47 protein-coding genes, 2 tRNA genes and 1 pseudogene are annotated in these 57,127 nt (G+C 72.2%); 30 read left to right on the forward strand and 20 right to left on the reverse strand.

Going from position 1 to position 57,127, the window contains the following annotated elements:
- Nucleotides 1–13 precede the first annotated feature (13 nt).
- On the reverse strand, nucleotides 14–1,858 hold the full coding sequence (locus tag KBX50_RS23415) for a M48 family metallopeptidase (protein WP_210939819.1): 1,845 nt from the start codon (nucleotides 1,856–1,858) through the stop codon (nucleotides 14–16).
- Nucleotides 1,859–2,191: 333 nt separating this feature from the next.
- Here KBX50_RS23415 and KBX50_RS23420 point away from each other — a divergent pair, with 333 nt between their 5' ends.
- The 3 genes from KBX50_RS23420 to KBX50_RS23430 are packed head-to-tail and all read left to right on the forward strand — an operon-like array spanning nucleotide 2,192 to nucleotide 4,545.
- Complete coding sequence (locus KBX50_RS23420; RefSeq protein WP_210939820.1) at nucleotides 2,192–3,202, forward strand: prephenate dehydrogenase/arogenate dehydrogenase family protein; 1,011 nt, start codon at nucleotides 2,192–2,194, stop codon at nucleotides 3,200–3,202.
- A 48-nt stretch (nucleotides 3,203–3,250) separates the two neighbouring features.
- The gene (locus KBX50_RS23425) at nucleotides 3,251–3,898 is read left to right on the forward strand and encodes an SIMPL domain-containing protein (protein WP_210939821.1); all 648 of its coding nucleotides are present in this window, start codon (nucleotides 3,251–3,253) and stop codon (nucleotides 3,896–3,898) included.
- The gene (locus KBX50_RS23430; protein ID WP_210939823.1) at nucleotides 3,898–4,545 is read left to right on the forward strand and encodes a nucleoside/nucleotide kinase family protein; all 648 of its coding nucleotides are present in this window, start codon (nucleotides 3,898–3,900) and stop codon (nucleotides 4,543–4,545) included. Before KBX50_RS23425 ends, KBX50_RS23430 begins: the two co-directional genes overlap by 1 nt.
- Here KBX50_RS23430 and KBX50_RS23435 read toward each other — a convergent pair.
- Nucleotides 4,522–7,152, reverse strand: coding sequence for a hypothetical protein (locus tag KBX50_RS23435; protein WP_210939824.1), 2,631 nt, complete (start codon nucleotides 7,150–7,152; stop codon nucleotides 4,522–4,524). The two genes, KBX50_RS23430 and KBX50_RS23435, sit on opposite strands and share 24 nt — an antisense overlap.
- A 103-nt stretch (nucleotides 7,153–7,255) precedes the next feature.
- Entirely contained in the window at nucleotides 7,256–7,813 is a 558-nt protein-coding gene (locus KBX50_RS23440; RefSeq protein WP_210939826.1) for a sugar O-acetyltransferase, read from the reverse strand.
- Nucleotides 7,814–7,953: 140 nt separating this feature from the next.
- Between KBX50_RS23440 and KBX50_RS23445 the strand changes: the two genes are divergently transcribed.
- Nucleotides 7,954–11,280, forward strand: coding sequence for a S8 family serine peptidase (locus tag KBX50_RS23445; protein ID WP_210939828.1), 3,327 nt, complete (start codon nucleotides 7,954–7,956; stop codon nucleotides 11,278–11,280).
- Between the two features lie 47 nt (nucleotides 11,281–11,327).
- Here KBX50_RS23445 and dapD read toward each other — a convergent pair whose 3' ends face one another.
- Nucleotides 11,328–12,287 carry a 2,3,4,5-tetrahydropyridine-2,6-dicarboxylate N-succinyltransferase gene (dapD, locus tag KBX50_RS23450; protein WP_210939830.1) on the reverse strand — a complete coding sequence of 320 codons (960 nt, stop codon included), beginning with the start codon at nucleotides 12,285–12,287 and terminating at the stop codon, nucleotides 11,328–11,330.
- Between the two features lie 116 nt (nucleotides 12,288–12,403).
- Between dapD and dapE the strand changes: the two genes are divergently transcribed.
- Nucleotides 12,404–13,474 (forward strand): succinyl-diaminopimelate desuccinylase, encoded by a 1,071-nt coding sequence (gene dapE, locus KBX50_RS23455; protein WP_210939831.1) that lies wholly within the window; start codon nucleotides 12,404–12,406, stop codon nucleotides 13,472–13,474.
- Between the two features lie 51 nt (nucleotides 13,475–13,525).
- On the opposite strand, the gene KBX50_RS23460 is transcribed toward dapE, so the two are convergent.
- Nucleotides 13,526–13,678, reverse strand: coding sequence for a hypothetical protein (locus KBX50_RS23460; RefSeq protein WP_210939833.1), 153 nt, complete (start codon nucleotides 13,676–13,678; stop codon nucleotides 13,526–13,528).
- Between the two features lie 138 nt (nucleotides 13,679–13,816).
- Between KBX50_RS23460 and KBX50_RS23465 the strand changes: the two are divergent.
- The 9 genes and pseudogenes from KBX50_RS23465 to nudC all read left to right on the forward strand — a co-directional run.
- A pseudogene (locus KBX50_RS23465) lies at nucleotides 13,817–14,641 on the forward strand (TIGR00730 family Rossman fold protein); the annotation flags it as partial.
- Between the two features lie 141 nt (nucleotides 14,642–14,782).
- Nucleotides 14,783–15,328 carry a TIGR00730 family Rossman fold protein gene (locus tag KBX50_RS23470; protein ID WP_210939835.1) on the forward strand — a complete coding sequence of 182 codons (546 nt, stop codon included), beginning with the start codon at nucleotides 14,783–14,785 and terminating at the stop codon, nucleotides 15,326–15,328.
- Nucleotides 15,329–15,526: 198 nt separating this feature from the next.
- Nucleotides 15,527–19,159: a PD-(D/E)XK nuclease family protein gene (locus KBX50_RS23475; RefSeq protein ID WP_374224713.1), complete on the forward strand. Its 3,633-nt coding sequence runs from the start codon at nucleotides 15,527–15,529 to the stop codon at nucleotides 19,157–19,159.
- Entirely contained in the window at nucleotides 19,156–22,512 is a 3,357-nt protein-coding gene (locus KBX50_RS23480; protein ID WP_210939836.1) for an ATP-dependent DNA helicase, read from the forward strand. The genes KBX50_RS23475 and KBX50_RS23480 overlap by 4 nt, the downstream gene beginning before the upstream one ends.
- 231 nt (nucleotides 22,513–22,743) lie before the next feature.
- Nucleotides 22,744–22,947, forward strand: coding sequence for a cold-shock protein (locus KBX50_RS23485; protein ID WP_013735772.1), 204 nt, complete (start codon nucleotides 22,744–22,746; stop codon nucleotides 22,945–22,947).
- A 272-nt stretch (nucleotides 22,948–23,219) separates the two neighbouring features.
- Nucleotides 23,220–23,402: a hypothetical protein gene (locus tag KBX50_RS23490; protein ID WP_210939837.1), complete on the forward strand. Its 183-nt coding sequence runs from the start codon at nucleotides 23,220–23,222 to the stop codon at nucleotides 23,400–23,402.
- 102 nt (nucleotides 23,403–23,504) lie between these two features.
- Nucleotides 23,505–24,818, forward strand: coding sequence for a pitrilysin family protein (locus KBX50_RS23495; RefSeq protein ID WP_210939838.1), 1,314 nt, complete (start codon nucleotides 23,505–23,507; stop codon nucleotides 24,816–24,818).
- 120 nt (nucleotides 24,819–24,938) lie between these two features.
- The gene (locus KBX50_RS23500; RefSeq protein WP_210939839.1) at nucleotides 24,939–26,273 is read left to right on the forward strand and encodes a pitrilysin family protein; all 1,335 of its coding nucleotides are present in this window, start codon (nucleotides 24,939–24,941) and stop codon (nucleotides 26,271–26,273) included.
- A gap of 64 nt (nucleotides 26,274–26,337) precedes the next feature.
- Nucleotides 26,338–27,291 carry an NAD(+) diphosphatase gene (gene nudC / locus KBX50_RS23505; protein WP_210939840.1) on the forward strand — a complete coding sequence of 318 codons (954 nt, stop codon included), beginning with the start codon at nucleotides 26,338–26,340 and terminating at the stop codon, nucleotides 27,289–27,291.
- A gap of 137 nt (nucleotides 27,292–27,428) precedes the next feature.
- Here the strand turns inward: nudC and KBX50_RS23510 are convergent, their stop codons facing one another.
- The 3 genes from KBX50_RS23510 to KBX50_RS23520 form a co-directional block, all read right to left on the reverse strand.
- A complete protein-coding gene (locus KBX50_RS23510) occupies nucleotides 27,429–27,701 on the reverse strand; it encodes a hypothetical protein (RefSeq protein ID WP_210939842.1) in 273 nt (90 codons plus the stop codon).
- A 208-nt stretch (nucleotides 27,702–27,909) separates the two neighbouring features.
- Nucleotides 27,910–28,146: a DUF397 domain-containing protein gene (locus KBX50_RS23515; protein ID WP_210939844.1), complete on the reverse strand. Its 237-nt coding sequence runs from the start codon at nucleotides 28,144–28,146 to the stop codon at nucleotides 27,910–27,912.
- Between the two features lie 68 nt (nucleotides 28,147–28,214).
- A complete protein-coding gene (locus KBX50_RS23520) occupies nucleotides 28,215–29,195 on the reverse strand; it encodes a helix-turn-helix transcriptional regulator (RefSeq protein ID WP_210939846.1) in 981 nt (326 codons plus the stop codon).
- A 217-nt stretch (nucleotides 29,196–29,412) separates the two neighbouring features.
- Here KBX50_RS23520 and KBX50_RS23525 point away from each other — a divergent pair, with 217 nt between their 5' ends.
- Nucleotides 29,413–30,726 carry an MFS transporter gene (locus KBX50_RS23525; RefSeq protein ID WP_247674298.1) on the forward strand — a complete coding sequence of 438 codons (1,314 nt, stop codon included), beginning with the start codon at nucleotides 29,413–29,415 and terminating at the stop codon, nucleotides 30,724–30,726.
- 87 nt (nucleotides 30,727–30,813) lie between these two features.
- Here KBX50_RS23525 and KBX50_RS23530 read toward each other — a convergent pair whose 3' ends face one another.
- The gene (locus tag KBX50_RS23530; RefSeq protein WP_210939848.1) at nucleotides 30,814–31,056 is read right to left on the reverse strand and encodes a mycoredoxin; all 243 of its coding nucleotides are present in this window, start codon (nucleotides 31,054–31,056) and stop codon (nucleotides 30,814–30,816) included.
- Between the two features lie 92 nt (nucleotides 31,057–31,148).
- Between KBX50_RS23530 and KBX50_RS23535 the strand changes: the two genes are divergently transcribed.
- The 3 genes from KBX50_RS23535 (at nucleotide 31,149) to KBX50_RS23545 (ending at nucleotide 34,223) form a co-directional block, all read left to right on the forward strand.
- Entirely contained in the window at nucleotides 31,149–33,302 is a 2,154-nt protein-coding gene (locus KBX50_RS23535) for an ATP-dependent DNA helicase UvrD2 (protein ID WP_210939849.1), read from the forward strand.
- 139 nt (nucleotides 33,303–33,441) lie between these two features.
- Nucleotides 33,442–33,726 carry a hypothetical protein gene (locus KBX50_RS23540; RefSeq protein ID WP_210939850.1) on the forward strand — a complete coding sequence of 95 codons (285 nt, stop codon included), beginning with the start codon at nucleotides 33,442–33,444 and terminating at the stop codon, nucleotides 33,724–33,726.
- A gap of 131 nt (nucleotides 33,727–33,857) precedes the next feature.
- On the forward strand, nucleotides 33,858–34,223 hold the full coding sequence (locus KBX50_RS23545; protein ID WP_093405152.1) for a WhiB family transcriptional regulator: 366 nt from the start codon (nucleotides 33,858–33,860) through the stop codon (nucleotides 34,221–34,223).
- A 294-nt stretch (nucleotides 34,224–34,517) separates the two neighbouring features.
- On the opposite strand, the gene KBX50_RS23550 is transcribed toward KBX50_RS23545, so the two are convergent.
- The 3 genes from KBX50_RS23550 to KBX50_RS23560 form a co-directional block, all read right to left on the reverse strand.
- Nucleotides 34,518–35,846: an AarF/ABC1/UbiB kinase family protein gene (locus KBX50_RS23550; protein ID WP_210939851.1), complete on the reverse strand. Its 1,329-nt coding sequence runs from the start codon at nucleotides 35,844–35,846 to the stop codon at nucleotides 34,518–34,520.
- Nucleotides 35,847–35,913: 67 nt separating this feature from the next.
- Nucleotides 35,914–36,960, reverse strand: coding sequence for a hypothetical protein (locus tag KBX50_RS23555; RefSeq protein WP_210939853.1), 1,047 nt, complete (start codon nucleotides 36,958–36,960; stop codon nucleotides 35,914–35,916).
- Nucleotides 36,961–37,153: 193 nt separating this feature from the next.
- On the reverse strand, nucleotides 37,154–37,321 hold the full coding sequence (locus tag KBX50_RS23560; RefSeq protein ID WP_012014940.1) for a DUF5679 domain-containing protein: 168 nt from the start codon (nucleotides 37,319–37,321) through the stop codon (nucleotides 37,154–37,156).
- 536 nt (nucleotides 37,322–37,857) lie between these two features.
- On the opposite strand from KBX50_RS23560, the gene KBX50_RS23565 reads away from it, so the two are divergent.
- Nucleotides 37,858–38,379, forward strand: coding sequence for a M48 family metallopeptidase (locus tag KBX50_RS23565; RefSeq protein WP_210939859.1), 522 nt, complete (start codon nucleotides 37,858–37,860; stop codon nucleotides 38,377–38,379).
- Between the two features lie 42 nt (nucleotides 38,380–38,421).
- The gene (locus tag KBX50_RS23570; protein ID WP_210939861.1) at nucleotides 38,422–39,105 is read left to right on the forward strand and encodes a hypothetical protein; all 684 of its coding nucleotides are present in this window, start codon (nucleotides 38,422–38,424) and stop codon (nucleotides 39,103–39,105) included.
- A 41-nt stretch (nucleotides 39,106–39,146) separates the two neighbouring features.
- On the opposite strand, the gene KBX50_RS23575 is transcribed toward KBX50_RS23570, so the two are convergent.
- Nucleotides 39,147–40,445, reverse strand: coding sequence for a zinc-dependent metalloprotease (locus KBX50_RS23575; protein ID WP_210939863.1), 1,299 nt, complete (start codon nucleotides 40,443–40,445; stop codon nucleotides 39,147–39,149).
- 115 nt (nucleotides 40,446–40,560) lie between these two features.
- Between KBX50_RS23575 and KBX50_RS23580 the strand changes: the two genes are divergently transcribed.
- The 6 genes from KBX50_RS23580 to KBX50_RS23605 all read left to right on the forward strand — a co-directional run bounded on the left by KBX50_RS23580 (nucleotide 40,561) and on the right by KBX50_RS23605 (nucleotide 46,491).
- Complete coding sequence (locus tag KBX50_RS23580; protein WP_210939865.1) at nucleotides 40,561–41,574, forward strand: PDZ domain-containing protein; 1,014 nt, start codon at nucleotides 40,561–40,563, stop codon at nucleotides 41,572–41,574.
- Nucleotides 41,575–41,675: 101 nt separating this feature from the next.
- A complete protein-coding gene (locus KBX50_RS23585) occupies nucleotides 41,676–44,699 on the forward strand; it encodes a UPF0182 family protein (RefSeq protein ID WP_210939867.1) in 3,024 nt (1,007 codons plus the stop codon).
- Nucleotides 44,700–44,872: 173 nt separating this feature from the next.
- A tRNA-Met gene (locus KBX50_RS23590) sits at nucleotides 44,873–44,946 on the forward strand.
- Between the two features lie 191 nt (nucleotides 44,947–45,137).
- A tRNA-Met gene (locus KBX50_RS23595) sits at nucleotides 45,138–45,211 on the forward strand.
- A gap of 122 nt (nucleotides 45,212–45,333) precedes the next feature.
- Nucleotides 45,334–45,573, forward strand: a complete 240-nt coding sequence (locus KBX50_RS23600; protein WP_210939869.1) for a hypothetical protein — start codon at nucleotides 45,334–45,336, stop codon at nucleotides 45,571–45,573.
- An 87-nt stretch (nucleotides 45,574–45,660) separates the two neighbouring features.
- On the forward strand, nucleotides 45,661–46,491 hold the full coding sequence (locus KBX50_RS23605) for a phosphoribosylaminoimidazolesuccinocarboxamide synthase (RefSeq protein ID WP_210939870.1): 831 nt from the start codon (nucleotides 45,661–45,663) through the stop codon (nucleotides 46,489–46,491).
- A gap of 50 nt (nucleotides 46,492–46,541) precedes the next feature.
- Here the strand turns inward: KBX50_RS23605 and KBX50_RS23610 are convergent, their stop codons facing one another.
- Nucleotides 46,542–47,015, reverse strand: coding sequence for an ATP-binding protein (locus KBX50_RS23610; RefSeq protein WP_210939872.1), 474 nt, complete (start codon nucleotides 47,013–47,015; stop codon nucleotides 46,542–46,544).
- Nucleotides 47,016–47,132: 117 nt separating this feature from the next.
- Between KBX50_RS23610 and macS the strand changes: the two genes are divergently transcribed.
- Together macS and KBX50_RS23620 are read left to right on the forward strand one after the other, a co-directional pair.
- Nucleotides 47,133–48,257 carry a MacS family sensor histidine kinase gene (gene macS, locus KBX50_RS23615; protein WP_210939873.1) on the forward strand — a complete coding sequence of 375 codons (1,125 nt, stop codon included), beginning with the start codon at nucleotides 47,133–47,135 and terminating at the stop codon, nucleotides 48,255–48,257.
- On the forward strand, nucleotides 48,254–48,916 hold the full coding sequence (locus KBX50_RS23620) for a response regulator transcription factor (RefSeq protein ID WP_210939880.1): 663 nt from the start codon (nucleotides 48,254–48,256) through the stop codon (nucleotides 48,914–48,916). Before macS ends, KBX50_RS23620 begins: the two co-directional genes overlap by 4 nt.
- An 18-nt stretch (nucleotides 48,917–48,934) precedes the next feature.
- Here the strand turns inward: KBX50_RS23620 and KBX50_RS23625 are convergent, their stop codons facing one another.
- Together KBX50_RS23625 and KBX50_RS23630 are read right to left on the reverse strand one after the other, a co-directional pair.
- Nucleotides 48,935–49,507 carry a DUF5709 domain-containing protein gene (locus KBX50_RS23625; RefSeq protein ID WP_093405184.1) on the reverse strand — a complete coding sequence of 191 codons (573 nt, stop codon included), beginning with the start codon at nucleotides 49,505–49,507 and terminating at the stop codon, nucleotides 48,935–48,937.
- A gap of 91 nt (nucleotides 49,508–49,598) precedes the next feature.
- Complete coding sequence (locus KBX50_RS23630; RefSeq protein WP_210939884.1) at nucleotides 49,599–50,591, reverse strand: SDR family oxidoreductase; 993 nt, start codon at nucleotides 50,589–50,591, stop codon at nucleotides 49,599–49,601.
- A 135-nt stretch (nucleotides 50,592–50,726) separates the two neighbouring features.
- On the opposite strand from KBX50_RS23630, the gene KBX50_RS23635 reads away from it, so the two are divergent.
- Nucleotides 50,727–51,929 carry a glycosyltransferase gene (locus tag KBX50_RS23635; protein ID WP_210939886.1) on the forward strand — a complete coding sequence of 401 codons (1,203 nt, stop codon included), beginning with the start codon at nucleotides 50,727–50,729 and terminating at the stop codon, nucleotides 51,927–51,929.
- On the opposite strand, the gene KBX50_RS23640 is transcribed toward KBX50_RS23635, so the two are convergent.
- The 4 genes from KBX50_RS23640 to aroA form a co-directional block, all read right to left on the reverse strand.
- Nucleotides 51,884–52,828 (reverse strand): hypothetical protein, encoded by a 945-nt coding sequence (locus KBX50_RS23640; protein ID WP_210939910.1) that lies wholly within the window; start codon nucleotides 52,826–52,828, stop codon nucleotides 51,884–51,886. The two genes, KBX50_RS23635 and KBX50_RS23640, sit on opposite strands and share 46 nt — an antisense overlap.
- 49 nt (nucleotides 52,829–52,877) lie before the next feature.
- Complete coding sequence (hisN, locus tag KBX50_RS23645) at nucleotides 52,878–53,690, reverse strand: histidinol-phosphatase (protein ID WP_210939912.1); 813 nt, start codon at nucleotides 53,688–53,690, stop codon at nucleotides 52,878–52,880.
- 110 nt (nucleotides 53,691–53,800) lie between these two features.
- A complete protein-coding gene (rsgA, locus tag KBX50_RS23650; RefSeq protein ID WP_374224714.1) occupies nucleotides 53,801–54,727 on the reverse strand; it encodes a ribosome small subunit-dependent GTPase A in 927 nt (308 codons plus the stop codon).
- Nucleotides 54,728–54,891: 164 nt separating this feature from the next.
- Nucleotides 54,892–56,196 (reverse strand): 3-phosphoshikimate 1-carboxyvinyltransferase, encoded by a 1,305-nt coding sequence (aroA, locus tag KBX50_RS23655; protein WP_210939888.1) that lies wholly within the window; start codon nucleotides 56,194–56,196, stop codon nucleotides 54,892–54,894.
- Between the two features lie 102 nt (nucleotides 56,197–56,298).
- Between aroA and KBX50_RS23660 the strand changes: the two genes are divergently transcribed.
- Nucleotides 56,299–57,009: an SOS response-associated peptidase gene (locus KBX50_RS23660; protein WP_210939890.1), complete on the forward strand. Its 711-nt coding sequence runs from the start codon at nucleotides 56,299–56,301 to the stop codon at nucleotides 57,007–57,009.
- Nucleotides 57,010–57,127 lie beyond the last annotated feature (118 nt).

Here is a 57,127-nt window from a genome sequence, read left to right on the forward strand (position 1 = left end):
CGCCCACGGCGGCTCAGTCCTCGTTGATCCGCTCGAACACCCGGAGCAGGTTGTCCCGGCTGTGCCGCTCCAGCAGCACGCTGCCGTACAACTCCTGGAGGGCCACCGTCCGGCCGTCGTGCAGCGTCACCTCGGCTTTCAGCGGGATCTGCCTGGTCACCTGCACCGACACCATCTCCTCGTACGGGAGGAACTGGTGTCGGGCGGCCAACGTCGCCACCGGCGTCGATTCGAGCAGGTTTGTGAGCCGCTTCTCGCCGTCGCCGGCCTTGCCCGGGCCGCCGACCAGGATCAGACCGCGGTCGAGGATCAGCAGGTCGTGCTGCACGCCGTCGACCTTCACGTTGCCGATGGCGCCGATGACGCCGGCGTTGTCGGCGGTGGCCCGGCTCTGCACCACGGTCGCGGTGGAGGGGTCGACGCCAAGCTCGGCGAGCCGGGCCAGGGCCTCGTCGAGGGTTTCCGCCGAGACCGCCAGCTTGGCGATCTCGGCGAGGTCCAACGGCTCACCGCCGACGCCGACGAACTGGGCCGGACCGCTCCAGGACAGCTGCCAGCGAGCACGCTGGGCACGGATGGCCGCGTTGACCAGCAACATCTCCATCGGCCCGGCGAACCGGGCCGCCGCCTCCTGGCGGTCGGCATCGCTGAAGAACTGCTCGGCGAACTCGCCCAGGCGACCCGCCCGGACCAGGTCGAGGACGGTTGCCAGACCCGGTTCGGGGTCGCCGGTGAACCGGCCGGCGGCCCGGTAGATGCCGTCCGCCTGACGCTGCCCACCGGCGGCGATCGCCGCGTGGGTGAATTCCGGCCAGGGCAGCACCTGACGGTTGCCGATGTCGATGACGAGGCTCTGCAACCGGCGGCCGGCGTCCAGGACGTCGGCTAGCAGCACGTGTGCGGGACGGTCGTCGGTGCCGGCCGTGCCGACCGGCAGTTGTGCCATCGCCTCGATCCGGACACCGATCGGGGGGTGGGTGTCCCACCGGGACGGCTCGCGGTCCGGTACGTCCTGCTGGAGCTTGGCGATCTCGTCCCGGCGGGCCTGGAGCAGTTGTCCGAAGCCGCCGAACAGGTCGTCCGGAGCGAGGCCGGCCTGCCAGCCCGACTCCACGTACCGGCCGGTGAAGAAGTTCCAGGCCGCGTCGAGCGCCGGCAGGCTGCGGAGCGCGGACGTGGCCGCCTCGTGGCCGGCGAGCTGGACGGAGGCCCGGTCGGCCTCCAACTCCTGCCGCCGTGACGCGGCGTTGTCGACCATCAGGTACAGCTTCGCGTACCCCTTGAAGACCAGGCCGATGGGGTTGCGCGGTTTGATCCGCTCGATGGTGCCCTCGATCGCCAGCCGTCCCCGGTAGGCGACGCCACCGAGTCGGGTGTGCTTGCCGGAGTAGTGACCCAGCTCGTGGGCCAGCACCGAGCGGAGCTGGTCGACCCGCATCGCCTGAAGTAGCGGCAGACCCAGGTAGAGGGTGCGCCGCCCGCCGATCAGCCCGAGCAGCCGGCTCTGCTCGCCGACCGCCGCGTTCACCTCCGGCACCAGCCGGATCTCGTCCGGCGCCCGGGTGCCGACCGCGTCGGCCAGTTCCCGGACGGTGGCCCACAGCTGGGGTGCCTCCCGCTCGTCGAGCACCAGGCCCGGCGCCGGCTCGTTCTTCGTCCGGATCGCCCGCCAGAGCCCGACCGCCACCGCACCCAGCGCGACGACCAGCGGCAGCAGCAACTTTCCGGTGACCAGTCCGTTCGTGTGGCCGTACAGCCACACGCCGAGGGCGGCGACGGCCGCCAGCTGGAGCAGCGCGACAACGTAGAACCCGATCAACATGACCACCGAGGCGAGTGCCCGGTACGTCGCGGCCATGGCCGTTCCTCCCCGTTCCATGCCCGCGCGGCTGCGGGCGGCGGAGCGGACCGTACGACGTGGAGGTTTGCCGGACAACCCCCATCCGGTCCGGTTCGGCCGGCTCTTCGATCTTGCCGACCCGCATTCCCGGATGGGCAGTCGCACACCGTGGGCGACGCGGATTGGTTGGACGGTCCATCCGGCTGCCGGGCGTCGTTCCGGCCGGCGATATCCTCGGCGCGGACGCAGGGCGTGTCGCCGACCCATCGGGGCAGTGCGGCGGGATCCGGCAGGCACGCCGCCGCGGGGCCGGCCGGCTCCGTGACGCAACGGGAACGCCGAGGTACGCGGATGGTGCTCAGGGCTGACGCACAGCTGCGGGCAGCGGTGGTCGGCACCGGCCTGATCGGTGGTTCGGTGCTGCTCCGGCTGCATGCCGCCGGAGTGGACGTGACCAGCTGGGATCCGGACGAGCGGACCCGCCGGCGGGCCCGACTGGCCGGCGTACCGACGGCGGATCGGCTGGCCGACGCGGTGGCCGATCGGGACGTGGTGTTCCTCGGCGGACCACTGCCCACGCTGCCCGCGACCCTGGTCGAGGTGGCCGCCGCCACCGCCGAGGACTGCCTGCTCACCGATGTGGGCAGCACCAAGGCCGAGCTGGCGGCGTTCGCCGCGGAACAGGGACTGACCAGCCGGTTCGTGCCGGGACACCCGATGGCGGGTACCGACCGGGCGGGGCTCGCGGCGGCGCTGCCGGAACTGTTCACCGGCGCCGCCTGGGTGCTCTGCCCCGCCCTCGACGGGCTGGCCGCGTTCCGCCGCCTCGCCACCCTAGTCACCGACGTCTTCGCCGCCCGGGTGGTGCCGATGGCGGCGGACCGGCACGACGCCGTGGTGGCGCTCGCCTCGCACGTGCCGCACCTGCTCGCCGGGGCGCTTGCCGGTGCGGCGCACCGGTCGCCGATGCGCGAGGCGGTCCTGGCGCTGGCGGCCGGGAGCTTCCGGGACGGCACCCGGGTCGCCGGCACCCCGGCGCAACGCACCGGGAACATGCTGCGCGGCAACCGCGACCAGGTGCTGGCCGCACTGGACCAGGTAACCGCCTTCCTCGACGAGCTGGCCGGGGCGTTGCGCTCCGACGACGCCGACGCCCTCACCGCCCGCTACGCCGAGGCGGGTGCCGCCCGCGCCGAGCTGGCCGGTCGGCCGTACGACGAGCAGGTCATGTCGTTTTCGCCGGGTGCGGAACCGGCCGAGGTGGCCTGGCTGCACGGCATCGGGGCGGCCGGTGGCCACCTGAGCGGGTGTCGGGCCGTGGCCGGCACCGTCTCCTATGTCGCCCACCTCCCGCAGACCTGACCGGCTCATCGGTGGGCGCGGCGACGGGCCCGCCAGTAGGGTGAGGGCATGGTGGACGGACCAGTCGTGACCGTACGCGGCGAGGCGTACCGCGAGGTCGCGCCGGAACTCGCCCGGTTCACCGTGACCGCGCTGGCCCGGGACCGGGAGCGGGAGCCGACGTTGACCCGGCTGGCTGAGCGGGCCGCGGCGATCCGGGTCCTGCTCGACTCGTACGGCCCGACGATCGACCGGCGCGAGACCGGTGAGCTGCGGGTGCGCCCCGAGACCCGCCGCTCCGGGGAGCGGGTCGTGGCCTGGCACGGTTCGGTGGTCACCACGGTGACGGTCAGCGACTTCACCGCCCTCGGCGAGTTGATGTTGCGTCTGGCCGACCAGGATCAGGTCGAGGTGGCGGGCCCGTGGTGGTCGCTGCGTCCCGACAGCCCGGCCTACCGGCAGGCCCGGCACACCGCGATCAGTGACGCGTTGCAGCGGGCCCGCGAGTACGCCGAAGCGCTCGGCGCCCAGGTCACCGACCTGGTCGAGTTGTCCGACGAGGGCGGCACCGCCCAACCGATGATGGCTCGGATGGCGTTCGACGCCGGTGGCGTCGAGTCCGGTGGCACCCCGGAACTGGAGCTCGACCCGCAGCCGCAGGGCGTGCACGCGGCAGTGCGGGCCCGGTTCACGATCAGCCGGCCGGTCCTGTCCTGATGACCGTCGCGCAGGTGCTGTCGGTCGAGGCGCTGCTGGAGCGGGCCCGGGGGCTGGCCGATGCCGGCCCGAGACAACTGCTCGGCATCACCGGGGCACCTGGCGCCGGCAAGTCCACGCTGGCCGCGCAGGTGGTCGAGGCGGTCGGCCCGGCCGCCCGGCTGGTGCCGATGGACGGCTTCCACCTCGCACAGGACGAGTTGCGTCGGCTCGGCCGGGAGTTGCGGAAGGGCTCGGTCGACACCTTCGACGCCAACGGCTACGTCTCGCTGCTGCGTCGGCTGCGGCGTAAGGAACCGACGTCGGTCTGGGCGCCGCAGTTCCGTCGGGATCTGGAGGAGCCGATCGCCGGTGCGATCGAGGTGCCGCCGGAGGTCCGGTTGGTGGTCACCGAGGGCAACTACCTGTTGATTCCGAACTGGCCCTGGGACGAGGTACGCGCCCTGCTGCACGAGGCGTGGTTCCTGGATCTCGACGCCGACCTGCGGCGGCAGCGGCTGGTCGCCCGACACATGGCCCACGGCCGGTCGGAGCAGGACGCCCGAGCCTGGGCGCTGGGCAGCGACGAGGCCAACGCGGCGCTGGTGGCCGACACCGCCGACCGGGCCGACCTGGTGGTACGCCTAGCCGAGCCCCCGCCGGGGTGACGGGACCGCCCGCCGCAGCAGCCACGCCACCCGGGATCTCTCCCGCTGGAACTCGGCAGCCTCCGGGTAACCGCTGTGGCTGCGGATCGGTGGGTCGGCGACTTCGCCGTCGCTCGGATGCAGTGCCTCCGGGTCGGTCACCGCGATATCCCGTTCCCCGGCGGTGACCGGCCAACCGAGCGGGTCGGTGTCCCGCCAGAAGTTCGTCCACCGGGTGCCGCCGTCCGGGCGGGCCAGCGCCTCGGCCAGCACCGGTAGCCGGTCCGGGCCGAAGTAGGCGGGAAAGATCCGGCCGTAGAGGCGGGTCAGCTGGCAGCCGTAGGAGAAGAACCAGATTCGGCGCCGCCACCGGTTCGGCATCTGAAGGATGACCGCGGTGCAGATCACCGTGCCCTGGCTGTGCCCCGACAGGATGATGCCGTCCACCCGGCGCGGGTCGTGCTCGGCCAGCGCGATCAGCCCGGCTGTGCGGGTGAGTAGTTCGGGCACCGCCCGCTCGGCGTAGCTCGGTGGCGCGAGTGGGTGGGCGGCACGCGGCCAGAAGGTGCCCACGTCCCAGATCACGCCGACGGAGCGGCGGATGGTGTTCTTGCGGTAGACGAGCAGGCCGACGGCGGCCACCGCCACCGGAAGCAGACCGAGCAGCGCGTCGCCGACGTCGGCCACCGCCTTGATCACCACGGTTGTTCCGCCTGTCGTCATGTTCTGCGGGCGGGCTGCGGAGAGGACGGCCACGCAACTCACCACGGCGACGACGGCCATCGCGCCGGCGTACCAGCCGATCAGGCGTAGCGCGTGTTCGCCGACCAGCCGGTGCAACGCCTGGTGGGTGCTGACGTCCCGGGCGCGACGCAGGTCGTGTGCGGACAGTCGGCCGCCCCGGGCGCTCAGCCGGGCGTACTCCCGGCGGCGCAGTCGGTGGAACAGCACCACGGCGCGGACGGCGACCAGGGCGAGGATCAGCAGCGCGGCGGCGAAGGTCAGGCCGGTCCAGGTCACCGGGGTCGGCGTGACCACCAGGGACCGGCCGACGGACGGGTCTCCACCGTTGAGCCGGTTGGCGACCCAGTAGAGCACGCCGGCGCTGTACGCGAGGCCGAGCAGCCAGCCGAAGCCGGCGATGACGGCGGGCGCCCGGCCGCGCCAGGCCAGGTCGGTGTGCGGTTCGAGGGGTTGTTTGGCAGTGGTGGGGCGGGTCTGGGGCAGCAGCAGGCCGACCGCGGCGAGGGCGAGCAACGGGAGGGCCAGCTGCCACAGCGTCACCGGCGCCGGCGGTGCGGCGGGCAGCCAACCGTGGCACCAGGCGGCGCCGAGGGCGATCAGCAGCGCGGCGGCGGCCGGTGTGGCACCGCCGCGCCGGCCGGAGCGGGCGGTTGCGCCGATCGCGATGAGCAGTAGCAGTTGACCGGTGCCCAACCAGGCGATGATCCGGTCGAAGCCCGGCAGTGACCGATCGGTCCGGCACCCGGTCGGGGTGGGGTCCTGGTCGCAGCCGGCGGGCGGGCGTAGTTCGGCAAGCGGGCTGCCGGCGGCACCGTCGGGCAGCAGCAGCACCACGAAGGTGCCGGCCAGGCCGAGTCCGGTGAGGACGATGACCGCGATGCTCCACCGACCGAGCGGGGTGGCGCCCTCGCGCCGGGTCAGGAAGGGCCGGCCGATGGCCACCAGCGTGACCGTCAGGACGGCGACGAAGGCGGCCACGGCCGTCCAGGCGAGCACCGTCCGTGCGCCGTGTGGCGGGTCGAGCACCGTGACCGTACCGAGCGGGACCGCCGCCGCCACCACCGTGCCGGTGCACAAGTGCAGCACGGCCGTGCGGCGTAGTTGTCCCTCACCGCACCAGAAGGTCGGGTCCTGAAGCGGATTGGTCGAGGGGCCGGGGGGTGGGTCGGGCAGGGGCGGTGGCTCGGGTGCCGGCTGACCGACCGGCACGTCGGCGTCCGCCGGCGGCGGGGTACGGCGACCCGCGGGGTTCGTGGTGGGGTCGGCCGGCATCACCGCCTCGTACTGGTAGGTCCGCCAGGTGACCAGACCGAGCACCCCGATCATGACGAGTGGCACGGTCAGGCCGACGGCCAGCGTCCGGCCGCCCTGCTGCCACCAGGAGTTGGCGAGGAACTCCCACGGGCCGGGGATCCGGCTCAGGCAGCCCTCGTCCACGCACTGCCAGCCGATGAGATCGACGCCGACACCGGTCATCGCGAGCGTCGGAGTGGCGGTCAGGCTGAGGCAGAAGAGCCTGATCAGCCAGGCTGTCATGCGGCTGCGGCTGGCCAGTCGTTCGGTGGTGGGGTCCGCCGGTATGCCCGGCCGGGCGTGCAGCGCCACGTTGGCCAGGGTGAAGGGCAGCAGCAGCGTCCACAGGGCCCGCTCCACGTCGCGGGCGGTTCGCGCGCCGGAGGTCAACTGCCCCCAGCTGTACGCCTCGACGACGATCGGGTCGAGCGGCGCGGCCGCCGCGGAGCGGTAGAAACCGGTGACCGGGCCGCCCGCGACGAGCCGTGGCTGAGGTGACTCACACCCGGGTTCAGCCGTCAGCCCCAGAGTCTCGGCAGGCGGTGTGTTGGACACTCCGTGTACGCGTAGTTCGAGGATCCGGCCTCCCATGCGAGCCTCCCGGTGACGCATCTGTCACCTACAGTGCCCGATGCAGGGCACTGGTTGCCACTCGTCATAGAGGTGTTTGCGCAGCTAGAAGGTTGATTGAGGGTCAGTTGAGCTGGCGTACCGGGTGAGCCGGGTTACCGACCGCGACGACGTTGGCGGGAAGGTCACGGGTCACCACGGCACCCGCCCCGACCACTGTGTTGTCACCGACGGTGACTCCGGCGAGGACGATTGCTCCGCCGCCGAGCCAGGCGTTGTCACCGATGGTGATGGGTCGGGCCGCCTCCCACTTCGCCCGACGTGGCTCCGGCTCCACCGGGTGGGTGGGGGTGAGCAGTTGCACGTTCGGGCCGATCTGGACGTCGGCGCCGATGGTGATCGGTGCGACGTCGAGGAAGATCGCGTGGTAGTTGACAAAGCTGCGGGGCCCGATCCGGATGTGGTAGCCGTAGTCGCAGTAGAAGGGTGGCCGGATTCCGGTCTCCTCGCCGAGCTCGCCGAGCAGCTCGTGCAGCGCCGCCTGACGTGCCTCCTGGTCGTCGACGCCACTGCTGTTGATCCGTTCCATCAGGCGCAGGGCGCGGAGGTGGTCGGCGATCAGTTCCGGGTCGTCGGCCAGGTAGGGCTCACCGGCGAGCATGCGTTCCTTCATGGACGTCATCCGTCCGATCTTGCCTGGCGCCGTCGCGGCAAGGACTCAACTTCGTCGAATTCTTGACTCCCATTTGCATACTCAGTATGCAAGTGTGATGGGAATCGATGTGTCCTACATCGATGTAGACGCTCCAGAGGAGGATTCAGTTGCGACGAAGGAGCAGACTGACCGCCACCGGACTCGTGCTGGGTCTGGTGCTCGGCGTACCGGCGGCGGTCTCGGCCGCACCGGCTGCGCCGACCGCGGCCCCGCCGACCCATGTCCCGAGCGGCCGGCCCGACGCCGGCCGTGGACCCGCCACCGTCACCCTGGTCACCGGCGACCAGGTCACGGTCACCGCCACCGGGGCGAGCGTACGCCCGGCTGAGGGCCGCGATGGCATCCGTTTCCTCACCCGCCGGGAGCGGGACCACCTCTGGGTGGTGCCGCAGGACGCCCTGCCGTTGATCCGCGACGGGCGGGTCGACCGCCGGCTCTTCGACGTGGCCGGGCTGATCACCGCCGGCTACGACGACGCGCACCGCGACGAACTGCCCCTGCTCATGACCTACGGGGCGAGCGCCCGACGGGCCGGCACCCCCGAAGGAGTGACAGTCACCCGCGACCTGCCGGCCATCGGTGGCGTCGCGGCCACCGCGGACAAGCAACGCGTGGGCCAGGTCTGGGCCACGGTCGCCGGTGCCAGCGGCGCCCGGTTCGACGCGGCGGGGGGTGTCGAGCGGATCTGGCTCGACGGCCGGCGGCAGCTGACGCTGGAACACAGCGTGCCGCAGATCGGGGCGCCCGCCGCCCACCAGGCCGGCTTCACCGGTCAGGGGGTACGCGTAGCGGTGCTGGACACCGGTGTCGACGCCGCACATCCTGACCTCACCGGCCGGGTCGCCGAGTCGAGGAACTTCAGCGAGGAGACGAACCCGGGCGACATCGTGGGGCACGGCACCCACGTGGCCTCGATCATCGCGGGCAGCGGCGCCGCCTCGGACGGCCGCAACCGGGGCGTGGCACCCGACGCGACAGTGCTCTCCGGCAAGGTCTGCGAGGAGTACGGGTGCACCGAGTCGGCCATCCTGGCCGGCATGCAGTGGGCCGCCACCGAAGCCGAGGCCGACGTGGTGAACCTCAGCCTGGGCGGGGCGGACACTCCGGAGGTCGACCCGCTGGAGGAGGCGGTGAACACCCTCACCGAGCAGACGGGCGCCCTCTTCGTGATCTCCGCCGGTAACGCCGGACGGGCCGGGACGGTCGGCTCGCCGGCCAGCGCCGACGCCGCGCTCGCCGTCGGCGCGGTCGACCGCGAGGACCAACTCGCCGACTTCTCCAGCCAGGGCCCGCGGGTCGGTGACGACGCCCTCAAGCCGGACATCACCGCGCCGGGAGTGGACATCGTGGCCGCCCGGGGGCAGGGCACGCAGCTCGGTGATCCGGTCGGCGAGCAGTACGTCTCGCTCTCCGGCACGTCGATGTCGGCGCCACACGTCGCCGGTGCGGCGGCGCTGCTCGCCCAGCAGCACACCGACGCGACGGCGGAGCGGCTGAAGGCCACCCTGATGGCCTCGGCCCTACCGCATCCGGAGCTGACCGCGTACCAGCAGGGTGCCGGCCGGGTCGACGTGGCGCGTGCCATCACCCAGTCGGTGGTCAGCGAGCCGGCGAGCGTCTCGTTCGGCCGGACGCTCTGGCCGCACGACGACGACGCACCGATCCAGCGCGAGGTGACCTGGCGCAACACCGGCACCGCGCCGCTCACCCTGGACCTCAGCATCGAGGCCACCGGCCCGGACGGCGAACCCGCGCCGGCCGGCGTCTTCACGCTCGGTACGCAGCAGGTCCAGGTGCCGGCCGGTGGTACCGCGTCCGCCACCGTCACCGTCGACACCAGCGTCGACAGCCCGGACGGCCACTACACCGGCCGGGTGGTCGCCCGCGCCGGCGACCTGGCGGCGGTCACCCCGCTGGCCGTGCACAAGGAGGTGGAGAGCTACACGCTGACCCTGCGCCACCTGAGCCGCGAGGGTGCCGTGCCGGACGAGTACGCCACTTTCCTGCTCGGGCTGGACGACTTCACCGACATCTTCGTGTCCGACCCGGACGGCACGGCCGAGGTGCGGGTGCCGAAGGGGCGGTACGGGTTGGCCAGCTTCCTGCTCGACGAGGCCAGCGAGGAACTGGTGCTGATGGCCCAGCCGGAGCTGGCGGTGGAGTCGGACGCCGAGGTCGTGGTGGACGCGCGTACGGCGAAGCCGGTGCGGATGACGGTGCCGGACCGGTCGGCGACGCCGGCACTCGTCGCCGTCGACGCGTACTTCCTGTTCGACGAGGGGACGGCCGGGTTCGGCGCGGTAGCCGACGACTTCGGCGGGCTATTCACCGGACAGGTCGGCGGGACTGCGGCAGATCACTTCTTCGCCGTGTTCAGCAGCCAGTTCGCCGACCTGGAGGCGGCCAGCAGTCCGTATCTCTACGCGCTCGCCGAGATGGTCCCGGGCCGGATGCCTGCCGGGTTGACCCGGAACTACCGGGGCAGTGACCTGGCCACCGTCAAGCAGACGTTCCGGGACGGCTATCCCGGCACGCAAGCCGAGCGGATGTCCTTCGCCCTGTTCGAGCCCGACCTCGGCGGCTGGGCCCTCGGGCTACCGGTGGCGGTCCCGGGTCACCGGGTCGAGTACTACAACACCAGGCAGGTGCGCTGGAGCACCGAGCTGTGGTTCGGCACTCGGAGCGATGACTCGCCCTGGCTCGAACCGGTCGCCGTGCTCTTCTCGGAACCGACGGCGTACCGGGGCGGACGGAGCTACCGGGAGGTCTGGAACGGTGCACCCCACGGACCGTCGTTCCCGGTGCCGCGCTGGCCGGACGAGGGCCTGACCCGGCAGGGTGACCTGATCACCCTGTCCGTGCCGCTGCACAGCGACGCGGCCGGACATCTGGGTAGTTCGCTGACGGACGCCTCGCGTACCGCCCTGTACCGCAACGGCAAACTGGTCGACGAGACCACCGACGCGGGCTGGGGCCAGTTCGAGGTGCCGGCCGGGCTCGCCAGGTACCGGCTGGAGACCTCGGCGAAGCGCACCGTCACCGACCTGAGCACCGAGGTCGCCACCACCTGGACCTTCCGGTCCCGGCACGTACGCGGCGACGACCCGCTCCGGCTGCCCGCCTCCGCGATCCGCTTCGCGCCGCGACTGGACGAGCGGAACGCGGCCCCGGCGGGCCGGTCCTTCGTGATTCCGGTCGCGGTGCAGCGCCAGCCCGGCGCACCGGCGGCGAAGACGGCGTCGTTGACCGTCGAGGTCTCCTACGACGGCGGCAAGCGCTGGCAGCGCGCCAAGCTACGCAAGGTCGGTAGCGGCTGGCAGGCCACCGTGCAGCACCCACGCGGCACCGGCCACGTGTCGCTGCGGGCCACCGCCCGCGACACCGACGGCAACACCGTCACCCAGCGGATCATCCAGGCGTACCGCCTGCGGTGACCCGCACCGGCGGGGCGGGCCCGATCAGGCCCGCCCCGTCGGGGGTTTCAGTCGTTGGCGTGCAGGGCGGCGTTCAGCTCGATGCCCCGGCCGGCGCGGGGACGGGCCTCCAGCGCGCCGGAGACCGAGTTGCGCCAGAACAGCAACCCGTCGACGCCGGACAGCTCGCGGGCCTTGACGACCCGACCGTCCGGGAGACTGATCTTCGAGGCGGCGGTGATGTAGCAACCCGCCTCGACGACGCAGTCGTCGCCGAGCGAGATGCCGACACCGGCGTTGGCGCCGACCAGGCTCCGCTCGCCGATGCGTACCTTGTCGGTGCCGCCGCCGGAGAGGGTGCCCATGATGGAGGCGCCGCCGCCGATGTCCGAACCGTCACCCACCACCACGCCCTGCACGATGCGCCCCTCGACCATGGAGGTGCCGAGCGTGCCGGCGTTGAAGTTGACGAAGCCCTCGTGCATGACGGTGGTACCGGCGGCGAGGTGCGCGCCGAGCCGGACCCGGTCGGCGTCGGCGATCCGCACCCCGGAGGGCACCACGTAGTCGGTCATCCGCGGGAACTTGTCCACCCCGTACACCCCGAGGTGGCGGCCGGCGGCCCGCTCGATGACGCGCAGCTCGTCCACCCGCTCCGGCGGGCACGGCCCGGCGGAGGTCCAGGCCACGTTGGCCAGCTTGCCGAAGATGCCGTCGAGGTTGATCTCGTTGGGCCGCACCAGGCGGTGGGAGAGCAGGTGCAGCCGCAGGTACGCGTCCGCCGCGTCCTTGATCGGATCGTCCAGCGAGCCGATGACGGTGACCACCTGGACGGTACGCAGACCCGGCAGGGCTCGATCGCCGATCGCGCCGGGCGGCAGGTCCAGCACGTCGGCCTCGTCCCCGCCGGCGACCAGCGGCAGCTCGCCGAGGCCCAGCTTGCCGGTCGGGTACCAGGCGTCGAGCACCTGGTCCTCGGCGGTGACGGTGGCCAGGCCGATGCCCCACGCGGATTGTGTGGACGTCACTTACTCACCTCTCGTCGTTCCCCTGCGGGCTGGCTGCTGCTCGCCGGCCCACTCCTCGCGCTGCGCCGAAGGGCTCGCGTCTCCCGGTCGCCGGTTGTGACGGTACCGTGCGGACCATGGAGAACCCGCTTACCCCCGAGGTCCTCGCCGATCCGGTGGCGTTGACCCGCGCGCTGGTCGACATCGAGTCCGTGTCCCTCAACGAGAAGGCCATCGCCGACTGCGTGGAGGAGGTTCTGCGGGTGGTCCCGCACCTGACCACCTACCGGTACGGCAACACGGTGATGGCCCGTACCGACCTGGGGCGGGCCTCCCGGGTGGTGCTCGCCGGCCACCTGGACACGGTGCCGCTGAACAACAACTTCCCGTCGACCCTGCGCGGCGACCTGATGTACGGCTGCGGCACCTCGGACATGAAGTCCGGGGTCGCCTACGCACTGCACCTCGCCACGAGCCTGCCCGCGCCACGCTACGACGTGACGTACTTCTTCTACGAGGCCGAGGAGATCGAGTCGAGGTACAACGGCCTGCACCTGGTCGCGCAGGCGCACCCGGACTGGCTGGAGGCCGACTTCGCGCTGCTGTTGGAGCCGACGTACGGCATCGTCGAGGCCGGCTGCCAGGGCACCATGCGAGCCGTGGTGGTGACCACCGGCGTCCGGGCCCACTCGGCCCGTTCCTGGCACGGGGTCAACGCGGTGCACGGTGCCGGTGAGGTGCTCCGCCGACTGTCGACGTACCAGGCCCGGCGGGTGACCATCGACGGATGCGAGTACCGGGAGGGCATGAACGCGACCCGCATCCACGGCGGGGTCGCCGGCAACGTGGTGCCGGACCGGTGCGAGATCGAGGTGAACTACCGCTTCGCGCCGGACCGTACGCCGGCCGAGGCCGAGGCGCACCTGCGCGAGGTCTTCGCGGACTACGAGCTGACCGTGACCGACTGCGCGGCCGGCGCCCTGCCCGGGCTGGAGGCCGCTCCCGCCCGTGAGTTCCTGGCGGCGGTGGGCGCCGCGCCCATCGGCAAGCTGGGGTGGACCGACGTGGCCCGGTTCGCCGCGATGGGGATCCCGGCGCTCAACTTCGGCCCGGGTGATCCGAACCTGGCCCACCACCCGGACGAGCACGTCGAGATCAGCAAGATCCGCGACGGTGCGGCGACGCTGCATCGCTGGCTTGCCGCCTGATCGTCCCGGCGTCGGCCTCGTGAGCGGGTGAGCGCGTCAGCGCGTCAGCGGTCAGACGGCGCTCAGGTGGGACTCGGCGCCTGGATCGGCCGGCGGTTCGGGTGGCTTGTCGAGCAGGCGGGTGCGGCGGCGCTCGGCCACCACGTCGCGGATGCGTCGCTGCATCTGGCGGCGAATCCGGATTCGTTCGTTGTTGTTGATCACGCTGTCTCCTCCCCCGAAGCCTGCGCGCCGGGCATACCCGGTATGTGAATAGTAAGACGTACGGGAAAGCGATTTGGTTGCACAAGATCACGAAGTGTTTGCCGGGTTCTCCGGCCGGACTCCACTACGGTTGCTTCCATGACCCAGAGCAACCGGCGCGAACGAGAACAGGAGCGGCATCGCGGCGCCGTCACCCTACGTCGCCAGTCGATCACCAATAGCACCGCGGATCAACGCCTGCTGGACTCCCGGGCGCGGGCTGACTGGAAGACGAAGGACGCCTGGCGGGCGCTGCGGATCCTCTCCGAGTTCGTGGAGGGCTTCGACACCCTCGCCGACCTGCCGCCAGCGGTCAGCGTCTTCGGGTCGGCGCGCAGCAAGCCGGACAGCCCCGAGTGTCAGCTTGCCGAGGCGCTGGGCGCGGCGCTGGCCCGGGCCGGCTACGCGGTGATCACCGGCGGCGGTCCGGGCGTGATGGAGGCGGTCAACCGGGGGGCCAGCGAGGCCGGCGGCCACTCCGTCGGCCTCGGCATCGAACTCCCCTTCGAACAGGGCATCAACGAGTGGGTCGACCTGGCCATCGACTTCCGCTACTTCTTCGCCCGCAAGACCATGTTCGTCAAGTACGCCCAGGCGTTCGTGGTGCTGCCCGGCGGGTTCGGCACCATGGACGAACTCTTCGAGGCGCTCACCCTGGTGCAGACCGGGAAGGTCACCCGGTTTCCGGTGGTGCTGATGGGCGCGGACTACTGGCAAGGGCTGCTCGACTGGCTGCGTGACACGATGGCCGCCGAAGGCAAGATCGGCCCGGTCGATCTGGAGCTGATCTGCGTCACCGACGATGTCGCGGCGGCGGTGCGGCACATCGTGGAGGCCGAGGCCGCCCTCAGCGTCGAGCAGGAGACCGTACGCGAGGAGGCCGTCGCCCGGGTCGCCGCCGATCAGCAGGCCGCCGCCACCGAGTCGGCCGCCGCCAACGGGCAGGCGGCTGCGAAGGGTTCGACTGGCCTCAACGGGCAGGCGGCGGACAGGTCGGCTGCTGCTGACGGGTCGGTCGCCGCGGACGAATCCGCCGGGACCGACGACCCGGTGGGGCGCTGACCGATGGCCGCAATCTGCGTGTTCTGCGCCTCCTCCCGCACCCTCGACCAGCGCTGGCTGGACCTGGCGGCCGACACCGGTGCGGAGATCGCTCGGCGTGGCCACACGCTGGTCAGCGGCGGGGGCTGCGTCGGGATGATGGGTGCGCTGGTCAACGGCGCACGCGCCGCGGGAGGCCGCACGGTGGGTGTGATCCCGCAGGCACTTGTCGACCTGGAGGTCGCCGACCTCGCCTCCGACGAACTGCTGGTCACCGAATCGATGGCCAGTCGGAAGATCCTGATGATCGAGAAGTCGGACGCCTTCCTCACCCTGCCCGGCGGGCTCGGCACGCTCGATGAACTCTTCGAGGTCTGGACCACCGCGACGCTCGCCCTGCACCACAAGCCGATGGTGCTGGTCGACACCGACGGCTTCTACGACCCGCTGCTGGGGTGGTTGCGCAACCTGACCGATCAGACCTTCCTCAAGCCCGCCGGCTTCGACCTGCTGCGGTCGGTCGACACCGTCCCGAGTGCACTCGACCTGATCGAATCACACCTCACCTGACCGCCGCCTGGCCGTGACGCGCCCCCGGCCGCCCGTCTCCTCGGCTGCCCAGGCCCGGGATGTGGTCGGCTCGGGATGCGGCGAACCGGGCCTTCCCGTCGAGCGGAAGCCCCGACTTGCCGCAAGCCGAGCGCCGGACGCCGACCGGGCGGGTGTGGCGGGTCGGGCGGTGTCGCAGGGCCGTGATGGGATGGCGGGATGCAGGCGTACCGGTTGGTGCGTCGGCCCGCCGGGCCGACCGAGGGGAGCGACCCGTCCGCCGGGCCGCCCTCGGATGCCGCTCATCCGCGGGCCGCCCCAGGTCGAGCCGCGCCGGACCAGGTCGCGCCAGACCAGATCGGGTCAGGTCAGGTCGTGCCGGGTCAGGTCGCGCCGGACCAGGTCGGGTCAGGTCAGGTCGTGCCGGACCAGATCGGGCAGGGTCGGGTCGCGCCGGACCAGGGCGAACAGGGTCAGGCCGCGCCGGGGCAGGTCGATCCGCGGCAGGCGGAGGTCGTCGCGCACACTGCCGGTCCGATGCTCGTGGTGGGCGGGCCGGGTACGGGCAAGACCCGGACGCTCGTCGAGGCGGTCACCGCCCGGGTGACCGAGGGCGTCGACCCGGAGCGGATTCTGGTGCTCACCTTCAGCCGACGCGGTGCCGCCGATCTGCGGCACCGGATCGAGGCGCGGATCGCCGCGACCGGTCAGCGGGTGCTGCGTGAGCCGCTGGTGCGCACCTTCCCCGCGTACGCCTTCGGTCTGTTGCGGCGGGCCGCTGCCGAACGCGGCGAACCGTCACCCCGGCTACTCACCGGTCCGGAGCAGGATCTGATCATTCGCGAGCTGCTCGACGTCGTCGGTGCGGAGCCCGACGCGGCGCCCGACGACGACCAGGTCGGTTGGCCGGCGGACCTGCGGCCGGCGCTGCGTACCCGGGCATTCGCCGCCCAGCTGCGCGACCTGCTGATGCGAGCCGCCGAGCGGGGGGTGGGCCCGGTCGAGCTGGCCCGGCTCGGTGAGCGGCTCGGCCGCGCCGACTGGCCGGCCGCCGCCCGGTTCCTCCGGCAGTACGTGGCCGTGCTGGCCCTGCGTGACGTGGCCAACCGCGGCTCGGTCGCCTACGACCCGGCGGAACTGGTCCGGGCCGCCACCGGGATGCTGCGCGACGATCCGGAGCTGCTCGCCGCCGAGCGGCGCCGGCTGGCGCACGTCTACGTCGACGAGTTGGCCGACACCGACCCCGCGCAGCTGGAGTTGCTGGACACGGTGGCCGGCGGCGGCCTTCCGCTGGTCGCCTTCGCCGATCCCGACTCCTCCACGTACGCCTTCCGGGGAGCCGACCCGGGCGGAGTGACGAGCTTCCCGCACCGGTTCCGCACCGCCTCCGGCGCACCGGCCGCCCAGGTGCTGCTGACCACCAGCTACCGCGCGGGGGAGCGGCTGCTGGCCGCCACCACCCGGCTGGCCCGAAGACTGCGCGGGCCGGCCGCACACCGGCAACTACGACCGCTGCCGGACACCCCGCCGGGGACGGCGGAGGTACGCACGTTCTCCTCGACCACGAGTGAGGCGGCGTGGTTGGCGCACGCGTTACGGGAGGCACACCTGCTCGACGGCGTCCCGTGGGCGCGGATGGCGGTGCTGGTCCGCTCCACCGCCCGGCAGCTGCCCGGGCTGCGTCGGGCGCTGCACGCGGCCGGCGTGCCGACCGTGGTGCACGGTGAGGATCTTCCGCTGCACCTGCAACCGGCGGTCGCGCCGCTGCTGCTCCTGCTGCGCTGCGCGTTGGAGCCGGAGCGACTCGACGAGGAGGCCGCGGTCGCGCTGCTGCACTCGCCGTTCGGCGGTGCCGACCCGCTGGCGGAGCGACGCCTGCGGCAGGGTCTGCGTGCCCTCGCCCTGGCCCGGGGCGACCGCCGGCCCTCCGGAGAGCTGATCATTGAGACGCTCCGCGACCCGGCCGAGCTGGTCGGAGTCGAGCGGCGTTGGGCCGAGCCGGCGCAGACGGTGGCCGGGTTGCTGGCCGTCGCCCGGGAGGCGGCCGACCGGCCGGCCGCCACCGCCGAGGAGGTCCTCTGGGCCGTATGGCGGGCCAGTGGGCTGGCCGAGTTGTGGTCGGCCGCGCTGACCCGGGGCCCGACCGTGGCCGGCGAGGGTGATCTCGCCCGGCGTCGGCGGGCCGAGGCGGCCGACCGTGACCTGGACGCCGTACTGGTCCTCTTCGACGCCGCCGCCCGGTTCACCGATCGGCTGCCGGGCGCGCGTACCGAGGTCTTCCTCGACCACGTGCTCGGTCAGGAACTGCCGGCCGACACGCTCGCACCGACCGCCGACCGGGGCGACGCCGTGCGGCTGCTCACCGCGCACGCGGCCAAGGGACTTGAGTGGGACCTGGTCGCGGTGGCCGGGGTGCAGGAGGGTGTCTGGCCGGATCTGCGGCTGCGCGGCAGCCTGCTCGGCTCGGAGCGCCTGGTCGACGTGCTGGCCGGCCGAGGGGACGGCGCGGCCGCGCTGGCCACCGTGGTCGGGCAGACTTCGGCGCTGCTCGACGAGGAGCGGCGGCTGTTCCACGTCGCGGTGACCCGTGCTCGGCGGCGGCTGCTGGTCAGCGCGGTCGCCTCCGCGTCGGTGGGCGGCGACGACCACGAGGAGCAACCCAGCCGATTCCTCTACGAGCTGGGCCCCACCGACGATCCGGGCGGTGCCGGCGGTCCGCCGCCGCCGGGTGGTGCCGGGGGTCCGCCGCCGCGGCCCCAGCCGCCGGACGAGCCGCTCCCAGCCGGTAACCCGGCGGACGGCATCCCGGACGGTGACGGCCCGACGGGTACCACCGAGGACGGGCATTCCGGGCCGGCTCGGCTGCCGCTGAGCCGGCCGCCCCGGGCGCTCACGTTGCCCGCGTTGGTGGCGGAGCTGCGTACCGCGGTCGCCGATCCGGCGGCGCCGCTCGCCCGGCGGCGGGCGGCAGCGGCCGAACTGGCACGGCTGGCCGCCGCCGGGGTGTCCGGCGCGCATCCCGACGACTGGTGGGGGCTGCGCCCCCTGTCCGACGACCGGCCGCTGGTCGACGACGGTGAGTCGGTCCGGGTGACCCCGTCCGGGATGGAGAGCGCGCTGCGCTGCAGCCTGCGCTGGCTGTTGGAGCGGCACGGCGGCAGCGCACCGGCCAGCACCGCGCAGGGCGTCGGCAACCTGGTGCACGCGGCGGCGATGCTCGCCGAGGACGCCAGAGCCGACCGCGAGACGCTGCTGGAGTACGTGGCCGCCCGCTTCGACGCGATCGAGCTGGCCGCGCGGTGGATGGTCGGTCCGGAGCAGGCCCGCGCCGAGGAGATGGTCGACAAGCTGCTGCGCTGGCTGGCCGCCAACCCGCGCCGGCTGCTCGCCATCGAACAGGAATTCGCGGTACGCCTCGACGATCCGCGGCGGCCGGTCGAGTTGACCGGCCGGGTCGACCGACTGGAGATCGACGCGGACGGCCGCTTGGTGGTGGTCGACCTGAAGACCGGCAAGTCCACCGCGGTCACCGAGCGCGAGGTGGCCGAACATCCCCAGCTGGGCGCGTACCAGGCGGCGGTGGAGGCCGGCGCGTTCGCCGAGTTCGGCGACGAACCCGGTGGCGCGGCACTGGTGCAGCTCGGCACCGCCGCGAAGGATGCCCGCGAGCAGGCCCAACCGCCGACCACCGACGGTCCGGAGGCCGGCTGGGCGACCGCGCTGGTGCGCCGTACCGCCGACACGATGGCCGCCGCGACCTTCGCGGCGGTCGCCAACTCGAAGTGTCGGGTCTGCCCGGTGCGCAGCAGCTGCCCGGTCTCCGGTCAGGGCCGGCAGGTGGTCGAGCCGTGACCCAGCCCACCCTGTTCGAGCCGGTCCCACCGGCACCACGCGCGGCTGACGCCGGCCCCCGGTACACGCCTGTGGAACTGGCGAAGCTGCTCCGCCTGCCGGCACCCACCCGGGAACAGGCGGCGATCATCGCCGCGCCGGTGGAGCCGCTGCTGGTGGTCGCCGGTGCGGGCTCGGGCAAGACCGAGACGATGGCCGCCCGGGTGGTGTGGTTGGTGGCCAACTCGTACGTCCGGCCGGAGCAGGTGCTCGGCCTCACCTTCACCCGCAAGGCCGCCGGTGAGCTGGCGCACCGGGTACGCGTCCGGCTCGACCAGCTGGTCCGCCGGTTGGGCCGCCGCGAGCGCAACCCGCTCGACGACCCCCTCGCCGGTGAGCCGACCGTGGCCACCTACCACTCGTACGCCGGGCGGATCGTCACCGAACACGGTCTGCGCGCCGGCTACGAGCCCTCCACCCGGCTGCTGACCGAGGCGTCCCGCTGGCAGTTGGTCGACCTGATCGTGCGCAACTACGACGGGGACATGTCCGAGGTGGACCGGATGCCGAGCACCGTCACCGACGCGGTCCTCGCGCTCGCCGGTGAGCTGGACGAGCACCTGGTCGAGCCGGACGAGCTGGCCGCCTGGACCGGCCGGTTCTTCGCCGACGTGCAGTCACGTCCGGGGCGGGTCTACGCCGGGGTACGCAAGGCCCTCGCTCTCCAGCAGGCCCGGCTGAAGCTGCTGCCGCTGGTGCGCGGGTACGCCCGCCGGAAGGACGATTTCGAGGCGATGGACTTCGCCGACCAGCTCGCTCGGGCGGCTCGGGTCGCCCGGGACCATCCCGGCGTGGGTGAGATCGAGCGCAGCCGCTACCGGGTGGTGCTGCTCGACGAGTACCAGGACACCAGCCATGCCCAGGTGGTGCTGCTCAGAGCGTTGTTCGGCGGCGGTCATCCGGTGACCGCGGTGGGTGATCCCTGCCAGTCCATCTACGGCTGGCGGGGAGCCAGCGCCGGCACCCTCGACCGTTTCCCGACCGAGTTCGCCCGCACCGACGGCGGCCCGGCGCGGGTGCTCGGGCTGACCACCAGCTGGCGCAACCGACCGGAGATCCTGGCGGTGGCGAACGCGCTGGCCACGCCGCTGCGCGCGGCCGGGGCCCGGGTGCCCGAGCTGCACGCCGCGCTCGGTGTCGACGAGCCCATTCCGCATCGCAGCCCGCGCGGGGCCGCCGCCGGCACGGTGCACTGCGCGCTGCTGCCGACGTACGCCGACGAGGCCGACTGGATCGCCGACAGCCTGCTGGCCGCCTGGCGTGGTGCGGCCGGCACACCGGGCGTGTCGCCCGAGCACATCCCGGTGACGCGACGCCCGACCACGGCGGTGCTGGTTCGGCTACGCAGCCAGATCCCGGCGATCGCCGCCGCGCTGCGCGAGCGCGGCCTGCCGGTAGAGGTGGTCGGGCTCGGCGGCCTGCTGGACACCCCTGAGGTACGCGACGTGGTCTGCACCCTGCGGGTGCTGGCCGACCCGACCGACGGGGCGGCGTTGCTGCGTCTGCTGACCGGCGCACGGTGGCGGATCGGACCGCGGGATCTGGTGGCGTTGCACCGCCGGGCCAGGGCCATCGCGGCGGCCCGCCGCCGGCTGGCCGACGACGGCGCTCCGGAGATCACCCCCGATCGCCTCGATGAGGCCACCCTGGTGGAGGCGCTTGCCGACCTGGGGCCGGCGCAGGCGTACTCGGCCGAGGGATACGCGCGGCTGCGCGCGTACGCCCGGGAACTGGGCCTGCTCCGCTACCGGCTGGACCAGACCCTGCCGGAACTGATCGCGGACGTGGAGCGGACCACCGGGCTCGACGTGGAGGTGGCGGTGCGGGCCGGCCGAGACGGCGCCGGTGACGCCGGGCTGGCCCGGGGCCACCTGGACGCGCTGGGTGACGTCGCCGCCCGGTTCAGCGGCGAGTCGCCGGCCGCCACGCTCGCCGGGTTCCTGGCCTATCTCGCCGCCGCCGAGGATGAGGAGCGCGGTCTCGCGCCGGGCGAGGTCGAGGTGGTCGAGGGGGCGGTGCAGATCCTCACCGCACACGCCGCCAAGGGGCTGGAGTGGGACGTGGTGGCGGTGGCCGGGCTGAGTCGTGGCGTGTGGCCGGGGTCGGTCCGCAATTCGGACCACTGGCTCGGCGGCCTGGGCGTACTGCCGTTCCCGCTGCGCGGCGACGCCGACGGGCTGCCCGAGTTGGCCCTGGCCGAGGCGGACGACCAGCGGGGCGTGGCCCGGGCGGTGGAGGACTTCACCGACGCCTGGCGGGCCCACGACGAGCGGGAGGAACGACGGCTGGCGTACGTGGCGGTGACCCGGCCCCGGCGGCTGCTGCTCTGCTCCGGTCACTGGTGGGGTGAGGGCACCAAACGGCCGCGTGGGCCGTCGGCGCTGCTCCGCGAGGTGCACGACGCCTGCCTGGACGGCGGTGCCGGCCACCTGGTCGACGAGTGGGCACCGGAACCCTCGCCGGACGCGGTGAACCCGACCACCGAGGTGGTGCTGCGGGCCGAGTGGCCCGCCGATCCGCTCGGCCCTCGCCGTCCGGTGTTGGCCGAGGCGGCGGCGCTGGTCCGCCGTTTCCTGACCGACGGCGACGCCGGGGACCCGCCGGACGACGCGGTCGGGGAGGATCCGGACGTGGCCCGGTGGCGACGGGAGGCGGAGCTGCTGCTGGCCGAGCGGGCGGAGGTGAGCCGGCTCTCCGGCCCGATCGAGGTGTCGCTGCCCGAGCAGCTGTCGGTGACGCAGCTTGTCGCGTTGCGCCGGGATCCGGCAGGGCTGGCCCGGGCGCTGCGTCGCCCGATGCCGACCGAGCCCAACCCGTACGCTCGCCGGGGCACCGCGTTCCACGCCTGGCTGGAGCAGCGGTTCGGCGCGGACCGGTTGCTCGACACCGACGAGCTACCGGGGGCGGCGGACGCGGACGCGGCGCCGGACGAGGAGTTGGCCGAGCTCCAGCGGCGTTTCCTGGCGAGCGAGTGGGCCGACCGCATCCCGGTCGAGGTGGAGGTGCCGTTCGCCACGGTGATCGGCGGTGTGGTGGTACGCGGCCGGATGGACGCCGTGTTCCGTCGTCCGGGCGACCGTTTCGACGTGGTCGACTGGAAGACCGGCGCGCGGCCGGAGGGCACCGCCGCCGAGGTGGCGGCGGTGCAGCTGGCGGTCTACCGGCTGGCCTGGGCGGAGCTGGCCGGTGTGCCGGTCGACCGGGTCGGTGCGGCGTTCCACTACGTGCGGGACGGGGTGACGGTCCGTCCGATGGACCTGCTCGACGTCGACGGGCTGACCGCGTTGATCAGCTCGGTTCCCGAGTCGACATGAGGCACTGGCGTGGTGCCGGATCCGTGGTAGGGTTCCCCCGTTGCAGTTTCGGTTACCAGCTCTGTTTGCGCCTGGCGGAATGTGGCCCCAGGCGCTCTTTGTTATGTCCGGACTTCTCCGGGCGGGGCGACCAGCAGCGACAGGCGTTCCGAGCAGGTTCGCTCGGGACATTCCTCTTTCAACCCCGCAACAGGTGCGGAGTTGACGTTCCGTCAAGGAGACGAAACAAGCATGGCTATTGGCACCGTCAAGTGGTTCAACGCTGACAAGGGCTTCGGCTTCATCACCCCGGACGGCGGCGGCGCGGACGTCTTCGCCCACTTCTCGGCGATCCAGTCCTCCGGCTACCGCAGCCTCGACGAGAACCAGCGGGTGGAGTTCGAGGTCGTGCAGGGCCAGAAGGGCCCGCAGGCGGAGAACATCCGTCCGCTCTGACCTTTCGGTCACCCGGTGTCGGCCGGGTCACCGCCGTGTGCTGCGCACCGGTGGTGGCCCGGCCGTCCGTGTTTCCTGCGTGGGTGCGGGGCTGGCGTCTCCGGCGGTCCTGGTCGGCACGTCAGGCGCGCCCCGAGCGGCACCGCAAGCCTGAGTCGGCAATCAGCGTCCCGATCGTCGGGTGGGCGACTGTTTTCCTGACCCGGCTCCGGAAGCCTGGCTGCGGGGGGAGGGGCCGGGGGGCTCCTGATCGGGTACGGGGGAGGAAGACCATGGTGGGCTCGGCAGCGCGTGAGCTGCTCCTGGTGATCGCGGTGGCGGCAGTCGGGTTGCTGCTGGCCACGGCCGTGACGTTCGCGCCCTGGCCGGTCACACCGGGCGGGTCCGCTCCGTCCGGCCTGGTGGAGTTGCACCGGCCGGCATCGACCGACCGCGCCGGCACCGCGTCCGGCTGACGGGATGCGCTGCTCCGGTCGGGTCTGCGCGCAGACCCGACCGCGGTGCGCTTCCTCGCACGCCGGCACCGGCGGGCGCGCCGAGACGTTAGGGTCGGATCCGTGCCGACCCGCAGAGCGAGAATCCCAGCGACGAGGTATCCGGTCGAACGGTTCACCCTCGACAACGGCCTACGGGTCGTCCTGACCCCCGATCGCAGCGCCCCGGTCATCGGTGTGGCGGTCGTCTACGACGTCGGCATCCGTTCGGAGCCGGAGGGGCGCACCGGTTTCGCCCACCTCTTCGAGCACCTGATGTTCCAGGGCTCGGAGAACCTGGAGAAGCTGGCCCACTTCCGACATGTGCAGGGCGCCGGCGGCACCTTCAACGGCTCCACCCACCTGGACTACACCGACTACTTCGAGACCCTGCCGAGCAACGCCCTGGAGCGGGCGCTGTTCCTGGAGGCCGACCGGATGCGCGGCCCTCGGTTGACCGAGGAGAACCTGCGCAACCAGGTCGACGTGGTCAAGGAGGAGATCCGGGTCAACGTGCTCAACCGGCCGTACGGTGGGTTTCCCTGGTTGACCCTGCCGCCGGTGCTGTTCGACACCTTCCCCAACGCCCATGACGGGTACGGCTCCTTCGATGATCTGGAGTCGGCCACCGTCGCTGACGCCGCGGACTTCTTCCGGCACTACTACGCCAGCGGCAATGCGGTGCTCGCGGTCAGCGGGGACATCGACACCGCCGAGGCCGTCACGCTTATCGAGCGGCACTTCGGTGACGTACCGGCCCGTCCGGCACCCGACCGGCCGGACTTCGCCGAGCCGGACCTGACCGTCGAGCGGCGCACCGCGTACACCGACAAGTTGGCGCCGCTGCCGGCGGTGGCGTCGGCGTGGCGGGTGCCCGACCCGATCGACGACTTCGCCGCCTACCTGCCGTACGTGGTGCTGGCCGAGGTGCTCACCGACGGGGACGCGTCGCGGTTGGTGGAGCGGTTGGTGCGTCGGGACCGCACGGTGACCAGCGTCGGTGGCTACCTGGGTTTCATGGGCGACCCGTTCGACGTACGCGATCCGACCGCGTTGCTGCTCCAGGCGCATCTGCCGCCCGGCGGCGACGTGGACAAGGTGCTGCGGACCCTGGACGAGGAACTGGACCGGCTCGCCCACGACGGGCTCGGCGACGGCGAACTCGCCCGTACCCAGGCCCGGATGGCCACCCACCTGCTGCGCGAAACCGATGCGGTGCTCGGCCGGGCGCTGGGCATGGCGGTGCTGGAGCAGCAGCGCGGCGAGCCGGGGTTGCTCGGTGAGCTACCCAGCCTGATCGGCGAGGTCACCGACGAGCAGGTCCGGGCTGCCGCGGCCACCCTGCGCCCGGAGCGCCGCGCCTCCGTCGAGGTTCTCCCCGGAGGTGGGGCTCGGTGAGTGCGAGGAGTGAGCCGGGTTTGCGAGCCCCGCAGTCACGAACGGAAGGTGGGGCTCGGTGAGTGCGAGGAGTGAGCCGGGTTTGCGAGCCCCGCAGTCACGAACGGAAGGTGGATCCCGATGACCGTGACCGCACCGCGACGACCGTTGCCGCCGCTGGGACCGACCCGCCGGCTCAAGCTGCCCCGACAGGCCGAGCGCACGCTCGGCAACGGGCTCACCGTCATCGTGGTGCGCCGGCCGGCGGTTCCGTTGGTGGAACTGCGGCTCTGGATGCCCTTCGGACGGGCTCACCTGGCCCGGGGTCACCTGCTCACGCAGACCCTGCTCGCCGGCACGGAGACGATGAGCAGCGTGCAGATCGCCGCCGAGTTGCAGAAGATCGGCGGTGGGCTCTCCGCCGGGCTCGACCCGGACCGGCTGATGATCTCCGGCACCGGCCTGGCCACCGGGCTGGACCGGATGCTGGAGATTCTCGCCGAGGTCCTCACCGGGGCGAACTACCCGGCCGGGTGGGTGGGGGTCGAGCGGAGTCGGCTCGTCGACGGCATCGAGGTGGCCCGGAGCCAGCCGGCGCACCTGGCCCGTACGGCACTGCTCCGGCGGATCTTCGACAGGCACCCGTACGCCGTGCAGACACCGGAGCCGGAGCAGGTCGCCGCGGTCCGCCCGGCGGCGTTGCGGTCGCTGCACGCCCAGCGGGTGCATCCGGCGGGTGCGGTGCTCGTACTGGTCGGCGATCTGCGCCCGGAGCGGGCGTTGGACGCGGCAGAGAAGGCCCTCGGCGGCTGGAACGGTGCCGGGCACGCGGTCGAGGTGCCGCCCGTCCCGCCGCTGGAACCGGGCCCGCTGCTGCTTGTCGACCGACCCGGCTCGGTGCAGTCGTCGATGCGGGTGGCGTTGCCGGCGGTGCCGCGTACCCATCCCGACCACGCCGCCCTGCAACTGGCGAACTTGATCTTCGGCGGTTACTTCTCCTCGCGGTGGGTGGAGAACATCCGGGAGGACAAGGGCTACACCTACGGTCCGCACTCGTTGATCGAGCACGCGGTGGCCGGCTCGGTGCTGGTGGCCGCCGCCGAGGTGGCCACCGAGGTGACGGCACCGGCCTTGCTGGAGACGAGTTACGAGCTGGGCCGGCTCGCCACCGTGCCGCCTGCGCCGGACGAGTTGGAACAGGCCCGGCAGTACGCTCTCGGCACACTCCAGCTCGGTATCTCCACTCAGGCCGGGTTGGCTTCGCTGGTAAGCGCGTACGCCGGCAACGGGCTGCGGCTGGACTTCCTGGCCGAACACGCGGCCCGGCTGGCGAAGGTGGGTGTCGACGACGTCACCGAGGTGGCGGCGCGCTATCTCGCTCCGTCCCGAGCTGTCACGGTCGTGCTCGGCGACGCCGAGCGGGTCGCCGCGTCACTGGCCACGCTGGCCCAGGTCGAGACCGTTCCCGTCCCGTGACGAGCGTGCGTCGTCGCGGTCGCGCGACGGTGCCGTACGCCGGCCGGCGTTCCGGTGGAGCGCCATGGTGAGCGGGTGCGGGAACAGCAGCCCGCCGCTGGCCCGTGCCACGCTGGATCGCGCGGCGCACCGGCGTACCGATCCACAGTGGCTGGCCCAGGCGTGGGCCGGAGCGCGGGTGCTGATGCTGGACGTCGAGGCGGGTGGGCGGGCCCTGGTGCGTACCGACACCGCCGTGCCGGAGCTGGTGCTGGTGGCTGCCGACGACCTGCCACCGGCCCTCGCCGACGGCGCGATGTTCCTCGGTGTGGAGCCGGACGGGATGCCGGTCTTCTGCGTACACGGCACCCTGCCGGTGGTGCCGGAGACCCGGTCGGCCCAACTACGGAACATCGGGCACCTGCTCAGCGACCGGGACGCCGGACTGTTCACCACCGCATTGGCACTGACCAACTGGCACCTGCGGCATCTCTACCACCCGGTCACCGGTGAGCCGACCCGGGCGGACGAGGCCGGCTGGACCCGGGTGGACCCGACCGGCGAGCGGGTGTGGCCGCGGACCGACCCGGCGATGATCGTGCTCGTGCACGACGGGATCGACGGCGGCGAGGGCCGGTGCCTGCTCGGCAACAACGCCACCTGGCCCAGTACGAAGCACGGCCGACGGTTCTCCTGCCTGGCCGGCTATCTGGAGCCGGGGGAGTCGGCCGAGGCAGCGGTGCTGCGCGAGGTCCGCGAGGAGGTCGGCGTCGAGGTCTCCGGCATCACGTACGCGGGCAGCCAGGCGTGGCCGTTTCCCGGCTCGTTGATGCTCGGCTTCCTGGCCACCGCCGACCCGGGGCACCCGCTGCGGCTGGATCCGGCTGAGATCGCCGTGGCGCGCTGGTTCTCCCGGCAGGAGATCGAGGCGGCGCTCGCCGGCCGGACTGTCGAGGTGGGCGACGCCCGGCTGCTGCTGCCACCACCCTCGTCGATCGCGCTGTTTCTGGTGCGCCGCTGGCTCGACGGGCACTGCTGAGCGGCGATCCGGAGTGCGGCCCCGGTCCGTGACCGTCGTTGCCGCGGCGGTCACGGACCGGGGACACGGGCCGTCGTGGTCGGCTGGGTGAGGAACTCGGCGGGGGAGCCGGTCGACCACGACGGACGGGTGGTGGTTCAGGTGCCGGGCCAGCCGGGGGCGGCCCGTTGGCGGTGCGCGTCGTCCAGCGGCAGCACCTTGACCCGCTGCTTGCCGGAACGTACGGAGCCCACGGTGGCGATCGCGCGGGCCAGCAGCAGGGCGGCGTCGCGGTCGTCGGCGTGGACGACCTGGCGACGTGGCTCGGGCCGGGCGGTCTCGTCCCGCAGCCGTTGACCACCGGCCCAGGCGGCGGTGATGTCGGCGTCGGCGGCGGCGCGAATGTCGGTGCGAACGATCAGGAACCGCATGTGGGTCTCCGGATGTGTCGCGACGGGTGGAACCGTGGAAGTTCCACGTCACTACCCCGCCATCGTACGCCCGACGCTCGTCCCAGCAAGTGAAACGCGCCCAACGGTCCACAGACCCGACCGATCATCCGATCCCTGCTCAGCGTCGGTGTGGACAGACGACAATGGGGCCGCCGGCGAGCAGCCGGCGGCCCCGCAGGCGTCCGCGCTAGTGGTTGTCGAACTGACCGTTGATGGCACCGGAGATGAAGCCCTGCCATCCCGCCCGATCGAACAGCAGCACCGGGCCACCCCGGTCCTTGCTGTCGCGCAGCGCCACCGCGGCGGGACCGTTGGACAGCGGTGCGACCTCCACGCAGTTGGAGGTCTGGCTGCGCGTACTGGTGCGCCAGGGTGCGCCCGCGAGCTGGGCGAGGACGGACGGCGTGTTGCGGAACTCGTTCATCGTTGCGCTCCTGAGGTGAACCGATGGAACGAGTGGCACCGCACGTCCCGACGGCGGGCCGGTGCTGGTCACCGTTCCGTCAGGCGCCCGGAGGAACTGCGGCGTTGGGCCGGCGCCGTTGCCGGACCACTCGCCACAGTGGGCGGGGTCGCCGCGACGGACAGCCGTCCCGACGAGTCGATCAGCCAGGAGAGGGTGTCCGTTGCGGAGAGTGCCGCCGTGCATAGCCACTCGAACACCACTTTATAGCGATTTAGGGTGATTGCCTCGGTCGACATGACGTCGGTGAAGCCACCTTCGATGGCGAGCGTCTCCGGATCGAGGGGGTCGGCGAACCGATAGACCGAGAACGCGGTCGGCGGGAGGTACCACTGGCCGATCGGAGTGTCCCGGGGAAGCACGTGCAGCGTGACGTTCGGCAGCATGGCCAGCTCGCAGAGCTGTGCCAACTGCTCACGGAGCACCTCGGGTGGCCCGGCCCGGTGGCCGAGCGCGGACTCCTCCAGCACCGCGGTGTAGCGGGGTGGGTCGGTCTCCCGGGTCAGCGCCGACTGTCGCGCCAGGCGGGCCCTGATCTCCGTCTCGATCTCGTCCTCGGCCTCCGGGGCGCCGGCGGCCTGGTCGACCTGCCAGGCCGAAGAGATCCGCATCCGCGCGTACCCACTGGTCTGCAACAACCCCGGCACCAGCACCGGGTTGTACTCGGAGATCTCGGCGCAGCCCGCCTCCAGCTCGGCGAAGCCGCGCTGCTGCTGCGTCATCGCCGGATACCGCTTCAGCCAACCACGCATGTCGCCGGCTTCGTGGGTGATGCCGAGCAGCTCCAGCCGGAGGGCATCGTTTACGTGGTACAGGTCGAGCAGGTCCCGGACGTCGGCCGGATCGGGGCGGCTGCGGCCGTTCTCCAGGCGGGACAGTTTGGACGCGGATGCCCAGCCGACGCGTTCGATGACCTGGTCGCCGGTGAGCCCGGCGGCTTCGCGCAAGCGGCGCAGTTCGCCGCCGAGCCGGCGGCGACGCAGGATCGGGCTGGGTGCGGCAGGAGGCACAGTGTCCTCTTTTCCGTCGACCGCCGCGGACGCGACGGTAACTGTATGAAATTCGCCCCCCACGGTCAGTATGGACGTCGCGACCGGCGCCGGAGGTACCGGCGGAGGGCGTGTCATCAGAAATACGCAGACCCGACAGCGACTCCGGTCGGCGCGATCCGCGTCGCCGGCTCCGCCCGACCCGCCCGCCGCACCGAGTCGCGCCACCGGAGGATCAATGCGCACCGTCCTGAGTCGCCCGGACTTCCGCCTGCTCTTCGGTGGGCTGTTGGCCAGCATGACCGCCGAGTCGATCCTGCTGCTGGCGCTCGCTGTCTGGGTCAAGGACCTCACCGGATCGGACGGCCTCGCCGGTGCCACGATCTTCGTCATCCTCGCGCCACGCGCGCTGGCGCCGCTGGTCGGGTGGTTCGTCGACCGGTATCCGCGCCGCCCCTTCTTCGTGGTCACCAACCTCGCGACGGCGCTGTTGCTCACCCCCCTCTTCGCGGTCCGCGACGCGGGCGACATGTGGCTCATCTACGGAGTGGCCGCGCTGTACGGGTTGTCGAACCTGACCGTCGGGGCGGTGCTCAGCCGTCTGGTGCGGGAACTGGTGCCGCCGGACCTGCTCGGCGAGGCGAACGGGGCGTTGCAGACGGCACGGCAGGGGCTGCGGTTGATCGGCCCGCTCGCCGGTGCCGGCCTCTACGTGACGCTCGGCGGCTGGCTGCTGGCCCTGGTCGGGATGGTCGGATTCCTGGTCGCGGCCGTGGTGGTCGGCGCGCCACGGGCGGTCGCGGCGCCCGGCACGTCGTTCGCGCCGCAGGCGCCGTCCGCCGCGTCGGCCGGTGGCGCCGAGCACCGACCGCGCTGGCCGCAGGAACTGGCCGCCGGGCTCCGCCACCTCGCGGGCGAGCCGGCACTGCGGCGGGCACTGCTCGGATACGGCCTCGGTTCGCTGGTGATGGGCTTCACCGAGTCGTTGATCTTCGCGTACGTGGACCGGGGGCTCGGGCGGGAACCGGCGTTCGTCGGCGTGCTCTTCACCGTGCAGGGGATCGGTGGCCTGGTGGGTGGGCTGCTCTCCGCCGCCGTGCTGCGGCGGGTCGGTGAGCTGGGTGCCCTGGCCGTCGGGGTGGCGCTGTTCGGACCTGCCGCGCTGATGTTGGCGTACCCGAATCTGTGGCTCGGCATCGCCGCGGTGCTGGTTGCGGGTCTGTCGCTGCCGTTGACCCTGGTCGGGCTGCACACCCTGATCCAACGACGGACACCGCCGGAACTGCTCGGTCGGGTAGCCGCTGCCGCCGAGGCGGCGGTCCGGTGCCCGCAGGCGTTCTCGGTCGGCATGGGCGCGCTGGTCGTCGCCCTGCTCGACTACCGGCTGGTCTTCGCGTCGGTCGGCCTGGCGACCCTGCTCGCCGGCAACTACCTCTGGCGTGGCCGCCACCTGAGCCCGCCACCCGGGCCGCCGGTACGGCCCTCGGTGCCCGCCCAACGCCGAGCACCCGAGGCCGAGATCGGTGCGCTCGACCCTCTCCGGCGTAGTTGACCATGAAGTTGTTGCCCAGGTAGCCAGCTACCTGGGCAACAACTTCATGATCGACGCGGGAGAAGCGCGGAAAGCGTGCTGGTGCGGTCAGGCGGCGATGCTCGCCAGGTGCTGCTTGACCTGGTTGATCGACGGGTTGGTCAACGCGCTGCCATCGGCGAAGCGCAGCGTGGGCACCGTCTGGTTACCGCCGTTCACCTTCATCACGAACGTCGCGGCCGCCGGATCCCGCTCGATGTCGACCACCTGATAGGCGATCCCCTCCCGGTCGAGCTGCGACTTCAGCCGGTAGCAGTAGCCGCACCAGGGAGTGGAATACATCGTGAGCATGGTCAGATCCTCCAACGTCGCGCCCGGTGGCTTGCCGATCAAGCACAGGCTATCCGCTGCAACGTCCGGGGAAGCTGCGACAATTCCCCGCTGTGGTGGTTAACTCCGCGTCCGAACGCGTGCTCGCCGGGCTCGATCCGGAGCAACGCGCGGCGGTGACCGCCCCGGCCGGCCCGGTCTGCGTGCTCGCCGGCGCCGGTACCGGCAAGACCCGGGCCGTCACCTCCCGGATCGCGTACCGGGCACTGACCGGTGAGATATCGGCCCGGCATGTGCTCGCGGTCACCTTCACCGCCCGGGCCGCCGCGGAGCTGCGGCAGCGGCTCGCGATGGCCGGCGTGGCCAGCGTGCAGGCACGCACCTTCCACGCGGCAGCGCTGCGCCAGGTGCGCTATTTCGCACCTCGGCTGCTCGACGGCCGCGCCATGCCCGAGTTGCTGGACAGCAAGGTCCGGTTGGTCACGCTCGCCGCGGCGCGAGCCGGCCTACGGGCCGACCGGACCGTGGCCCGCGACCTCGCCGGTGAGATCGAATGGGCCAAGTCCTCCCTCGTCGAGCCGGGTGAGTACGTGGTGGCCGCCGCCAAGGCGCTGCGGGAGACGTCGCACGAGTCGGCGAAGGTGGCGGAGGTGTTCGCCGCGTACGAGCGGCTCAAGCGGACCGGCGGAGTGATCGACTTCGAGGACGTGCTGCGTGCCGCGGTCTGGGGGATCGAGGAGCATCCCGACGTCGCCGAGCAGGTCCGCAACCAGTACCGGCACTTCGTCGTCGACGAGTACCAGGACGTCAACCCGTTGCAGCAGCGGCTGCTGGACGCCTGGCTCGGCGGACGGGACGACCTGACCGTGGTCGGCGACGCTTCCCAGACCATCTACTCGTTCACCGGGGCCACCTCGGCCTACCTGGTCGACTTCCCGCGCCGGCATCGGGCGGCCACCGTGGTCCGGCTGGTCCGCGACTACCGGTCGACGCCGCAGGTGGTCGGACTCGCCAACGCGGTCATCTCGCAGGCGCGGGGCACCGAGGCGCGACTGCGCCTGGAACTGGTCGGGCAGCAGCCGGCCGGCCCGGAGCCGGAGCGGCGGATCTTCACCGACGAGCCGGCCGAGGCCGCCGCGGTCGCCGCCCGCTGCCGGGCGATGATCGACGCCGGTACCCCGGCCCGCGAGATCGCCGTGCTGTTCCGCACCAACGCGCAGTCCGAGGCGTACGAAAAGGCGCTCGCCGAGGCCGGCGTGCCCTACCAGGTCCAGGGGGCGGAGCGGTTCTTCGAACGCGCCGAGGTACGCCAGGCGATGGTCGCGCTGCGCGCGGCGACCCGGTCGGTGCCGGGTGAGACCCCGTTGCGGGCGGCGGTGGTCGAGGCGCTGGCCGGCGTGGGATGGGCACCGGACGCTCCGCCGCCGGGAGGCGCCGCCCGGGAGCGGTGGGAGGCGCTGGCCGCGCTGGTGCAGCTGGCCGAGGAGTACGCGGCCACGCCGGAGATCCTGCCGCTCGGCGTGGCCGCCGCGGTGGAGCGCCCGGTCACCCTGACCAACTTCACCGAGGAACTGGCCCGGCGGGCGGCCCAGCAGCACGTGCCGACCGTGGACGGCGTGACGCTGGCCTCCCTGCACTCCGCCAAGGGGCTGGAGTGGGACGCCGTCTTCCTGGTCGGCCTGGCCGAGGGGACCCTGCCCACCACGTACGCGCGCACCACCGAGCAGGTCGAGGAGGAACGCCGACTGCTCTACGTCGGCATCACCCGGGCCCGGCAGTGGCTCTGGCTGTCGTACGCCTCGGCGCGCTCGCCGGGCGGTCGGCCCCGGCGAGCGAGTCGGTTCCTGCCGCAACTTGCGCCCGCCGGCACGACGGAGCGGGCCGACCCGGGACGGCCGGGGCGGGCCCCGCAGCGGCGGGCCGCCACCCGGATCGTGTCCTGTCGGATCTGCGGCACCACTCTGCTCGCCGGACCGGATCGCAAGCTGGGCCGGTGTGCCACCTGTCCCTCCGACATCGACGACGAGTTGCACGACCGGCTGCGCGAGTGGCGGTCCCGGGTGGCCGGGGCACAGAAGGTGCCCGCGTACGTGGTGTTCACCGACGCGACGCTGGTGGCACTGGCCGAGCGACGGCCGGGCCGGGCCGAGGAACTGGTCGCGATCGCCGGGATCGGGCCACGCAAACTGGGCCTCTACGGAGAGGCGGTGCTGGCGTTGGTGGGGGGCGCGACGGTCGACGAAATCTGCCCGCAGAAAACTTTCTGAATCCGACCGTTAATTCGTTTGCCCTCGCCCTGCCGGCCGGCATAGCCTCAGGGCACACCTCGGAAGGGGGCCCTGTTCGGGCTGCTCACGGGGTCTGTTTCCGGGTCGACCACGAGTGAACGTCAAGGAGGTGGCACCGATGGAGAGCTACATCTACCAGCGTCCGACGGCGCTGCCCGTTGCCGTCGCTCCGCTGTCGGCTGCCCTGACGACCGCCGCTCCGCTGGCGGAAGTCCGGGCCACCACCGTCGCTGCGCGACCGTGGGCTCCGCAGGTGCACCGGGCCGAGATTCAGGCCGAGCTGATCCTCGCACCGGTCACGAACGGGCTCCAGGGGAGCAATGGCTTCACGGGCAAGGGCGTCGATGGCGTCAACAAGCGGATGGACGTCCGCGGTGTTCCACCTCGAGGTAGACCGGTCTGACCACAGACCACCGGCTCACCTCGAGGCCGCGGAACCCGCACACCGGGATCCGCGGCCTCAGTTTTTTGCACCGCCGAAGTACGTCGGAACCGCGATCCACGAGATCGTAGTGAGAGAGAGGTGACCGGGCGATGAGTCTGGCGTTGGCCCCGCTCGACGTGAGCGTCGAGGTGGAGGCGAACCTGCCCTGCCGGAAGTTCGACCCCGACCTGTGGTTCTCCGACTCGCCCACCGAGCTGGAACTGGCCAAGTCGCTCTGCGGGGACTGCCCGCTGCGCGTCGAGTGCCTGGCCGGTGCGGTGGAGCGGGCCGAGCCGTGGGGCGTCTGGGGTGGCGAGATCTTCGAGCGTGGCGCGGTCGTTCCGCGCAAGCGGCCCCGTGGCCGCCCGCGCAAGGAGGACGTCGCCCGTGACGCCGAGTTGCGGGTCGAGGCCGAGGCGCGGCTGGCGGCCAATGGTCTCGCCGCGTCGCGCAGCGCTGTCCGGCTGGCTGCCTGACATGTTCCCGATTCAGACCGACCCCGCCGGTGTCGTACCGGCCGAGAGAAAGCTGACCACTGTGCTGCACCTTCCGAACGGAGCCGAGATGTACCTACTCCACGAAGCGTTGTCGAGGGCTCGAATGCTCCGGCCTCAGGCCGGTCGCACCACCACGAGCACTGAGGCAACCCGATCCGCCCGTACCATCGCCATGACCGGCCGCGCCCGGTCAGCCCGCGAACTGGGCATTCTGTAGGACGAACACACTGACGGAGGGCGGGGACCGAAGGTCCCCGCCCTCCGTGTCACCACTCAGCCGACCGGGGCGAATCCCGGCAGCCAGCGTTCCAGGATGCCCCGGTAGGAGGCCTTGGCCTCCAGTTGGCACAGCACCCCGATCGATCCGAGCGTCACCCGGTGGATGAGCAGGTAGGACGGTGGCAGGTTGAGCTGTCGGCTGAGCTGATACGCCGGGGAGCGGGGGCTGGCCAACCGGGTCGCTTCGGCGCGCAGCCAGGCCCGGGTGAACCGGAACTCGTCGGCGGCGATCGGCTCCAGCATCGGACGCAGGAATTCCAACAGGGCGTGCGCGTCGATCGGCTCCGCGCCACTGACGAAGCCCTCGGCCCGCAGCCCGGCCTCCACCCCGTCGGCGTCGCCGCGCAGGGCCAGCCCGGCGATGCGGCCGATCGGTTCCGGCGTACCTTCCGGCATCCGAGCCACCGCCCCGAAGTCGATCACGCCGAGCCGGCCGTCGGGCAGCAGCCGGAAGTTTCCCGGATGCGGGTCGGCGTGCAGCAGCCCGGTCCGAGCCGGCGCGGAGAGATGGAGGGTGGCCATCAGTCGGCCCGCCTCGTCGCGTTGCTCCTCGCTGCCGGACCGGATGATGTCGGCCAGCGGCGTGCCCTCGATCCACTCGGTCACCAGCACCCGGGACGAGGCGAAGCAGACCTCCGGCACGTAGATCTCCGGGTCGTCGGCGTACCCGGCGGCGAAGGCCCGCTGTGACTCCGCCTCCAGCTCGTAGTCCAGCTCTTCGGTGATCCTCTCCCGCAGCTCGGCCAGGAGTGGCTTGATGTCCAGCCCGGGCTGGATGGCCCGGAACATACCCCCCAGCCGGGAGAGCTGCTTCAGATCGGCGAGCAGGGCGTCTCCGGCACCGGGATACTGGATCTTCACGGCGACGTCTCGGTCGGAACCGTCCGGTAGCCGCCACACGGCCCGATGCACCTGCCCGATGCTTGCCGCTGCGGCCGGGGAGTCGTCGAAGCTCACGAACCGGTCCCGCCAGGCTGGCCCCAACTGCTCGGCCAGCACCTTGTGCACGCTGGCGGCGGGCAGCGGCGGCGCGGCCTCCTGGAGTTTCGTCAGCGCCTGCCGGTAGGGCGCGGCGATCTCCTCCGGGAGGGCGGCCTCGAACACCGACAGGGCCTGACCGAACTTCATCGCCCCGCCCTTGAGCTGGCCGAGGACGCTGAACAACTGCTCGGCCGTGCGTTGCTGGATCTCGGCGGAGATCACGTCGGAGGCGAGCCCGGTGACGCGCTTTCCCATGCCGAGGACGGTCCGTCCGGCGAAGCCGAGCGGCAGAGCGGCGAGCTTGGCGGTCCGGGACACGGCCCGGCGCGGGATGTCGGTCACTTGGTCATTGTTACCGACTCGGCTGGCCCGCTGCTGCCGTGCAGCCGCACCCGCGCTGGTGCACCGGTCAGCCGCCGCATCGGCAGCGCGGGTGCGGCGGCCAGTAGCGTCGCCGGAGGCTGCCGGGGGCCAGCACCTCGACCGATCCGCCGAGGGTCTCGGGTGTGCCGCCATCGAGTTGGCTCAATGCTTCGCCGACTGCGTAGCCGGTCGCGGCCAGCAGGAGACTCACGGCACAGGCCGGGGCGGGCGGGGCGCTGGCAAGTTGGGCCGCGACCGTCGGCCAGCCGGGATCCCGGTCGGCCCGGTGCAGGTCAAGACAGCTCAGGCAGGGTCCGACCGGCGGCCGTACCAGGGGGCCGACCGCCGGAATTCCCTCCCGGATGTCCACCAACAGGTGCGGTTGTCGCCGTTGGGCGTGACCGGCGGCCAGCAGCGCGGCCGGCCGGTCACAGCCGAGTTGCACGACCAGGTCGGGGCGGGGCCGACGCAGCGGGCCGGTGCCGGTGCCGGGGGCGGCCCGCTGTACCGCGGCCCGGGCTGCGGCGTCGAGCGGACTGCCGATCTCCGTGGCGGCGATACCGGTGCCGACGAGATCGAGCGGACGAACCACCCCGGGTAGGTCGGGATGGACGTGGCCGACGCCCGCCTGGGCCAGTGCGACCGCGATGGCGGGGCCGAGCGGACCGCTGCCGATGACCGTCACCCGGGCGGCCAGGCGACGACGGAGCACCTGGGCGGGGGTGCCCGGTAACCGGGCGGTGGCCAGCGCCAGCGCGCCGGCCTCGGCGGCGAGCCGGGTCCGGCGCGGTCCGGTGAGATCCCGGGGCACGAGGGTGTGGGCTGGCACCACCAGACCGGCGGTACGCAGGGCGTCGAGCAGAGCGCGGGCGTGTTCCGGGCGGACTCCCGTGCCGGCCAGCACCTGCCGTTCGCTACGGGTGCCGTCGAGCAGGTCGAGCAGCCGGGCCGCCCGGGGGTCGGCCACCTCGACCAGGACCGCCCGTTCCCGGCCCAGGCCGAGCTGGAGGGTGTGCCGGTCGCGCCAGAGACGGGTGAGCCCTGGTAGCAGGCGGGGGCGGGGGGAGGCCGGTCGTTCGGCGGTTCGCGTCATGGGCACGAATAGTGACCACGTCCGCGCTTTCCGTCGATCGTTGTCCACAGGTGGCCGGCCCCAGATCCAGGGCTGTCCACAGGCTTCGGCGAGTTATCCACAACCCGCGGGTACTACTGTCGGTGGTCCGACAGTCACCGTGCATGTGAGCCGGGGGTGGCCGCAGGCCACCCCCGGCTCCAGTACGCGTACGTCAGACCTTCGCCTTGCCCAGGATGCGGTTCACTGTTGTGCCACATACCGGACACTTGCCCTTGGCCATGTTCATACCGGTCTTCGAGACCTCCACACGGCCTTCGAAGTCCCGCTTCTCCTTGCACTTGACGCAGTAACCGTTGTAGGTCTGGGCCTGGTCGGCCACGGTGTGCCCTCCTCGTGTCGTCCACCGGTCGATAACGACCCGGTGGGTCTCCCGGTGGCGGTCGCTCAGGGCGTCCGGCGCCGGTCCTGTCCGCTGGCCACCTACGTGACCACCGGTTGGCGGACCCTACCCAGGTGTGGGCGGTTCCATGTCAGCTGCGCATTGCCACTGTGAGCAAGGCGACGTCGAGAGTGTGCACGCCGAATTGGGTCAGATCAGTCAGTTTGCCGGGGACACGCCGACCAGCATCCCGCAATTGCGCTGGTGAGGGTGTCGAGTGGGGGCGCGGAACCCCGATTTGAGCTCCGCAGCGATGATCACTTAACGTGTTGGTCGGCTCGGGTGTGACACCTCGGCGGTCACCACGAAGGGTGACCGTGACGGCTGCCCCGGGTCCGGCAAAGAATTTTTTCGGGACTCCTGGCGACCAATCCCCATTTTCCGGACGCGTGTCGGGGGGTTGACTCTTGCGGACCCCTGGTCACAACGCATTAGCTTGCCAACGTGACAGCAAACCGAGGCTGCGCGGTCCACTGATGGCAGGGCCGCGGAAGCCGGTCGTCGAGGTACGGCGCAGCCAGCGTCGGCGACGCACGGTGTCCGCCTACCGCGACGGGGAGCGGGTCGTGGTCCTCATCCCCGACCAGTTCTCCCGGGCCGAGGAGAGCGAGTGGGTCGACCGGATGCTCGCCCGGCTGGCAGCCCGTGAGGGGCGCCTGGTCCGCTCCGACGCCGAACTGCTGGCCCGCGCCAGCCGGCTGATCAAGCTCTACCTCACCGAGTACGGCAACCAGGCCCTGCCGGCCAGCGTCCGGTGGGTGAGCAACCAGAACGGGCGGTGGGGCTCCTGTACTCCGGCGGACCGTTCGATCCGGCTGTCCCACCGGATCCAGGAGATGCCGGACTGGGTGATCGACTACGTGTTGCTGCACGAACTGGTCCATCTCATCGTGTCCAGTCACAACGCGCAGTTCTGGGCCCTGGTAGGCAGGTACCCGAAGACCGAACGGGCGCGCGGTTATCTGGAGGGCGTGGCCGCCGTCGCCGGCGCCCCTTGACAGACCCTGGGGGCTGCGGTGCCGCAGCGGTAGGGTCGGTGAATGGCCCGACGTGTGGTGGTGGCGCTGCTCGCGCCGATCGCCTGGACGCCGCCCGGTGTCGACCCGGTGAACTGGCGCAGCGCGCTCGCTGAGGACGTGGTGGACCTGCTCGCCATGCTCAACGAGGTGGACACCGCGGTCGCGGTCACGCGAGCCGACCGCTGGTTGGCCGACGCGGTGATCTGGCCCGGCACGACCGTGTACGAGGTGCCCGAGCCGAGCCCGAACGCGGTGTTCGCCGCCCTCACCGGTGCCGGCGGCCCGGCCGGAACGGACCCGTCGACCGGTGCTGGGCCGGCGGACGGGACCCCGGCGAGGGGAGACCGCTACGAGCAGGTGGCGGTCGTCGCGGGCGACGCGCCCGACCTGCCCGGACTCACCGTCGGTAAGTTGCTGCGTCCGCTGACCAGCCGGCCGGTCGCGGTTGCCCCGGCCGAGGGCGGCCTGCCCGGGTTGCTCGGCGTGGCGGCCCGGCTACCCGTGCCGTCCTGGCTGCCACCGCTGGACATGGACGCCACGGTGCCTGCGGCCGTGCGGGCGGCGGCACCCCGCCCCGGCGACCTGGCGGTGACCCCCTCCTGGCACCGGCTGCGCGGCCCGGCGGATCTGGCCCGCCTCGATCCGGCACTCGACGGGTGGGAGCACACCCGGTCGCTGCTGTCCGGGGCCCGCCGAAGCGGCTGAAGTCGCCGCCTCGGCGCGGCCGCGCCCGGCCTTTCCACCTGTCAGTTGCGGCCCTCGCCGCCCTCGGTGTCGTCGCGGCGTTCCGTCTCGCCCGGGGCCTTCTCCTCCGGGCCACCCGGGGCGGAGAAGTCGAAATTGTCCAACTCGGTCATCAGGTCCACGTCGGCCATGGCGAAGGCCACCGGGTCGGCGAAGTCGTCGTCGGAGGGAAGCAGGTCGGGGTGCCCCCACAGCGCGTCTCGGCCGGCGATCCCCCGGTGCTCGGTGAGCGCCGCCCAGAGCGCTGCCGCCTCGCGCAGCCGACGGGGTCGCAGTTCCAACCCGACCAGGGCCGCGAAGGTCTGCTCGGCCGGACCGCCGGCCGCCCGGCGGCGACGGAACGCCTCGCCCAGCGCCACGACGTTCGGCAGCCGGCCGTCGGCCGCCCCGTCGACCACGTGGCAGACCCAGCCCTCCACCAGGGCGAGGGCGGTTTCCAGCCGGGCCAGCGACGCCTTCTGCGTCGGGCTGTCCTCCGGTGTGAAGATTCCCTCCAGGGCGATCGCCTGCATCGACTCCGGGTCGGTCGGGTCGACCCGTCCCATCGCCTCCTCGATCGCCTCCCGATTCACCCGGATGCCGGCGGCGTACGTCTCGACGGCGTTGAGGACATGCCCCCGCAGCCACGGAACGTGCTCGAAGAGCCGCTGGTGCGCCGCCTCGCGTAGGGCAACGTAGAGGCGGACCTCGTCCTCGGGGAGTTCCAGCCCCTCGCCGTACGCCTTGATGTTTGCGGGAATGAGCGCGGCCGTGCCGGCCGGCCCGAGCGGCAGACCGATGTCGCCGGCGGACAGCACCTCCGCGGCGAGCGACCCGAGGGCCTGGCCGAGCTGGCCGCCGAAGAGCGCGCCACCGAGGGTGGCGACCATCGACTGCATCGGGCCGAGCTGGGCCCGGGCCTCCGGCGGAACCAGGTCGCCCATCGCGCCGACCATCCGGCTGGCCACCGGGTCACACAGCTTGCGCCAGACGTCGAGCGTCTTGAAGATCCATTCGTTGCGGTTCCAGGACACCGTGTTGCGGATGCCCGAGGGCAGCGCGGAGGCCGGCTCCAGCCAGAGGTCGGCGATCCGCAGCGCCTCCTCCACCGCGTGACGCTCGTAGGGGGAGACCGCCGGGTCGCCCGCCGCGGCGAGCTGACTGGCCGCCACCTGACGGGCCAGGTCCCAGTTGACCGGCCCGCTGCCCGACGCGGAGAGCAGGTGCTGCAACTGCGACATGAACTGCTGCATCTGCGCAGGGTCGTTGGGGTCGGGCGGCTGCCCACCCGGTAGCGCGAAACCGAACGGAATATCAGGCACGACGTCTACGGTACGCGCGCCGAGCCCGGAGCCGCCGCCACCACGGTTCCGCTCAGGGCGAAGTCGTTCGTCGTGCCGACCGGGAGCCGCGACCGGGATCGGTACGCTCTGCCGCATGAGACGTCGCGGCCTGACCGTCCTGCTCGGTGCCCTGCTCACCGCACTGCTCAGCATCGGGGTGCTCGGCGCGCCCGTCCCGTACGTGGTGCTCGGTCCCGGCCCGACCGTCGACACGCTGGGCCAGGAGGACGGCAAGGAGGTCATCCAGGTAACCGGCCGGGAAACCTCCACCTCCGCCGGCCAGCTGCGGCTGACCACGGTGGGAGTGCAGCCCGGCGTCAAGCTCCGCTCGGCCATCCAGGGCTGGCTCTCCGACGAGCAGGCTGTGGTGCCGCGGGAACTGGTCTACCCGCCGGGTGAGACCCAGGAGGAGGTGGAACAGCGCAACGCCGAGGACTTCCAGGTCTCGCAGACCAGCGCGGAGACCGCCGCGCTGCGGGAACTCGGCTACGAGGTGCAGGTCGTGGTCAAGACGGTCGCCGCCGACGGGCCGTCGGCCGCGGTGCTGCGCCCCGGCGACGTGGTGACGTCGGTCGACGGTGAACCAGTGCCGTTCGCCTCCCGGCTGACCGAACTCATCCGGGCCCGGCCGGCGGGCACGGCGCTGCGGATCGGGTACACCCGGGACGGCGCCGCGCGAACCGACACCATCACCAGCCAGGAGCACGACGGCCGGCCCCGGATCGGGATCGAGATCGAGCAGCAGCAGCCCCACCCGTTCACCCTCTCCTTCGACCTGAAGGACATCGGCGGCCCGAGCGCGGGTCTGATGTTCGCCCTGGGCATCATCGACAAGCTGACCCCGGACGACCTGACCGGCGGTCGGATCATCGCCGGCACCGGCACCATCGACGACTCCGGGCAGGTCGGCCCGATCGGTGGCATCCCGCAGAAGCTGGTTGGCGCGAAGCAGGCCGGCGCGACCGCGTTCCTGGTGCCGGCGGCCAACTGCGCCGAGGCGGTCCGTAACCGGCAGCCGGACCTGCCGTTGGTGAAGGTGGGCACGCTCGACGAGGCGTTGGACGCGATGGCGACGCTGCGTTCCGGGGGCGAGCCGGCGTACTGCTGAGCCGCGCGGCATGACCTTGCGCTCACGCTTTCAGGAACACCCCGTACTCTGGGTGCCTGGTCGGAGCCGATCATAACGAGCGTGCGGAGCCAACAGTGGTCATGCGTAGCAGCAGCCCCCTGCCGAGGATGAGCCGACGCGGACGCGTCACGATCGGGGTCCTGATCGGGGTGTTCGTGCTGTTCACCCTGCTCGGCTGGGGAGTGCAGGCCTGGACGGACTGGCTCTGGTTCTCCGAGGTCGACTACACCGAGGTCTTCCGGGGGGTGCTGGTCACCCGGCTGCTGCTCTTCCTGGCCGCGGGCCTGGCGATGGCGGCGATCGTCGGCGGCAATCTCTGGCTCGCGCAACGGCTACGCCCACGGATGCGACCCCACTCACCGGAACAGGCCACCCTGGAGCGGTACCGGATGCTGCTCGGCCCCCGACTGGGCCTGTGGATCACTGCGGCCGCCGCCATCGTCGGCCTCTTCGCCGGCCTGTCGGCGCAGAGCCGCTGGAACCAGTGGCTGCTCTTCCTGCACGGCGGCAACTTCGGTGTGGACGACCCGGAGTTCGGCGTCGATGTCGGTTTCTACGTCTTCCAGCTGCCGTTCTGGCGGTTCCTGCTGGGGCTCGGTTTCACCTCGGTGGTGCTGGCGCTGATCGGCGCGCTGGCCGTGCACTACCTGTTCGGCGGGGTGCGCCTGCAGGGCGTCGGCGACCGGATGAGCAACGCCGCCCGGGCCCACCTGAGCACGCTGGTCGCGGTCTTCGTCCTGCTCAAGGCCGTCGCGTACGTGCTGGACCGGCGAGCGATGCTGTTGGAGTACAACGACGGCGTGAACGTCTACGGCGCCGGCTACGCCGACATCAACGCGCTGCTGCCGGCCAAGGAGATCCTCGCCTACATCTCCGTGGTGGTGGCGATCGCGATCATCGTCTTCTCCAACGCCTGGATGCGCAACCTGGTCTGGCCGGGCATCTCGTTGGCCCTGCTCGGCGTCTCCGCGGTGGCGATCGGCGGCATCTACCCGTGGGCGGTGCAGACCTTCGAGGTCAAGCCCAGCGCCCGGGACAAGGAAGCGCCGTACATCCAGCGCAGCATCGACGCCACCCGCGCGTCGTTCGGACTGGACATCACCCAGAGTTCGGCGTACTCGGCCAACAACCTGAACCCGCCGGAGAGCCTGGCCACCGACACGTCGGTGGTGCCGAACGTCCGACTGCTCGATCCGCAGCTGGTCAGCGAGACCTACACCCAGCTCCAGCAGGTCCGTGGCTTCTACGACTTCGGTCCCAAGCTGGACATCGACAGGTACACGCTCAGCGGCGCGACCCAGGACTACGTGGTCGGTGTACGTGAGATCAACTATGGCGAGTTGACCGCGCAGCAGAGCAACTGGATCAACCGGCACACCGTCTACACCCACGGCTACGGCGTGGTGGCCGCGCCCGCGAACCGGGTGGTCTGCGGTGGGCAGCCGTTCTTCGTCTCTGGTTCGCTCGGCGAGCGGACGCAGGAGTCGTGCGCGTCGGCCACCGACCTGATCCCGGCGAGCCAGCCCCGGATCTACTACGGCGAGCGGATGGCCACCGGTGACTACGCCATCGTCGGCAAGCCGAACGCGGACGCCAACCCGGCCGAGTTCGACCGCCCGGCGGGGGAGAGCGGCGAGGACGGTGAGGGACCCGAGTCGTACTACACCTACACCGGTTCCGGCGGCGTCGAGATCGGCTCGTTCACCCGTCGCCTGCTCTACGCGATCAAGGAGCAGGAGGCGAACTTCCTGCTCTCCGAGGCGGTAAACGACAACTCCAAGCTGCTCTACGTGCGTAACCCTCGGGACCGGGTGGAGAAGGTCGCCCCGTTCCTCACGCTGGACGGTGACCCCTACCCCGCCCTGGTCGACGGCCGGGTGCAGTGGATCGTCGACGGTTACACCACCGCCGCGACCTATCCGTACGCGGAGCGGGTCAACCTCCAGCAGGAAACCACCGACGAGCTGACCGGCCGGGGCACCATCCAGCTGGCCCGGGAGAACGTCAACTACATCCGGAACTCCGTGAAGGCGACCGTCGACGCGTACGACGGCACCGTGGTTCTCTACGAGTTCGACGAGAACGACCCGGTGCTCAAGGCGTGGAACAAGGCGTTCGGCGGAGACCTGATCAAACCACGCGCCGAGATCCCGCCGGCGCTGGCCGACCACTTCCGCTACCCGGCCGATCTGTTCAAGGTGCAGCGCAACCTGCTGACCCGGTTCCACGTGACCAACCCCGGCGACTTCTACTCCGGCCAGGACTTCTGGCAGGTGCCGAACGTGCCGGACGCGCCGGACAGCGGGCAGAAGCAGCCGCCGTACTACCTCTACACCCGGTTCCCGGGCCAGGATGCGCCACGCTTCCAGCTGACCAGCGCGGTGACCCCCAACGGTCGGCAGAACCTGGCCGCACTGATCTCCGGTTCGTACCAGGACGGCAGGCCGACGTTGCAGGTGCTGGAGCTGCCGGACCAGACGGCGATCTCCGGTCCGGTGCAGGTGCACCAGCGGATGACGAACACCAACGCCACCATCCGGCAGCAGCTGAACCTGCTCTCCTCCAACCAGGCCCAGGTGCAGTACGGCAACCTGCTCTCGCTGCCCTTCGGCAACGGGATGCTGTACGTCGAGCCGGTCTACGTGAAGAGCAACCAGCAGGACGCTTACCCGCTGCTGCAGAAGGTGCTGATGTCGTACGGCGACGGGGGCTCCTACGTCGTGCTGGCCGACAACGTCGCCGACGGCATCAAGCAGCTGGTCGAGCAGGGCAAGCAGGCAGCTGCCGGTAACCCGCCGCCGCCGGCCGGAGGTGAGGAGCCACCGCCCGAGGGTGAGGAGCCGTCTCCGTCGCCGACGGTGACTCCGTCGCCGGGCGACGCCCCGCCGCTCACCGGCGAACTCGGTACGGCCGCCGAGCGGGTACGGGCCGCGATCACCGAGGTGCGTGCCGCCCAGGCATCCGGCGACTTCGAGCGGTACGGTCGGGCGCTGGCCGCGCTGGACGAGGCGCTCACCGCGTTCCAGCAGGCTCAGCAGGCGGCGGGCACCAACGGCACGCCGAGCCCGCCGGCGCCTTCCGGCAGTCCCTCACCCACCGGCTGACCGCCCCACACGGTGAAAGCCCGCGGCTCGGCGTTCCTCGCCACTGCCGCGGGCTTCATCATGTCTGAGCGGTGACTGGGGCTGCGCGCTGACCGGAGATCGGCGGTGAAACCGGGCGTTCCGTGGGTCGTTTTGCGGGCGGCGGGGGTGGTGCGCTACGGTGGATCTACCGACGCGGGGTGGAGCAGCTCGGTAGCTCGCTGGGCTCATAACCCAGAGGTCGCAGGTTCAAATCCTGTCCCCGCTACTGCGAGAAAGAGGTCCCGGATCCGTCCGGGGCCTCTTTCGTTCATCCGGGGACGATCCCCGTCCGGGTCGATCGTGCCCCGTGATCCCGGGCCAGGCGGCGGTCCAGCGGGGCGAATTCTCGGCCCGGGGGCGTTACGGGTGGGGCTGGTGATGAGCTCCGTTACGGATGGGGTAGGCTGGTTCTACCGACGCGGGGTGGAGCAGCTCGGTAGCTCGCTGGGCTCATAACCCAGAGGTCGCAGGTTCAAATCCTGTCCCCGCTACTGCGACGAAGTGGCCCCGGATCCGTCCGGGGCCACTGTCGTTTGTCCGGGGGCCTGTCCGCGGCGTCGACACGAGCTTCGTTCGGCCGGCCGAGGTTGCGCGTCTCGGCGAGGATGGGCGCATGTCTTCCTTCGGTAGGTGGTGGGGGCGGCTCGGCACGCTCCTGGGTACGGTCGTGCTGACGGTTTTCGTTCCGGTCGCTGCGTGGGCGTCGACCGGCACCGGCGAACTGGTGGTGGAGGCGGCTCGACGGCGCGGGCGCGGTGTCGGCGTCTTCGGTTTCCTGAGTCTGCTCTGCTGCCTGGCGGTGGTGGCCGTGATCGTCCTGCTGGTGATCCGGATGACCCGCCGCCGGCGCTGACCAGGCGTACCGAGGCCGTTCGCGCCCCGGCGGTCGGCCCGTGGACCGCCAGCGGCGGTACGACCGGCGCGTGGTCTACTTGTCCGCGTGGAACTTCTGCACTCGGGCAAGGTGAGGGACGTCTACGCCGAGGGCGATGACCTGATCCTGGTCGCCTCCGACCGCGTCTCCGTCTACGACGTGGTGCTGCCGACCCCGATTCCGGACAAGGGCAAGCTGCTCACCGCGTTGTCGCTGTGGTGGTTCGAGCAGCTGGCCGACCTGGTCCCCAACCACGTCATCTCGGCCACCGACGTGCCGCCGGAGTTCGCCGGCCGGGCGATCCGCTGCCGCCGGCTTGAGATGGTGCCGGTCGAGTGCGTCGCCCGTGGCTTCCTCACCGGTGGCGGCCTGAAGGAGTACGAGAACACCGGGAAGGTCTCCGGCGTCGAACTGCCGCGCGGGCTGGGCGAGGCGTCCATCCTGCCGGAGCCGATCTTCACCCCGTCCACCAAGGCGCCGGTGGGCGAGCACGACGAGCCGATGACCTTCGCCGAGGTGGTCGACAAGGTCGGCGCGGAGACCGCCGACCGGCTGCGGCAGTTGACCATCGACGTGTACTGCCGGGGCGCCGAACTGGCGGCCGACCGGGGCATCCTGGTCGCCGACACCAAGATCGAGCTTGGTTGGGCGCCGGACGGCACCCTGGTCCTCGGCGACGAGCTGCTCACCCCGGACTCGTCCCGGTTCTGGCCAGCGGAGTCCTACCAGCCTGGGCGCGCCCAGTTCTCCTACGACAAGCAGTACGTACGGGACTGGGCGGCGCGTAGCGGCTGGGACAAGCGGAACCCGGCACCGGAGTTGCCCGCCGATGTGGTCGACGCCACTCGGGCCCGTTACGTGGACGTCTACGAGAAGCTGACCGGCGAGCGCTGGTAAGAGCGACCGGCTCCAACTCTCGCGTCGAAGGAGGGCGGGGCGGTCCGTCGCTATTCGCCGCTGCGGTGGCGGCCGACGTGCTGCTCGGCGGGGGCGGTCGCGGTGATGATGCGTACCGTGGTGCCGGCCGACCCGGTCTCGACGTCCATCGCGTCGGTCAGCTCGCGGGCCAGCCAGAGGCCCCACCCGCCGGCCGTCTCCGGCGCGGGTCGGCTGCGGTTGTCGAGATTCTGGGTGCTGATGCCCGGACCGTGGTCGGCGACCTCGCACAACACCAGGCCGGGCTCTTCCCACAGCCGCAGCCAGCCCTGTCCGCCGCCGTGCCGCACCGCGTTGGTGATCAGCTCGTTGACGGCGAGCACAAAGTCGTCCAGCCGGTCGTCGCGCAGCCCGGCAGTGCGCGCGCAGGCGGCGACCGAGTGTCGGAGCTCGGTCACCTGGGCCTGGTCGAAGGCGTCGGCGATCAGGAGGGCGTGTTCGATGGGCACCACCGTACGCGGTGGGGGAGGTCCTGCGTTCGTCATGGCCCCCGTCCCGACAGAGATCGCAGAGGTTTACGCGGCTTTTACAACCGTACGTCAGGGTTGGTCGAGGTGCATCGGCCGCAGGCGGGCCCGAGGGCCTGTGGCATCGTGGCGCACGTGCCTGCTGCCGCTGGTTTCGAGGTGCCGCTCTGGCGTGCCGTCGCGGTCTTCCGGGTGGCCTCCCTGGCGTACGTCTGCGTGGTGTTGATCCGCGACGCGGACCGCTACGCCCACCCCCTCGCCGCGACGGCGCTGGTGTTGTTCATGGCGTTCTGGACGGCCGTCACCGCGATCGGGTACGCGGTCCCGGCGCGGCGCGGCTGGCCGCTGCTCCTGGCCGATCTGGGCGTGGTGGTGGCGATCCTGCTGGCCACCCCGTGGGTGATGGGCCGTCCGGCGCTCGACGCGGGGCTGCCGACCCTCCCGGTGGCCTGGCTGAGCGGGCCGGTGCTGGCCTGGGCCGTCTGCGGCGGTCGGCGGCGGGGCGCGGTCGCGGCACTGGTGCTCGGCGCGACCGACCTGGCGACCCGGGGCATGGTCACCCCGAGCGCGTTCAACGGAGCGATCCTGATGCTGCTCGCCGGCGTGGTGGTCGGGCACGTCGCCCGGCTGACCGTGACCGCCGGGGAGCGGCTGCACCGGGCGGTCGAGTTGGAGGCCGCCACCCGGGAGCGGGAACGGCTGGCCCGCGACATCCACGACTCCGTGCTCCAGGTGCTCGCCCTGGTGCAGCGGCGGGGCGCCCACCTCGACGGGGAGGCCGGCGAACTGGCCCGGCTGGCCGGGGAGCAGGAGATGGCGCTGCGGTCGCTGATCTCCGGTGCCGGACCGATCCCGGCCGGTGCCGCCGACGCACCGGTGGACCTGCGCACGCTGCTCGGCCGGCACGCTTCGGCCACGGTGTCGCTGTCCGCACCGGCGGGCTCGGTGCCGCTGCCCCCGGCGGTGGCCCGCGAACTGGCGGCGGCCGTCGCCGCGGCGCTGGACAACGCGGCCCGGCACGGCGGCGGCCGAGCCTGGGTGCTGGTCGAGGACGAGGGGTCCGCCGTCACCGTGTCGATCCGGGACGAGGGGCCGGGTTTCCCGCCCGAGCGGCTGAACGAGGCGGCGGCCCAGGGACGGTTGGGTGTTGCCCAGGCCATCCGGGGGCGGCTGGCTGACCTGGGCGGTACCGCCCGGATCAGCTCGACACCGGGTGCCGGTACCGAGGTGGAACTCACCGTGCCGAGGAGGCAGCCATGAGCGGTGTACGCGTGATGGTCGTGGACGATCACCCGATGTGGCGGGAAGGGGTGGCCCGCGACCTGGTCGAGGCCGGCCACGAGGTGGTGGCCAGCTGCGGCGAGGGCCGCCAGGCGATCCGGGTGGTCGCCGCGGCCCGTCCCGACGTGGTGGTGCTCGACCTGCAACTGCCGGACATCTCCGGCGTCGAGGTGATCAACGGACTGCGGACGGCGCACCCCCCGGTGCGGGTACTCATGCTCTCGGCCAGCGGTGAGCAGCAGGGCGTGCTCGACGCGGTGAAGGCCGGCGCCACCGGCTACCTGCTCAAGTCCGCCGGGCTGGCGGAGTTTCTGGAAGCGGTGCGGCGTACCGCCGCGGGCGATCCGGTCTTCACCCCCGGCCTGGCCGGACTGGTGCTCGGCGAGTACCGCCGACTGGCCGCCGGTGGTGATCACGCGGCGGCCGGTACCCAGGACGCGGCACCCCGGCTCACCGATCGGGAGACCGAGGTGCTGCGTCTGGTGGCCAAGGGAATGTCGTACCGGCAGATCGCCGAGCGGCTCGGGCTGTCGCACCGTACGGTGCAGAACCACGTGCAGAACACGCTCGGCAAGCTTCAGTTGCACAACCGGGTGGAGCTGACCCGGTACGCGATCGAACGCGGCCTGGACGACTAGGTCGGCGGCGCCGGCCGATCAGACCGAGTGCGGCGGCCGGGTCTCGTGCACGGCCAGTTCCTCGGCGCTGGCCCCGCCACCGGCGGCCCCCGCGTCGTACGCGATCGAATCGGTCTCCTGGTCGGTGTGCGCCCCTTCGTCCGGTTCGACCAGCCGGCCGACGGTGGCGTCCGCGCTGGTGCCCAACCGGTCGTGGTCATAGAGGGAGACCGGGGACTTCGGGTCGGAGGTGGGGCCCGGATCGATCACGTCGGCGTCGAGCTGTGCCTGCGCCGCCTGCTCCCGGCTGTCCGCCTCGGCCGCGATGTCCGGGTCGACCGGTCCGGCCAGCGGGTCGTCGACCGGCAGCTCGAACCGTTCCCGGCCCAGCTTGTAGTCCAACGACTCCCCGTCGAGCTGTTCCTCGGCGGTGGTGCCGAACTCGTCGACCGCCACCGGCGTCCGGTCACCGGGCAGCTGAGCCGGTGCTGGGCCGTCCGCTTCCCGTCCGGTCAGCACGTCGTCCCCGGCCGTCGAATCGTCGTCGGCGGTGTCGGGCAGGCCGTCGGCCTCGGGATCGGACACGGGGGTCGGGTACTCGTCGTCGCGCATGACTGACCACTACCCGTTGCCCTCCCGCCGTAACCGGTCCAGGCGGGGCGGTTGGCCGGCCGGGTGCGGCCGTCACGCCGCCCGTCCGCGCTCAGCGCGCGATCCGGCGGGCCAACGCGGCGACCGTGCCGACGGCGGTGCCGGCGGCGGCCAGCCCGAATGCGGCGGAGATCCGGACCAGTTGGCGACGCCGGCCCTGCCAGCCACCCTCCGCTGTCGCCGCGGCGTCCGCCCGGAAGACGTTACCGCTGGTGTCGGCGGTTGGTAGCGGCCCGAACTGGGTGTACCGCCCGTACCAGCCGAGGACCCGTTCGGCCAGCGCGGGCACCAGCCGCCACTGCATGCCGACCAGGCGAGCGGCCCCGCCTGCGTACGCCTCCCGGCGGGGCCGCTTCAGCAACCGGACGATCGTCTCCGCGACCACCTCCGGCGGATAGACCGGCGGCGGCGGAAGCACCTGCCGGCCGCTGTGATTGGCGGCGTGCCGGAAGAACGGGGTGTCGATGGTGGCCGGCAGCACCGTGCAGATCGAGACGGACCCCCGGCCGGTGACCCGCAGCTCCTGGCGGACCGTGTCGGACAGTCCCCGGACCGCGTGTTTGGCGGCGTTGTACGGGGACTGGTACGGCATCGCCACCTCGGCCAGCACCGAGGCGTTGTTGACCACCACGCCGCCGCCGGCCGCACTGAGATGCGGCAGCGCGGCCCGGATCCCGTTCGCCGTGCCGAGCAGGTTGACGTCCAGCACCCGGCGGAACTCGGCCACCGGGATTTCGTCGAACAATCCGATGGTGCCGACCGCGGCGTTGTTGATCCACGCGTCGATCCGGCCGAACTCGGCCACCGTGGTCGCGGCGAGCCGTCGCATCGCGTCCGCGTCCGTCACGTCGGTGGGCACCACGAGGGTGCGACCGCCCAGCTCACGGCAGTGCCGGGCCACCTCCCGCAGGGCCGGCTCGGAGCGCGCGGCGAGCACCACGGTGCTGGCGTGACGGGCCAGGGCGTACGCGGTCGCGGTGCCGATGCCACTGGACGCACCAGTGATGACGATGGTGGCGTCGGCCAGGTTTCGGGCGAGGGGCATTCCTCATCGGTACCCCGTGGTGTCCGGGTCATGCCGCCGAGCGTGCCCCGGATCTGCGAGGTTTCGGCTCGTCGGAGGCCGGTTAATGGGACGCTCTGACCGGAGACCACCGCCTAATCCGCATGGAGGTGCCCCATGCGCGTCGGCCTTGTCTGTGCCCACGCCGCTGCGCCGCCGTCCGGCGACGGAACCGTCGTCGGCACCTACCAGCACATCGCACGGGTCGCGGCCGAACTGGCCGGGCGGGGTCACGACGTGCGGGTCTACACCCGTCGGGACGACCCGGATGCGACGGAGACCGACATCGTGGACGGCTACCGCGTGGAGCGGGCACCGGTGGGCCCGGTCGCGCCGATCCCCACGGCCGATCTGGTGCCCTACGTGGCGGCCTTCGGTGCGTGGCTGGCCGACCGGTGGTCCGCCGACTGGGCTCCCGAGGTGGTGCACGGCCACTACTGGATCGGGGGCCTGGCCGCCGCGCACGCCGTGCGGGAGACCGACATCCCGATGGTGCAGACGTTCCACTCGATCGGCATGGAACAGCTGCGCCACCTCGGCGCCCAGTACGACGGGCCGGGCACCCGCATCCCGCTGGAGCGGGCGCTGACCCGGGCGGTGGACATCGCGGTCGCCCAGTGCAACGACGAGGTCGACGAGTTGACCAGGATGGGCCTGCAACGCACGTCGGTCGCGATGGTTCCGACCGGTGTCGACACGGAGCGTTTCCATCCCGACGGCGAGGCCGCCCCGCGTGAGCAGCGGCCCCGGATACTTTCGGTGGGCGGGCTCGGGCGCGGCCACGGCCAGGAGGACCTGATCCGAGCGATGCGCCTGGTCGGTGACGCGGAGCTGGTGATCGCCGGTGGGCCACCGACGGACGGACTGGCAAACCACGCCGAGGCCCGTCGGCTGCGGGAACTGGCCGATCGGGTCGGGGTCGGTGAGCAGGTGCACCTGGTCGGCGCGGTGCCGCACGAGCAGATGGCCACCTGGTACCGCTCGGCCGACGTGGTGGCCTGCACCCCGCACTACTCCTCGGCGGGGCGGGTGTCGCTGGAGGCGATGGCCTGTGGTGTCCCGGTGGTGGGCTACGCCATGGGTGGCATCGCCGACGCCGTGGTCGACGAGGTGACCGGCAAGCTGGTGCCGCCGGGCGACGTACGCGCTCTCGGGATGACGCTACGTCGGCTGCTCGCCGACAACGCCGGCCGCTTCGCCTACGGGCATGCCGCGGTCGACCGGGTGCGGTGCAGCTACACCTGGGAACGCACGGCCAGTGCTCTGGAGCGGCTCTACGAGCGGGTGGTGGGTCGACGCAAGCCGGTCGAGGCGGCCTGAGGCAACGGATCAGTGATGACGCTGGCCGTGCCCGCGACGCGGGCTGCGGGCTGAGTCACGAGCGGCGGCGGAACGCCCACCACCGCCCGGGTGACAGCGTGCTGATGCTGCGGCTCCGCGTACCGGGTGAGCCCGACGACCGCGGCGAGGGTGACCAGGAACCCGATCCCGGCTAGCCACTCCCGGCCCGGCCAGATCTTGTCGTTGAGCAGCAGCAACCCGACGATGGCGGCGGGCACGGCGCCGGCCGCGTCCATGGCGGCCACCGCGGCCGTGGTGGAACCGCGCTGCATCGCCAGCCCGAGCAGCAACTGGCCGACCACGGAATGGCCGACGAGCAGGTAGAGCAGCGGGTCACTGAGGAACGCGTCCCAGCTCGGCGCGGAGGCCAGCGGTCGGGCCGCCACCGCGGCGGCGGAGAAGGCCAGCCCGGCCAGTGAGCCGAGCGCCACCGATCCGGGCGCGCCGTGCAACCGGACCGCGAAGATTCCCAGCACCGCGATCACCGCCAAGGCCACCAGCAGGGCGACCATGCCCGCGGTGCCGAGGGCCTTCGACGGTGCCGGCCGGGCGGCGAGGACCAGCGCGGTGATTCCGGCGAAGAGCAGCACCAGCAGCGCGACCTCGGCCACCGGCAGCCGCCACTTCAGCAGGACCACGCCGAGCAGGGCGGTGACGCCGAGCCCGGCGGCCACGCTCGCCTGCACCAGGAACAGCGGCAGGTCACGCCGGGACAGGAAGGCCAGGACGAACCCGACGACCTGGCAGGCCAGCCCGACCAGATAGGTGCGGTGCCCGGCCAGGCGCAGCAGCAGCCCGGGATCGAAGGTGTGATGCACGGTGGTGCGGGCGGCGGCGACCGACTGCAACAGGTTGGCGACGCCGTACGCGACGATCATCGCCGCCAGGAAACACCAACCGGAGGTAGCCACCTGGCGAGGATAGAGGTTACCGGGCGTCAATGCGCGGCGGGCTACCGAGCCGGTGAAGGATGTCGGGATGCAGCGCGCCGTTGCTGGCCAGGGTGCTGTTGTCGCCGCCTGCCGGGGCCGGACGGCCGGCCAGATCGGTGATCGTGCCGCCTGCTTCGGTCACGATGGGTACCAGCGCGGCCACGTCCCAGAGGGACAACTCGGGCTCGATCATCACGTCCAGCGCGCCCTCGGCCAACAGCATGTAACCGTAGAAGTCGCCGTAGGCCCGGCTGCGCCAGGTGTCCCGCATCAGTTGCAGCACCGCGTCGAGCCGGCCGGCCTTCTCCCAACCGTCCAGGGAGGAGTAGCAGAGGCTGGCGTCGGCCAACCGGGTCACCCCGGAAACCCGGATGGGCGTCCCGTGGGCCGCGTCCGTGCCCGCGTACGCCCCGGCGCCCTGCGCCGCCCACCAGCGGCGGCCCAGGGCCGGTGCGGAGACCAGCCCGGCGACCGGGCGGCCCTCCTCCAGCAGGGCGATAAGCGTGGCCCAGATCGGTACGCCCCGGACGAAGTTCTTGGTGCCGTCGATCGGGTCCACCACCCACTGGCGGGTGCCGGGAGCGGGTGTCGCGCCGTACTCCTCGCCGAGCAGCCCGTCGTCGGGCCGGTGCTCGGCCAGCAGGGCCCGGATCTCCCGTTCCACGGCGGTGTCCGCGTCGGAGACCGGGGTCAGGTCGGGCTTCGACTCGACCCGCAGGTCCAGGGCGCGGAACCGGGCCGTCGACAGGGCGTCGGCGGCGTCGGCGAGCCGGTGGGCGAGGGTCAGGTCAGCGGCGTACCCGGTCATGCCGGACACGGTAGCGACGCCGGCACCGGGACGCCGCCGGGGGCCGGCGACGTCCACGTCGGTGGCGCTACCGGCAGCGCCACCGACGGCGGCGGGTCGTGCCCGCCGGGTCACTCCGGGCGTCCGTGCGGGTCGGGCTCGGTCCGGGAGTCGGTCTCCCCGGCCCGGGAGGCCAGCAACCGGCGGTACGAGGCCAGCCGGCGAGGGTCGGCCCGCCCTGCCGTCACCCAGCCGTCGAGTGCGCAGTCGGCCTCGTCGGCGGTGTGTGGGCAGTTCGCCGGGCAGTCGGCGGTGGCTTCGACCAGGTCCGGAAAACCGTGCAGCAGGCTCTCCGCCGAGACGTGGGCCAACCCGAAACTGCGTACCCCCGGGGTGTCCACGATCCAGCCCGGATCCTGCTCCGCGTCGGGTGGCGCGGGCAGCCGCAGTGCCACCGCGCTGGTCGAGGTGTGCCGCCCCCGGCCGATCGCGCTGACCGTGCCGACCGCCCGTTCGGCCTCCGGCACCAGTCGGTTGACCAGCGTCGACTTGCCCACCCCGGAGTGACCGACGAGCACCGAGACCCGGCCGGTCAGCAGGCTGCGCAGCGCGTCCAGCGGGGAGTCCGGCCGGATGAGCAGGTACGGCAGTTCGAGTTCGGTGTAGTAGTCGAGCACCTTCTCCGGCCCGGCCAGGTCGGCCTTGGTCAGGCAGAGCAGTGGTTCGATGTCCGCGTCGTACGCGGCGACCAGGCAGCGGTCGATGAAGCCGGTACGCGGCGGCGGGTCGGCCAGCGCGCTGACGATCACGAGCTGGTCGGCGTTGGCGACGACGACCCGTTCCAGCCGCCCCTCGGCGGTGCTGGCGTCGTCCTCGGCGGTGCGCCGCAGCACGGACCGGCGTGCTTCGATCCGCACGATGCGGGCCAGCGCACCGGACGAACCGGAGGTGTCGCCGACCAGCCCGACCCGGTCGCCGACCACGACCGACTTGCGGCCCAGCTCGCGGGCGCGCATCGCGGTGACGGTGGGATCGTCCGGCCCGGCACCGGGCAGCACGCAGGTGTACCGCCCACGGTCGACCGCGATGACGAAACCGTCCTTGGCGTCGGCGTGCAGGGGCCGGGTGCGGGTACGCGGGCGTGAGGACCTGCCGGGCCGGACCCGGACGTCGTCCTCGTCGTACTCCCGCCGCCTGGTCGCCAGGGCCGCCCTTCTTCCGCTCAGCTCTTACCGGTCACCAGTGCCGACCATAGTGCCGGGAACTCGGGCATGGTCTTCGAGGTGCAGGACACGTCGTCCAACTCGACGCCCGGCACCACCAGACCGGCCACCGCCGCCGCGTGCGCCATCCGGTGATCATGGTAGGTGCGGAACACGCCACCGTGCAGCGGCCGGGGCCGGATCTCCAAGCCGTCGGCCGACTCGGTGATGTCCGCGCCGAGCCCGGCGAACTCCCGGGTCAGCGCGGCCAGTCGGTCCGTCTCGTGGCCCCGGATGTGACTGACCCCGGTGAACACCGAGGGCGAGTCGGCGAGCATGGCCAGCGCGGTCAGCGCCGGGGTCAGTTCGCTGACGTCGGACAGGTTGGCGCGCAACCCCTTCACCGGGCCGGTGCCGCGCACCGTCAACCCCTCGGTGGTGAGAGCGACCTCCGCCCCCATCTGCTGCAAGAGTGAGCGCAGTCGCTCCACCGGCTGGGCGCTGCCCCGCGCCGGCCAGCCGCGCAGGGTCACCTCGCCGCCGGTGACCAGAGCGGCGGCGAAGAACGGCACCGCACCGGAGAGATCCGGCTCGATCTCCCAGCTGCGACCGGTAAGCGGCCCGGGCTCGACCGCCCAGACGTCGGGGGTGCTGTCGTCGACCGCGGCGCCGGCGGCGCGCAGCATCTGCACCGTCATCCGCAGGTGCGGTGCGGAGGGCACCGGCGGCCCGACGTGCCGGACCACCAGCCCCCGGTCGAAGCGTGGGGCGGCGAGCAGCAGACCGGAGACCAGCTGGCTGGAGGCCGAGGCGTCGATCACGACCTCGCCGCCGGTCACCCGACCGGTGCCCAGCACCACCAGTGGCAGGCTGCCCGTGGCGGGGGTGTCGACGCGTACGCCGAGCGAGCGCAGCGCCTCGATCAGCGGGCCGAGCGGGCGGGTGCGGGCGGACGGGTCACCGTCGAGGGTGACCTGCCCGTCGGCCAGCCCAGCCACCGGTGGCACGAAGCGCATGATCGTGCCGGCGAGCCCCACGTCGACCTGGGCCGGGCCGAACAACCGGTGCGGCCGGACCAGCCAGCGGTCGTCGTCGGCGATCGAGACGTGGGCGCCCATCGCCCGCAGCGCGGCGGCCATCAGCTCGGTGTCCCGGGCCCGCAACGGCAGGGACAGGGTCGAGGGCCCGGCGGCCAACGCGCTCAGCACCAGAGCCCGGTTGGTCATCGACTTGGAGCCGGGCAGGCGCAGCGACGCCGACACCGGGTCGCTGGCCGTCGGTGCGGTCCACGGCTGTAGCGGCCGGGTCGCGGTCACATTCCCCACAGGTACATTCTGCCGTGCCGTGACCCGGTGGCCGCTACGGTCACCGGCCACTCCCGGGGAACGGGACAGCCGCTCGGCGTGCCGCGCGCTAGCGTGAGCGACATGTGCGGTAGGTACGCCACGACCCGGAGCGCCGGTGACCTGAGCGGCCTGTTCGAGGCCGTCGACGAGACCGGCGACGGGCTGGTCGCCGACCACAACGTGGCGCCTACCGATCCGGTGCCGCTGGTCCGGGTCAGCGCCGCGGGGCACCGGGCGCTCTCGCTGGGCCGCTGGGGTCTGGTGCCACCGTGGTCCCGCTCGCCCGCCGGCGCGGCCCGCATGATCAACGCGCGGGCCGAGACGGTCGCCACCAGCCGGGCGTACGCTCCGGCCTTCGCCCGCCGTCGGTGCCTGGTTCCCGCCGACGGCTGGTACGAGTGGGTGCGGCTGGCCGGCGGCGCGAAGCAGCCGTACTACATGACCCCACGCGACGGCTCGGTGCTCGCCTTCGCCGGCATCTGGTCGCGCTGGGACGGCCCGGACGCGACGCTGCTGACCTTCAGCGTGCTGACCACCGCGGCGCTCGGCGAACTGGCCGAGGTGCACGACCGGATGCCCCTGCTGCTGCCACCTGAGCGCTGGGCGACCTGGCTGGGCGGTGGTGAGGGCCAGGCCGAGCTGCTCGTACCGCCGCCGGTGGACTGGCTGGCCCGGTTGGAGGTGCGGCCGGTGGGGCAGGCCGTGGGCGATGTGCGTAACGACGGTCCGGGGCTGACCGCCCGGGTGCCGCTGACCCGTCCCGCCGAGTCGGCGGAGATGACGCTCTTCTGATCCCGCCCGGCACATTGTCGGGAGTGATTTGCTGCGGTTGCGGGTGAAAGGTGACGCGCACGTTCTGCCAACTTCCCGGCGAAGTCTTGTCCCGGTGTGCGCAAATGCGATAGAACAC

This window comes from Micromonospora sp. C51, assembly GCF_018070435.1.
In the GTDB taxonomy this organism is placed as follows: domain Bacteria; phylum Actinomycetota; class Actinomycetes; order Mycobacteriales; family Micromonosporaceae; genus Micromonospora; species Micromonospora sediminimaris.

Coding starts and splice junctions, on each gene's coding strand:
- KBX50_RS23430 (WP_210939823.1), top strand. CDS start 3,898: ATGACCGTCGCGCAGGTGCTGTCGGTCGAGGCGCTGCTGGAGCGGGCC.
- KBX50_RS23435 (WP_210939824.1), bottom strand. CDS start 7,152: ATGGGAGGCCGGATCCTCGAACTACGCGTACACGGAGTGTCCAACACA.
- KBX50_RS23630 (WP_210939884.1), bottom strand. CDS start 50,591: ATGCCCCTCGCCCGAAACCTGGCCGACGCCACCATCGTCATCACTGGT.
- dapE (WP_210939831.1), top strand. CDS start 12,404: ATGGAGAACCCGCTTACCCCCGAGGTCCTCGCCGATCCGGTGGCGTTG.
- KBX50_RS23425 (WP_210939821.1), top strand. CDS start 3,251: ATGGTGGACGGACCAGTCGTGACCGTACGCGGCGAGGCGTACCGCGAG.
- KBX50_RS23490 (WP_210939837.1), top strand. CDS start 23,220: ATGGTGGGCTCGGCAGCGCGTGAGCTGCTCCTGGTGATCGCGGTGGCG.
- nudC (WP_210939840.1), top strand. CDS start 26,338: ATGGTGAGCGGGTGCGGGAACAGCAGCCCGCCGCTGGCCCGTGCCACG.
- KBX50_RS23555 (WP_210939853.1), bottom strand. CDS start 36,960: ATGACGCGAACCGCCGAACGACCGGCCTCCCCCCGCCCCCGCCTGCTA.
- KBX50_RS23475 (WP_374224713.1), top strand. CDS start 15,527: ATGCAGGCGTACCGGTTGGTGCGTCGGCCCGCCGGGCCGACCGAGGGG.
- KBX50_RS23515 (WP_210939844.1), bottom strand. CDS start 28,146: ATGAACGAGTTCCGCAACACGCCGTCCGTCCTCGCCCAGCTCGCGGGC.
- KBX50_RS23620 (WP_210939880.1), top strand. CDS start 48,254: ATGAGCGGTGTACGCGTGATGGTCGTGGACGATCACCCGATGTGGCGG.
- KBX50_RS23540 (WP_210939850.1), top strand. CDS start 33,442: ATGGAGAGCTACATCTACCAGCGTCCGACGGCGCTGCCCGTTGCCGTC.
- KBX50_RS23420 (WP_210939820.1), top strand. CDS start 2,192: ATGGTGCTCAGGGCTGACGCACAGCTGCGGGCAGCGGTGGTCGGCACC.
- KBX50_RS23580 (WP_210939865.1), top strand. CDS start 40,561: ATGAGACGTCGCGGCCTGACCGTCCTGCTCGGTGCCCTGCTCACCGCA.
- KBX50_RS23485 (WP_013735772.1), top strand. CDS start 22,744: ATGGCTATTGGCACCGTCAAGTGGTTCAACGCTGACAAGGGCTTCGGC.
- KBX50_RS23565 (WP_210939859.1), top strand. CDS start 37,858: ATGGCAGGGCCGCGGAAGCCGGTCGTCGAGGTACGGCGCAGCCAGCGT.
- KBX50_RS23585 (WP_210939867.1), top strand. CDS start 41,676: ATGCGTAGCAGCAGCCCCCTGCCGAGGATGAGCCGACGCGGACGCGTC.
- KBX50_RS23415 (WP_210939819.1), bottom strand. CDS start 1,858: ATGGCCGCGACGTACCGGGCACTCGCCTCGGTGGTCATGTTGATCGGG.
- KBX50_RS23600 (WP_210939869.1), top strand. CDS start 45,334: ATGTCTTCCTTCGGTAGGTGGTGGGGGCGGCTCGGCACGCTCCTGGGT.
- KBX50_RS23470 (WP_210939835.1), top strand. CDS start 14,783: ATGGCCGCAATCTGCGTGTTCTGCGCCTCCTCCCGCACCCTCGACCAG.
- KBX50_RS23510 (WP_210939842.1), bottom strand. CDS start 27,701: ATGCGGTTCCTGATCGTTCGCACCGACATTCGCGCCGCCGCCGACGCC.
- KBX50_RS23440 (WP_210939826.1), bottom strand. CDS start 7,813: ATGACGTCCATGAAGGAACGCATGCTCGCCGGTGAGCCCTACCTGGCC.
- KBX50_RS23545 (WP_093405152.1), top strand. CDS start 33,858: ATGAGTCTGGCGTTGGCCCCGCTCGACGTGAGCGTCGAGGTGGAGGCG.
- KBX50_RS23500 (WP_210939839.1), top strand. CDS start 24,939: ATGACCGTGACCGCACCGCGACGACCGTTGCCGCCGCTGGGACCGACC.
- KBX50_RS23625 (WP_093405184.1), bottom strand. CDS start 49,507: ATGCGCGACGACGAGTACCCGACCCCCGTGTCCGATCCCGAGGCCGAC.
- KBX50_RS23660 (WP_210939890.1), top strand. CDS start 56,299: ATGTGCGGTAGGTACGCCACGACCCGGAGCGCCGGTGACCTGAGCGGC.
- KBX50_RS23610 (WP_210939872.1), bottom strand. CDS start 47,015: ATGACGAACGCAGGACCTCCCCCACCGCGTACGGTGGTGCCCATCGAA.
- KBX50_RS23525 (WP_247674298.1), top strand. CDS start 29,413: ATGCGCACCGTCCTGAGTCGCCCGGACTTCCGCCTGCTCTTCGGTGGG.
- hisN (WP_210939912.1), bottom strand. CDS start 53,690: ATGACCGGGTACGCCGCTGACCTGACCCTCGCCCACCGGCTCGCCGAC.
- KBX50_RS23530 (WP_210939848.1), bottom strand. CDS start 31,056: ATGCTCACGATGTATTCCACTCCCTGGTGCGGCTACTGCTACCGGCTG.
- KBX50_RS23570 (WP_210939861.1), top strand. CDS start 38,422: ATGGCCCGACGTGTGGTGGTGGCGCTGCTCGCGCCGATCGCCTGGACG.
- KBX50_RS23640 (WP_210939910.1), bottom strand. CDS start 52,828: ATGATCGTCGCGTACGGCGTCGCCAACCTGTTGCAGTCGGTCGCCGCC.
- KBX50_RS23635 (WP_210939886.1), top strand. CDS start 50,727: ATGCGCGTCGGCCTTGTCTGTGCCCACGCCGCTGCGCCGCCGTCCGGC.